Origin of the sequence: Streptomonospora mangrovi, assembly GCF_027604915.1 — a bacterium.
Taxonomy (GTDB): domain Bacteria; phylum Actinomycetota; class Actinomycetes; order Streptosporangiales; family Streptosporangiaceae; genus Streptomonospora; species Streptomonospora mangrovi.
The window spans coordinates 1-52,771 of the sequence record NZ_JAJAQC010000045.1; the positions used below are offsets into that span (position 1 = coordinate 1).

General features: G+C 74.8%; 48 protein-coding genes. 19 read left to right on the forward strand and 29 right to left on the reverse strand.

Features of this window, described 5'->3' with window-relative positions:
• Positions 1-73: 73 nt before the first annotated feature.
• From LG943_RS21685 to LG943_RS21695, 3 genes are all read right to left on the reverse strand, one after another.
• Positions 74-1,027, reverse strand: a complete 954-nt coding sequence (locus LG943_RS21685) for a D-alanine--D-alanine ligase family protein (RefSeq protein ID WP_270074226.1) — start codon at positions 1,025-1,027, stop codon at positions 74-76.
• A gap of 58 nt (positions 1,028-1,085) precedes the next feature.
• The gene (locus tag LG943_RS21690) at positions 1,086-2,318 is read right to left on the reverse strand and encodes an aminotransferase-like domain-containing protein (RefSeq protein WP_270074227.1); all 1,233 of its coding nucleotides are present in this window, start codon (positions 2,316-2,318) and stop codon (positions 1,086-1,088) included.
• Positions 2,319-3,212: 894 nt separating this feature from the next.
• Complete coding sequence (locus LG943_RS21695; RefSeq protein ID WP_270074183.1) at positions 3,213-4,538, reverse strand: GAF domain-containing protein; 1,326 nt, start codon at positions 4,536-4,538, stop codon at positions 3,213-3,215.
• 470 nt (positions 4,539-5,008) lie between these two features.
• On the opposite strand from LG943_RS21695, the gene LG943_RS21700 reads away from it, so the two are divergent.
• Positions 5,009-5,509 (forward strand): hypothetical protein, encoded by a 501-nt coding sequence (locus LG943_RS21700; RefSeq protein WP_270074184.1) that lies wholly within the window; start codon positions 5,009-5,011, stop codon positions 5,507-5,509.
• Positions 5,510-5,585: 76 nt separating this feature from the next.
• Here LG943_RS21700 and LG943_RS21705 read toward each other — a convergent pair whose 3' ends face one another.
• The 3 genes from LG943_RS21705 to LG943_RS21715 all read right to left on the reverse strand — a co-directional run bounded on the left by LG943_RS21705 (position 5,586) and on the right by LG943_RS21715 (position 8,572).
• A complete protein-coding gene (locus LG943_RS21705) occupies positions 5,586-5,813 on the reverse strand; it encodes a hypothetical protein (protein WP_270074185.1) in 228 nt (75 codons plus the stop codon).
• A gap of 106 nt (positions 5,814-5,919) precedes the next feature.
• Entirely contained in the window at positions 5,920-7,716 is a 1,797-nt protein-coding gene (locus LG943_RS21710) for a thiamine pyrophosphate-requiring protein (protein WP_270074186.1), read from the reverse strand.
• 205 nt (positions 7,717-7,921) lie between these two features.
• On the reverse strand, positions 7,922-8,572 hold the full coding sequence (locus LG943_RS21715) for a TetR/AcrR family transcriptional regulator (protein ID WP_270074187.1): 651 nt from the start codon (positions 8,570-8,572) through the stop codon (positions 7,922-7,924).
• A gap of 209 nt (positions 8,573-8,781) precedes the next feature.
• Between LG943_RS21715 and LG943_RS21720 the strand changes: the two genes are divergently transcribed.
• Complete coding sequence (locus LG943_RS21720; RefSeq protein ID WP_270074188.1) at positions 8,782-9,873, forward strand: Zn-dependent alcohol dehydrogenase; 1,092 nt, start codon at positions 8,782-8,784, stop codon at positions 9,871-9,873.
• Between the two features lie 111 nt (positions 9,874-9,984).
• Positions 9,985-11,727, forward strand: a complete 1,743-nt coding sequence (locus LG943_RS21725) for a class I adenylate-forming enzyme family protein (RefSeq protein WP_270074189.1) — start codon at positions 9,985-9,987, stop codon at positions 11,725-11,727.
• Between the two features lie 97 nt (positions 11,728-11,824).
• On the opposite strand, the gene LG943_RS21730 is transcribed toward LG943_RS21725, so the two are convergent.
• Both LG943_RS21730 and LG943_RS21735 read right to left on the reverse strand, forming a co-directional pair.
• Entirely contained in the window at positions 11,825-12,103 is a 279-nt protein-coding gene (locus LG943_RS21730) for a hypothetical protein (RefSeq protein ID WP_270074190.1), read from the reverse strand.
• 15 nt (positions 12,104-12,118) lie between these two features.
• Positions 12,119-13,027 (reverse strand): SPFH domain-containing protein, encoded by a 909-nt coding sequence (locus tag LG943_RS21735; RefSeq protein ID WP_270074191.1) that lies wholly within the window; start codon positions 13,025-13,027, stop codon positions 12,119-12,121.
• Positions 13,028-13,119: 92 nt separating this feature from the next.
• Between LG943_RS21735 and LG943_RS21740 the strand changes: the two genes are divergently transcribed.
• Together LG943_RS21740 and LG943_RS21745 are read left to right on the forward strand one after the other, a co-directional pair.
• On the forward strand, positions 13,120-13,626 hold the full coding sequence (locus tag LG943_RS21740; RefSeq protein WP_270074192.1) for a PH domain-containing protein: 507 nt from the start codon (positions 13,120-13,122) through the stop codon (positions 13,624-13,626).
• Positions 13,623-15,299, forward strand: a complete 1,677-nt coding sequence (locus LG943_RS21745; protein WP_270074193.1) for a PH domain-containing protein — start codon at positions 13,623-13,625, stop codon at positions 15,297-15,299. Before LG943_RS21740 ends, LG943_RS21745 begins: the two co-directional genes overlap by 4 nt.
• Positions 15,300-15,464: 165 nt before the next feature.
• Here the strand turns inward: LG943_RS21745 and LG943_RS21750 are convergent, their stop codons facing one another.
• Together LG943_RS21750 and LG943_RS21755 are read right to left on the reverse strand one after the other, a co-directional pair.
• Positions 15,465-15,827 carry an STAS domain-containing protein gene (locus tag LG943_RS21750; RefSeq protein WP_270074194.1) on the reverse strand — a complete coding sequence of 121 codons (363 nt, stop codon included), beginning with the start codon at positions 15,825-15,827 and terminating at the stop codon, positions 15,465-15,467.
• 181 nt (positions 15,828-16,008) lie between these two features.
• Complete coding sequence (locus tag LG943_RS21755) at positions 16,009-16,872, reverse strand: CPBP family intramembrane glutamic endopeptidase (protein WP_270074195.1); 864 nt, start codon at positions 16,870-16,872, stop codon at positions 16,009-16,011.
• Between the two features lie 390 nt (positions 16,873-17,262).
• Between LG943_RS21755 and LG943_RS21760 the strand changes: the two genes are divergently transcribed.
• Both LG943_RS21760 and LG943_RS21765 read left to right on the forward strand, forming a co-directional pair.
• Positions 17,263-18,417 carry a Gfo/Idh/MocA family protein gene (locus tag LG943_RS21760; RefSeq protein WP_270074196.1) on the forward strand — a complete coding sequence of 385 codons (1,155 nt, stop codon included), beginning with the start codon at positions 17,263-17,265 and terminating at the stop codon, positions 18,415-18,417.
• A gap of 81 nt (positions 18,418-18,498) precedes the next feature.
• Positions 18,499-19,497: a DUF6807 domain-containing protein gene (locus tag LG943_RS21765; protein ID WP_270074197.1), complete on the forward strand. Its 999-nt coding sequence runs from the start codon at positions 18,499-18,501 to the stop codon at positions 19,495-19,497.
• A 12-nt stretch (positions 19,498-19,509) separates the two neighbouring features.
• Here the strand turns inward: LG943_RS21765 and LG943_RS21770 are convergent, their stop codons facing one another.
• Both LG943_RS21770 and LG943_RS21775 read right to left on the reverse strand, forming a co-directional pair.
• A complete protein-coding gene (locus LG943_RS21770) occupies positions 19,510-19,791 on the reverse strand; it encodes a hypothetical protein (protein ID WP_270074198.1) in 282 nt (93 codons plus the stop codon).
• Between the two features lie 30 nt (positions 19,792-19,821).
• Positions 19,822-20,748 carry a hypothetical protein gene (locus tag LG943_RS21775; RefSeq protein ID WP_270074199.1) on the reverse strand — a complete coding sequence of 309 codons (927 nt, stop codon included), beginning with the start codon at positions 20,746-20,748 and terminating at the stop codon, positions 19,822-19,824.
• Positions 20,749-21,031: 283 nt separating this feature from the next.
• On the opposite strand from LG943_RS21775, the gene LG943_RS21780 reads away from it, so the two are divergent.
• Both LG943_RS21780 and LG943_RS21785 read left to right on the forward strand, forming a co-directional pair.
• Positions 21,032-21,991 carry an NAD-dependent epimerase/dehydratase family protein gene (locus LG943_RS21780; protein ID WP_270074200.1) on the forward strand — a complete coding sequence of 320 codons (960 nt, stop codon included), beginning with the start codon at positions 21,032-21,034 and terminating at the stop codon, positions 21,989-21,991.
• Between the two features lie 269 nt (positions 21,992-22,260).
• A complete protein-coding gene (locus LG943_RS21785) occupies positions 22,261-23,295 on the forward strand; it encodes a LacI family DNA-binding transcriptional regulator (RefSeq protein WP_270074201.1) in 1,035 nt (344 codons plus the stop codon).
• 52 nt (positions 23,296-23,347) lie between these two features.
• Here the strand turns inward: LG943_RS21785 and LG943_RS21790 are convergent, their stop codons facing one another.
• The 3 genes from LG943_RS21790 to LG943_RS21800 are packed head-to-tail and all read right to left on the reverse strand — an operon-like array spanning position 23,348 to position 26,201.
• Complete coding sequence (locus tag LG943_RS21790; protein WP_270074202.1) at positions 23,348-24,187, reverse strand: citryl-CoA lyase; 840 nt, start codon at positions 24,185-24,187, stop codon at positions 23,348-23,350.
• Positions 24,184-25,410 carry a CaiB/BaiF CoA transferase family protein gene (locus LG943_RS21795; protein ID WP_270074203.1) on the reverse strand — a complete coding sequence of 409 codons (1,227 nt, stop codon included), beginning with the start codon at positions 25,408-25,410 and terminating at the stop codon, positions 24,184-24,186. Before LG943_RS21795 ends, LG943_RS21790 begins: the two co-directional genes overlap by 4 nt.
• The gene (locus tag LG943_RS21800) at positions 25,407-26,201 is read right to left on the reverse strand and encodes an IclR family transcriptional regulator (RefSeq protein WP_270074204.1); all 795 of its coding nucleotides are present in this window, start codon (positions 26,199-26,201) and stop codon (positions 25,407-25,409) included. Before LG943_RS21800 ends, LG943_RS21795 begins: the two co-directional genes overlap by 4 nt.
• Before the next feature lie 298 nt (positions 26,202-26,499).
• On the opposite strand from LG943_RS21800, the gene LG943_RS21805 reads away from it, so the two are divergent.
• The 4 genes from LG943_RS21805 to LG943_RS21820 all read left to right on the forward strand — a co-directional run bounded on the left by LG943_RS21805 (position 26,500) and on the right by LG943_RS21820 (position 30,393).
• The gene (locus LG943_RS21805; RefSeq protein ID WP_270074205.1) at positions 26,500-27,492 is read left to right on the forward strand and encodes a tripartite tricarboxylate transporter substrate binding protein; all 993 of its coding nucleotides are present in this window, start codon (positions 26,500-26,502) and stop codon (positions 27,490-27,492) included.
• The gene (locus LG943_RS21810) at positions 27,489-28,118 is read left to right on the forward strand and encodes a tripartite tricarboxylate transporter TctB family protein (RefSeq protein WP_270074206.1); all 630 of its coding nucleotides are present in this window, start codon (positions 27,489-27,491) and stop codon (positions 28,116-28,118) included. The genes LG943_RS21805 and LG943_RS21810 overlap by 4 nt, the downstream gene beginning before the upstream one ends.
• A gap of 1 nt (position 28,119) precedes the next feature.
• Positions 28,120-29,673 (forward strand): tripartite tricarboxylate transporter permease, encoded by a 1,554-nt coding sequence (locus tag LG943_RS21815; RefSeq protein ID WP_270074207.1) that lies wholly within the window; start codon positions 28,120-28,122, stop codon positions 29,671-29,673.
• A 222-nt stretch (positions 29,674-29,895) separates the two neighbouring features.
• Complete coding sequence (locus tag LG943_RS21820) at positions 29,896-30,393, forward strand: DinB family protein (protein WP_270074208.1); 498 nt, start codon at positions 29,896-29,898, stop codon at positions 30,391-30,393.
• A 10-nt stretch (positions 30,394-30,403) separates the two neighbouring features.
• Here LG943_RS21820 and LG943_RS21825 read toward each other — a convergent pair whose 3' ends face one another.
• Entirely contained in the window at positions 30,404-31,267 is an 864-nt protein-coding gene (locus LG943_RS21825) for a LysR family transcriptional regulator (RefSeq protein ID WP_270074209.1), read from the reverse strand.
• Between the two features lie 58 nt (positions 31,268-31,325).
• Here LG943_RS21825 and LG943_RS21830 point away from each other — a divergent pair, with 58 nt between their 5' ends.
• Positions 31,326-32,153: an alpha/beta fold hydrolase gene (locus tag LG943_RS21830; protein ID WP_270074210.1), complete on the forward strand. Its 828-nt coding sequence runs from the start codon at positions 31,326-31,328 to the stop codon at positions 32,151-32,153.
• Positions 32,154-32,322: 169 nt separating this feature from the next.
• On the opposite strand, the gene LG943_RS21835 is transcribed toward LG943_RS21830, so the two are convergent.
• The 6 genes from LG943_RS21835 to LG943_RS21860 all read right to left on the reverse strand — a co-directional run bounded on the left by LG943_RS21835 (position 32,323) and on the right by LG943_RS21860 (position 38,550).
• Positions 32,323-33,420 (reverse strand): mandelate racemase/muconate lactonizing enzyme family protein, encoded by a 1,098-nt coding sequence (locus tag LG943_RS21835; protein ID WP_270074211.1) that lies wholly within the window; start codon positions 33,418-33,420, stop codon positions 32,323-32,325.
• 7 nt (positions 33,421-33,427) lie between these two features.
• The gene (locus LG943_RS21840) at positions 33,428-34,333 is read right to left on the reverse strand and encodes a 5-dehydro-4-deoxyglucarate dehydratase (protein WP_270074212.1); all 906 of its coding nucleotides are present in this window, start codon (positions 34,331-34,333) and stop codon (positions 33,428-33,430) included.
• A 174-nt stretch (positions 34,334-34,507) separates the two neighbouring features.
• Complete coding sequence (locus LG943_RS21845) at positions 34,508-35,359, reverse strand: sugar phosphate isomerase/epimerase family protein (protein WP_270074228.1); 852 nt, start codon at positions 35,357-35,359, stop codon at positions 34,508-34,510.
• Positions 35,360-35,454: 95 nt separating this feature from the next.
• Complete coding sequence (locus tag LG943_RS21850; RefSeq protein ID WP_270074213.1) at positions 35,455-36,624, reverse strand: dihydrodipicolinate synthase family protein; 1,170 nt, start codon at positions 36,622-36,624, stop codon at positions 35,455-35,457.
• Positions 36,621-37,778 carry a Gfo/Idh/MocA family protein gene (locus LG943_RS21855; protein ID WP_270074214.1) on the reverse strand — a complete coding sequence of 386 codons (1,158 nt, stop codon included), beginning with the start codon at positions 37,776-37,778 and terminating at the stop codon, positions 36,621-36,623. The genes LG943_RS21850 and LG943_RS21855 overlap by 4 nt, the downstream gene beginning before the upstream one ends.
• Before the next feature lie 328 nt (positions 37,779-38,106).
• Complete coding sequence (locus tag LG943_RS21860) at positions 38,107-38,550, reverse strand: Rv3235 family protein (RefSeq protein WP_270074215.1); 444 nt, start codon at positions 38,548-38,550, stop codon at positions 38,107-38,109.
• A 194-nt stretch (positions 38,551-38,744) separates the two neighbouring features.
• Here LG943_RS21860 and LG943_RS21865 point away from each other — a divergent pair, with 194 nt between their 5' ends.
• Positions 38,745-39,611: a glycerophosphodiester phosphodiesterase gene (locus tag LG943_RS21865; RefSeq protein ID WP_270074216.1), complete on the forward strand. Its 867-nt coding sequence runs from the start codon at positions 38,745-38,747 to the stop codon at positions 39,609-39,611.
• Positions 39,612-39,678: 67 nt separating this feature from the next.
• On the forward strand, positions 39,679-41,097 hold the full coding sequence (locus LG943_RS21870; protein WP_270074217.1) for an MFS transporter: 1,419 nt from the start codon (positions 39,679-39,681) through the stop codon (positions 41,095-41,097).
• Positions 41,098-41,184: 87 nt separating this feature from the next.
• Here the strand turns inward: LG943_RS21870 and LG943_RS21875 are convergent, their stop codons facing one another.
• Complete coding sequence (locus tag LG943_RS21875; RefSeq protein ID WP_270074218.1) at positions 41,185-42,624, reverse strand: S28 family serine protease; 1,440 nt, start codon at positions 42,622-42,624, stop codon at positions 41,185-41,187.
• Between the two features lie 335 nt (positions 42,625-42,959).
• Here LG943_RS21875 and LG943_RS21880 point away from each other — a divergent pair, with 335 nt between their 5' ends.
• On the forward strand, positions 42,960-43,373 hold the full coding sequence (locus LG943_RS21880; RefSeq protein ID WP_270074219.1) for a nitroreductase family deazaflavin-dependent oxidoreductase: 414 nt from the start codon (positions 42,960-42,962) through the stop codon (positions 43,371-43,373).
• Positions 43,374-43,678: 305 nt separating this feature from the next.
• Complete coding sequence (locus LG943_RS21885; protein WP_270074220.1) at positions 43,679-44,062, forward strand: RNA polymerase-binding protein RbpA; 384 nt, start codon at positions 43,679-43,681, stop codon at positions 44,060-44,062.
• A 69-nt stretch (positions 44,063-44,131) separates the two neighbouring features.
• On the opposite strand, the gene LG943_RS21890 is transcribed toward LG943_RS21885, so the two are convergent.
• The 6 genes from LG943_RS21890 to lnt form a co-directional block, all read right to left on the reverse strand.
• On the reverse strand, positions 44,132-46,471 hold the full coding sequence (locus LG943_RS21890; RefSeq protein ID WP_270074221.1) for a tetratricopeptide repeat protein: 2,340 nt from the start codon (positions 46,469-46,471) through the stop codon (positions 44,132-44,134).
• Between the two features lie 52 nt (positions 46,472-46,523).
• Positions 46,524-47,123, reverse strand: coding sequence for a DUF6879 family protein (locus LG943_RS21895; protein WP_270074222.1), 600 nt, complete (start codon positions 47,121-47,123; stop codon positions 46,524-46,526).
• A gap of 4 nt (positions 47,124-47,127) precedes the next feature.
• Positions 47,128-47,397 carry a hypothetical protein gene (locus LG943_RS21900; protein WP_270074223.1) on the reverse strand — a complete coding sequence of 90 codons (270 nt, stop codon included), beginning with the start codon at positions 47,395-47,397 and terminating at the stop codon, positions 47,128-47,130.
• A 315-nt stretch (positions 47,398-47,712) separates the two neighbouring features.
• The gene (locus tag LG943_RS21905) at positions 47,713-48,504 is read right to left on the reverse strand and encodes an HAD-IIA family hydrolase (RefSeq protein WP_270074229.1); all 792 of its coding nucleotides are present in this window, start codon (positions 48,502-48,504) and stop codon (positions 47,713-47,715) included.
• Between the two features lie 110 nt (positions 48,505-48,614).
• Positions 48,615-49,133, reverse strand: coding sequence for an FxsA family protein (locus tag LG943_RS21910; RefSeq protein WP_270074224.1), 519 nt, complete (start codon positions 49,131-49,133; stop codon positions 48,615-48,617).
• A gap of 155 nt (positions 49,134-49,288) precedes the next feature.
• Complete coding sequence (gene lnt, locus LG943_RS21915; RefSeq protein WP_408648630.1) at positions 49,289-50,911, reverse strand: apolipoprotein N-acyltransferase; 1,623 nt, start codon at positions 50,909-50,911, stop codon at positions 49,289-49,291.
• Positions 50,912-51,530: 619 nt separating this feature from the next.
• On the opposite strand from lnt, the gene LG943_RS21920 reads away from it, so the two are divergent.
• Positions 51,531-52,742, forward strand: coding sequence for an ABC transporter ATP-binding protein (locus LG943_RS21920; RefSeq protein ID WP_270074225.1), 1,212 nt, complete (start codon positions 51,531-51,533; stop codon positions 52,740-52,742).
• Positions 52,743-52,771 lie beyond the last annotated feature (29 nt).

Sequence of the window (52,771 nt, forward strand, 5' to 3'; positions counted from 1 at the left end):
TCCTGTGGCGCGCGAAGGGCGGCCCTTCCCAGCCGAGTCGGCTGGGGAGGGCCGCCCTTCGCGCGGGCGCCGGCTAGCGGCGGCGGTTGTAGGCGTTGAAGGCGAGGTCGCGGCAGACGCGGGCGAAGTCCAGCTCGGCCGCCTCGACCGCCATCGGGAAGGTGGAGGTCTCGGTCATGCCGGGCGCGACGTTGACCTCCAGGAACCGCACCGTGCCCGCGCCGTCGACGATGAGGTCGGTGCGGGAGTAGTCGCGCAGGCCCAGCGCCCGGTGGGCGGTCAGCGCGGCCTCGGCGGCGGCGCGCGCGGCGGCCTCCGACAGCCGCGCCGGGCAGAAGAACTCGGTGCGCCCCGGGGTGTAGCGGGCGGTGTAGTCGTAGACGCCGCCGTCGGGCACGATCTCGACCGGCGGGAGGTCGAACGGGCCGTCGCCGAGGTCGAGCACGCCCACCGCGATCTCGGTGCCCTCCACACGCTCCTCGATCAGCGCGCGGTCGCCGTAGGCAAAGCAGCTCACCAGCGCCGAGGACAGCGCCTCGGGGGTGTCCACGGCGGTGGCGCCGAAGGCCGACCCGCCCTGGTCGGGCTTGACGAAAAGCGGCAGTCCCAGCGTGGCCACGATGCGCTCCAGCAGCGCGGGGGCGCCAAGGTCGTGAAAGGCCGACTTGGGCAGGACCACGCCGCGCGGCACCGCGATCCCGCGCTCGGCCACCAGCGCCTTGGCCACGGGCTTGGCGAAGGCGGCCCGGCAGGCGGCGGGCGGGGCGCCCACGTAGGGCACCGCGCTCAGCTCCAGGACCTCGGCGGTGGCGCCGTCCTCTCCGGAGGCACCGTGCAGCGCCGGGAACACCACCTGCGGGGGGTCGGCGGCCAGGGTGCCCAGAAGGGCGGAGTCGACGTCGGCGATCTGCACCTCGACGTCGAGGCGGCGCAGGGACTCCGCGACGCGGCGCCCCGAGCGCACGCTGACCTCGTGCTCGGGCGACATCCCGCCCGCCAGTACGAGCACCCGGTCGAGATCGGCCACGGTCCTGCCTTCCTGCTGCGCTGCTGCTGTCACGGGGACGCCCCCAGGTGGTGGGAGGTTAGGGGAGGTCGGGGAACGGGGAGTCGTCGCCCCGGGTGGCCGGGGCCGACGCACCGCCGAAGGTATCACGCAGGGCGGTCTCGCCCTCGATGACGCCGACCAGGCGCCGCACCCCCTCGCGGATCTGCTCGGGAGTGGGGTAGCAGAAGGACAGCCGCATGTTGCGGCGGCCTTCGTCGGAGGCGTAGAAGCCGGTGCCGGGGACGTAGGCCACGCGGGCGTTGACCGCGCGCGGCAGCATGGCCTTGGCGTCCAGCCCCTCGGGCAGGGTGGCCCACACGAAGAACCCGCCCTCGGGCCGGGTCCAGGAGCTGCCGGCGGGCATCATCGCCTCAAGGGCGCCCAGCATGGCGTCGCGGCGCTCCCGGTACATCTCGTTGAAGTCCTTGATCCGCTCCCGCCAGGGGTGGGTGGCCAGGTAGCGGCGCACCACCATCTGGTTGAAGGCGGAGTGGCTGAGCATGGCCGACTCCGCGGCCAGCACCAGCTTGGCGCGCACCGCCGAGGGCGCCAGCGCCCAGCCGATGCGGAACCCCGGCGAGAGGGTCTTGGAGAACGAGCCGAGGTAGATCACCTGGTCGGGGGCCTCGGCGCGCAGCGGCGCGACGGGCTCGCCGCCGTAGCGCAGCAGGCCGTAGGGGTTGTCCTCCAGCACCAGCAGGCCGTGGCGGCGGCAGACCTCCAGCACGCGGCGGCGGCGCTCGGCGGTCAGGGTGACGCCGGCGGGGTTGTGGAAGTTGGGGATGGTGTAGAAGAACTTGGCGCGGCGGCCCTCGGCGGCCAGCCGGGTGAGGTGCTCCTCCAGGGCCTCGGGCAGCACGCCGTCGTCGTCCATGGCGACGTGGCGGATGTCGGCCTGGAAGGCGGCGAAGGTGTTGACGGCGGTGACGTAGGTGGGCGCCTCGCACAGCACGACGTCGCCGGGGTCCACGAACACCCGGGTGACGAGGTCGAGCGCCTGCTGGGAGCCGACGGTGACGATGACGTCATCGGCCGCGGCCGAGATGCCCTCCTCGGCCATGACCTCGCAGATCCGCTCGCGCAGCACGGGGTCGCCCTGGGCGGAGCCGTACTGCAACGCGGTGCTGCCCTCCTCGGTGACCACGCGCTGGACGATCTCGCCGAGTTCGCCCATGGGCAGGGCGCTGACGTTGGGCATGCCGCCGGCCAGCGAGACGACCTCGGGGCGCGAGGCGACGGCGAACAGGGCCCGGACCTCCGATGCCACCATGCCCTGGGCGCGGGCGGCGTAGGCGCCCACGTAGGGGTCGATGCGCGAGCCCTGCACTGAGGGCTGCCGGTGGGACTGCCGGGGATCCTGGGACACGATCCACCTCCGCTGGCGTGGACGGTTGGGTTGTCGGCTGGTGGGACGCGGGCGGTCGGCCGGGGGTTGACCTCCGGCGGCCGGGGCGGCGTCCACCTGGTGCCTCGGTCGGCGCGCGGCGCGCGGCCGATCAGTCCCGGCCCAGTGTATGCCGAGGCGGCGCGCCGCCCGGCGGGCGGGCCGGGTGCCTGGGGACCGACTGCCCCGGCGGGGGCCGGAGCGGCGGCGCTTTGGGGTGTCTTGACCGAGTCCTTGGCGTTTTCGGCCGCACGGGCGGCGGCCGGGCCGCGAGGGGCCGGGCCGGGCTGGGCCGATGCGCGCTGGGCCGCGCCGGACCGGACCGGGTGCGGCCCGGCGGTACCGCCGGCCCCACCGGGTTCCGGGGTGGGGCCGGCGGTCCGCCGAGCGGGCGGCGGCCCGGGAAAGCTCCCCCACTCTCCCTCGGGCCGCCGCCGGGAAAGGCCCGCCGACGTAAACGGATCCCGCTACCCCCCTCAAGGCACGGGCACGGACGGGCCGGGGTCCTCTCCGGTGGGTCTCCGCGGGCGGCGCCGCGGCGATCACCGTCACCGCCGACTCCATCGCATCCGGCCCACACCCGCAAAGGTTGCACCACGTTGCAGATTAGTGACTGTGCGTAGTGTTCACAGTCTAATATGCACATGTGCACTCTTACCGTGTCAGGTCGCCCGCGCGGCGGCCGGGCACGGCCGCGCGGGCGGGGGCGGGAGGGCCGGTGCCGGGGTGGAGGCGCGGCGCGCGGGAGCGGAGAGCGAACGCGGGGCCGCCCGACCCCGGTCAGCGCGGCAGCCGCTGCGCGCCGTCCCCGACCGGCTCCTGTCCCCAGTCGGCGGCCCGGCGCACACGGCGGATCCCCGGCGCGGTGGAGCCGGGCAGCAGCTCGGCGGGGGTGGGCGGCGTGCGGACGCTCACCCGCAGCCCCTCGTGCAGCCGGTAGGGGCGCGACTCCACCACCCCGCCCAGGTGGCGGCGCAGCCGCGACATCTCGGCGCGCACGGTGACCAGCCGGTCGGCGTCGCCGAACAGGTCGGCGGCCAACTGGGCGGCGCTGCGGCCGTTGGGGCTGCGCGCCAGCAGGAACAGCAGCTCGCTGTGGCGCAGGCTGAGCCGGTGGGACCAGGTGCCGCTGGCGCCGCTGACGGTGACCTGGGGCGCGGTGCCGTCGGAGAGGTCGAGCAGCAGGTGGCTGGCGGGCGCGGACTCGCCGTCGTCGGGGCGCACCAGCCAGCCGCCGGGCAGCGGCTCGACGTGGCACTCCCCCACGCCCGGCAGCCACGCCACGCCCGCCTCCAGCGAGCGGGGCAGCAGCACCCGGCGCACCGGCTCCATGTGGGCGGCGGCGGCCGTCCAGCCGTCGTTGTCGACCACCAGCGCGCGGCCGCGCATCCCGGCCAGCAGCGGGGCGGCCACCACGCGCAGCCGCTCCAGGTGGGCGTGGTGCCAGCCGCGCAGCATCGACTCGGCGTGCTGGGCCACGGCGTTGACCAGGGCCAGGGTGGCCGGGTGCACGGTCTCGGCCGGCCCGGTGACGTCCACGGCGCCGATGGGTCGGCCGTTGCGCGGGTCGTGCACGGGCGCGCAGGCGCAGGTGACCTGGTGCAGGCCGCGCACGTAGTGCTCGGCGGAGTAGACCTGGAGGGGCTGGCCCACCACCAGGGCGGTGCCGATGGCGTTGGTGCCGGCGAAGTCCTCGTTCCAGGCGGCGCCCTCGACCAGGCCGATGCTGTCGGCCAGGCGCCGCACCCGCGCCGGGCCGTCGCGCCACAGGACGCGGGACTTCTCGTCGGTGATCACCATGACGTGGGCGGCGTCGTCGGCCACGGCGGTCAACGACTGGCGCAGCATGGGCAGCAACTCCACCAGCGGCGACTCCCGGCGGTGGCGCTGGATGTCCTCGCGGGCCAGCATGGGCAGGCGGCGCCCGGTCTCGGGGTCGACGCGGCGCACCCGCATGCGCGCCCAGGAGTCGGCGATGACGGGCCGGGGGCGGGCGGGCGGCGTGCGGCCGGCGAGCACCGCCTCGTGCACGCGCCGCAGCAACCGGGCGTACTCGCGCGGGTCGGTTCCCGCGGGCACCGCCGCGTCCAGGTGTGGATGGACCATGGCTCCCCCCGCTGACCTGCTCGTTCAACGCCCATCTCATCCTTGTGCGCATGGCGGTCCGCGGCAACCGGAACCGGGGGGTAACAGCACTCGAACGGCGGGGACGGGAGTTGGCCGCCGAAAGCGCTGGCGATCCGCGGATTCGGCCAGGGATTCGTCTTCGCGAACGGGCTTTGCGCGGTATCGCCATCGGGGCCGCTTTTCGGGGTGAACCTGCACCGGTGTCCGGTCCCAGTCCCCACGGCCGGGCGCCTGACCGGCGGAAACGGGGGCTTGACCCATTCTTGGGGCGCGTCGGCCGTGGCGCTGCCGGACGCGCTGCGCGCGTCGGGCCATAGTGGCCCGGACGTGATGAGACCGAGGCGGTCGGGGGCGGCGCACGCCGCAGGGCGGAGCCGGTCGGGGGGATCGGCGGCGGCCGAGCGGTGGGAGCGGAGATGCCCGGGACGGCGGGAGTGAGGGCGGCGGCGATGGCGGCAGCCAGGACGGCCACAAGGACGACGACCCGACTGGCGGCCGGGGCGCTGCTGCTGGCGGCCGGGGCGCTGCTGCTGGCGGCCGCGGCCTGCTCGGGTGCCGAGGCCGACCCCGGGGCCGAGACCCTGGCCAGGGCCACCGGCGAACTGTCGGCGGTGCTGCTGCGCCCCGAGGCCGAGGAGGCGTTCGAGCGCAAGGGCCACCCCATCGAGGGGCACCTGGAGTGCCGCAGCCTGCGCGGCGACGCGCCGGAGTTGGCCGCGGAGATGACGGTGGTGTGCGCGGGGCGCACCGAGGACGGCGAGCGGGCGCGCTTCGAGGGCCGCGTCGACCCCGCCGCGGTGACGGCCCAGCGCGCCGAGGCCGAGGGCCTGCCCGGCACCTACACCGGCACCGTGGCCGAGCGGGAGGTCTTCCGGATGACCTGCTTCAACTGCGAGCCCAAGGAGTCCGGCGCCCGGGACCGCCCCCGCGCCGAGGACGAACCCGAGTAGGCGCACGGGCGGGCGCGCACGGCCGAAGACGGCAACGCCCCCCACGGCCCGACAGCCCAAGGACCCCACAGGACGGCTAAGCCCGGGTCGGGTACTCCGGCGGCTCGTCGCCCTCCTCGCGCTTGTCGTAGGAGGCCGGGTCCGAGGGGGAGGGCTCGCGCTCGGCGGCTATCTCGGTGTCGGGGGCGGGCTCGGCGCCCTGGCCGGCCCGGCGGTCGGCCAGGGGGCGGTCGTCGTCGGCGGGTGCGCCTCGGGGGTCCTCGGGCTGGTCCGTGGGACCGTTGCCGTTGCCGTTGCTGGTCACGATCGCTGCTCCTCGGTGAGGGCCGGCGCTGCCTGCCGGCCGTGGGGCGCCCGCCGGCAGCGGCGACGCCAGATTCCCGGCGCGCCGCGCGGACGGGCGGGGGCCGCTAGCGGTGCGGCGAGATGAACTCCTGGAGTTTGGTGCGCAGCCCCTTGGTCATGAGGGCGAACCCGTCGGGGTCGCCCGAGGCCAGGGCCTTGGCCATGTCGGTGAGCTGGCCGGTCTCCACATAGGGCGGGATGGGCGGGATGTCGGGGTCGCAGTGGACGTCGAGCACGAACGGGCCGTCGGCCGCCAGCGCGCGGTCCCAGGCCGGTCCCATCGCCTCGGGCTCGGTGACGGTCTCGGCGCCCAGCCCCAACGAGGCGGCGAACCCGGCGTAGGAGACCTCGGGCAGGTCCTGGCTGTAGGGCGTGCGCGGCGAGCCGCCCATGGCGCGCAGCTCCCAGGTGACCTGGTTGAGGTCGTTGTTGTGCAGCACGCACACCACCAGCCGGGGGTCGCTCCACTCGCCGGCGTAGCGCCGGGCGGTGATCAGCTCGGCCAGCCCGTTCATCTGCATGGCGCCGTCGCCCACCAGCGCGATGGCGGGCCGGTCGGGGTGGGCGAACTTCGCGCCGATGGCGTAGGGCACGCCGCAGCCCATGGTGGCCAGGGTGCCCGAGACCGAGCCGCGCATGCCGCTGGTGAACTTCAGGTGCCGGGCGTACCAGTTGGCGGCCGACCCGGAGTCGGCGGTGACGATGGCGTTCTCCGGCAGCCGCGAGGACAGCTCGTTGCAGATGAGCATGGGGTTGACCGGGTCGGCGGGCACGTGGGCCTGCTGGTCCATGGTGGTCCACCACTCGCGCACGGCGGTCTCGATGCGCCCGCGCCAGCGCTCGGGCACGTCGTCGCCGCGCCGGTTGCGCAGGTGGTGCAGCAGCCGGCGCAGGGTCTCGGCGGCGTCGCCCACCAGGTTCACCTCGGTGGGGTAGCGCATGCCGATCATGTGCGGGTCGATGTCGATCTGCACGGCCCGCCGGCCGAACGGCGGCAGGTACTGGCTGTAGGGCAGGCTGGAGCCGACGATGACCAGGGTGTCGCAGTCGCGCATCAGCTCCCAGGAGGGCCGGGTGCCCAGCAGGCCGATGGAGCCGGTGACGAACGGCTGCTCGTCGCCGATCACGTCCTTTCCCAGCAGCGCCTTGGCGATCCCGCCGCGCGTGGTCTCGGCCAGCTCGACCACCTCGTCCACCGCGCCGCGCGCGCCCTGGCCGATGAGGACGGCCACCTTGTCGCCGGCGTTGATGACCTCGGCGGCGCGCGCGATGTCCTCGTCGCGCGGGACCACCAGCGGCGCGCCCAGCCCCGGCGGACTGGAGGGCACCTGCTTGAAGGCGTGGCCGGGCGGGCTGTAGTCGGCCTCCTGGAGGTCGGCGGGGATGATGACGGCCGTGGGGCAGCGCTCGGCCAGGGCCGTGCGGATGGCGCGGTCGATGAGGTTGGGGAACTGCTCGGGCACCATCGCGGTCTGCACGAAGGCGCCGGCGACGTCCTTGAAGAGGGAGTGGAGGTCGACCTCCTGCTGGTAGCTGCCGCCCATGGCCGAGCGGTGGGTCTGGCCGACGATCGCCACGACGGGGACGTGGTCGAGCTTGGCGTCGTAGAGGCCGTTGAGCAGGTGGATGGCGCCGGGGCCGCTGGTCGCCAGGCACACCCCCAGGCGGCCGCTGAACTTGGCGTAGCCCACCGCCTCGAACGCCGACATCTCCTCGTGGCGGCTCTGCACGAAGTGCGGTCCCGGGGCCTTGCCCAGTTCGGCGATGATCCCGTTGATCCCGTCGCCGGGGTACCCGAACACGTGCTCCACGCCCCACTCGCGCAGGCGGCCCAGCAGGTGGTCGGCGACACTCTGGCTCACAGGAGATCCCCCATCCGTCTCGCGGCCTTGCCTTCCTCTCGGGCGGCTGCCCGCGAGGCGGGGGGCCAAACCCGGGCGGCGAGGCGGCGGGGGTGCCCCGGTGGGGTGCGCGGGCGTGCGGCAGGCCCGGCGGCGCGGGCGTGTTCGCTGTGGGCGAACACGGCCGCGCCGCCCCGTGATCGCCGCCCACTGACGGCCGGCGCGGCTAGCGGGCGGTGCCGGGGGCGGGGGCGGCGATGTCGCCGGTCTGGTAGCGCTCCACGCCCACCAGGGCGAGGTTGAGCACGCGGTCCACCAGGGAGTCGGCGGTCTCGTCGGGGTTCTCCAGCAGCCAGTCGGTCAGGGCGTCGGCGGCGCCGATGGCGATGCGGGCCAGGATCTCGGCGTCGCGCTCGCCGACGATGCGCCCGCCCTCGGGCAGCGCGGTGCCGGCCACCACCATGCTGGTGATCTCGTCGACGACCCGGACGCGGGCGGTGTGGACCTCCTGGGAGAAGGGCTCGCCCTGGGTGCGGGCCTGCTGGTAGAGCACCCGCCAGGCGTCGCGGTTGGCCGCCACGTAGCCGAAGAACTCCCGCAGCCCCGACCACAGCCCCAGTTCGGGGGGCTCGCCGCTGCGCAGGGCGGCGCGCACGGCCTCGACGGCGCGGTCGGCCTCGCGGTGGATGCAGGCGGTGAACAGCCGCTCCTTGGAGCCGAGGTAGATGTAGACCATCGGCTTGGAGACGCCCGCCGCCTCGGCGATCTCGTCGACGCTCGCCGAGTGGTAGCCGGAGCGCGAGAAGACCCGCACCGCGGCGTCGATCACCTGCTGCTCGCGGACCGCGCGCGGCAGCCGCTGCTGTTTGCTGGCCACGCCCCGACCCTACCGACCGCCGGGGGGCCCGGCGACGCCGCCGGCCCAGGTGTGGCAGGCGTTCCCGGCAGGCGGGTCCCGGCAGGCGCTCCCGGCGCCGACGAGCGTTCCCGGCGGCCGCGGCCCAACGCCCTCTGGTGAACCGACCGGTCGGTCTTGTAGTGTCGCCACCACCTCGGAGTAATCCAGATCACTCGGGAGGGCCGCCCATGAGCGACACCGTCAGCGCCGCCGTCTTCCCCGCGGTCGGCGAGCCGCCCCGCATCGAGCAGGTGGCCCTGCCGGACCCCGGTCCGGGCCAGGTGCGGGTGCGCCTGGCGGCGGCGGGCGTGTGCCACTCCGACCTCTCGCTGGCCAACGGCGTGCTGCCGCACCACTTCCCCGCCGTGCTGGGCCACGAGGGCGCCGGCACGGTCGAGGCCGTGGGCCCCGGGGTGGAGTCGGTGGCACCGGGCACCCCCGTGGTCCTCAACTGGTCGCCGCCCTGCCGCTCCTGCTGGTACTGCGCCAACGGCGAGCCGCACCTGTGCGAGCGCTCCCAGGACGCCGCCCAGCGCCCCTACGCCGAACTCGCCGACGGCACCCCGGTCTACCCCGGCCTGGGCACGGCCGCCTTCGCCGAGGCCACGGTGGTGCCAGAGAACGGCGTGGTGGCGCTGCCCGAGTCGGTCGACCTGGGGACGGCCGCGCTGCTGGGCTGCGCCGTCCTGACCGGGTGGGGCGCGGTCGCCAACACCGCGGCGCTGCCGGCGGGGCGCTCGGCCGCCGTCATCGGGCTGGGCGGGGTGGGCCTGGCCGTGCTCCAGGCGGCCCGCCACGCCGGCGCCGACCCCGTGATCGCCGTGGACGCCGCCCCCGGCAAGCGCGACCTCGCCCTGAGCCTGGGCGCCACGCACTTCCTGGCGGCCGGCGACGGCCTGGCCGGCGAGGTGCGCGCGCTCACCGGCGGGCGCGGGGTGGACCACGCCTTCGAGGTGGTCGGCGCCTCCGCCACCATCCGCGCGGCCTGGGACATCACCCGCCGGGGCGGGGAGGTCACCGTGGTGGGCGCGGGCGCCCTGGAGGACACGGTCGCCCTCAGCGCCCTGGAGGTCTTCTACACGGCGCGCACGCTGCGCGGCTGCTTCTACGGCTCCTGCGACCCCCAGCGCGACATCCCCCTGCTGGCCGCGCACGCGGCGGCCGGCGACCTGGACCTCGCGGCCATGGTCACCGACGAGATCGCCCTGGACGAGGTGCCCGAGGCGTTCGCCCGCATGCGAGCGGGCCGCGGCGGGCGCTCCGTCGTGCGCTTCGGCTGAACCCGCCGGGTGCGGCGTCCCCCGCCCCGGCCGCCGCCCCCGGCCACGACCCCCGCCCCGCCCCACGGCGCACCGGCCCGGCGGTGCGCGAACGCCCCTGGGAGAGTGGACATGACCCAACCCGAGATCGCCCGCCCGCTGCGCCCGCTCAGCGCCGTCACCGCCCGGCTGCTCATCTCCGGCGGCCCCTTCGAGATGGAGGTCGTCGACGTCAACGGCGTGGCGACCCGGGTGTGGAAGCACGCCCTGCCCCACCTGCGCGCGGTGGTCGAGGACGCGCCGCGGCACGGCGACACCGCCGCGCTGGTCTACGGCGACGAGCGCCTGACCTACACCGAATTCCACCGGCACGCGGCCACCATGGCGCGCCGGCTGGCCGAGGACTACGGGGTGGCCAAGGGCGACCGGGTCGCCATCGCCATGCGCAACTACCCCGAGTGGGTGGTGGCGTTCTTCGCGACCGTGAGCCTGGGCGCGGTGGCGGTGCCGCTCAACTCCTGGTGGACCGGGCCGGAACTGGAGTTCGGGCTGGCCGACAGCGAGGCCCGGGTGCTGGTGGCCGACCGCGAGCGCATCGCCTCGCTGGCCGAGGCGCTGGAGCGGCTGGAGGTGTCGGTGGTGGCGGTGCGCACCGGCGACACCGCGCTTCCGGCGGGCGCGCGCACCTGGCAGGAGGTGCTGGGCGAGGTGGCGCCCGACGCCGCGCTGCCCCCGGCCGACCTGGCCGCCGACGAGCCCTGCGCGCTGTTCTACACCTCGGGCACCACCGGGCGGCCCAAGGGCGCGGTGGCCTCGCACCGCAACCTCGCCTCCAACCTGGTGGCCGGCACCTACTCCCGGTTCCGCTCGCTCATGCGGATGGGCCTGGAGATGCACGAGGTGCAGGCGTTCGTGGACGCGCTGCCGCCCTCGGTGGTGCTGTGCGCGCTGCCGCTGTTCCACGCCACCGGCGCGCAGACGGTCATGCTGCCCACCCTGGCCAACGGCGGCACCCTGCTGCTGATGTACCGGTGGGACGCCGAGGAGGCGCTGGGGCTGGTGGAGCGCGAGCGGGTGTCGGGGATCACCGCGGTGCCGGCGATGATCTCGCAGATGCTGGCCTCGCCCCGGCTGGCGGAGTTCGACCTCTCCAGCCTGCTGGTGCTGGGCTCGGGCGGCGCGCCGGCGGCGCCGGCGCTGGTCTCGCGCGCCCGCGCGGTGAGCGGCTTGCAGAACGCGCTGCTGGGGCAGGGCTACGGGCTGACCGAGTGCTCGGCCACCGCCACCGTCAACGGCGGCAGCGACTACCTGCTGCGGCCCGACAGCGCCGGGCTGCCGGTGGCCACCGTGGACGTCAAGATCGTGGACGCCGGGGAGACCGAACTGCCGCCGGGCGAGGTGGGCGAGGTGTGGATCCGGGGGCCGGGCGTGGTGCACGGGTACTGGAAGCGGCCCGACGCCACCGCCGCGACGTTCACCGACGGCTGGCTGCGCACCGGCGACCTGGGGCGGCTGGACGAGGAGGGCTTCCTCTACATCGTCGACCGCGCCACCGACATGATCATCCGCGGCGGGGAGAACGTCTACTGCGCCGAGGTGGAGGCCGCCATCCACGAGCACCCGGCCGTGGGCGAGGTGGCGGTGGTGGGGGTGCCCCACGAGGTCTACGGCGAGGAGGTCGGCGCGGTGGTGCGGCTGATCCCCGGCCACGAGCTGACCGAGGAGGAGCTGGTGGCCTACCTCAAGCCGCGCATCGCGCCGTTCAAGATCCCCGCCCACATCCGGATCACGGCCGAGGACCTGCCGCGCAACGCGGCGGGCAAGCTGCTCAAGCGCCAGGTCAAGCAGGCACACGGCTGGGCTCCGGCGCAGTAGGGGTGGCGGCCGCGGCCAACCCGAGTAGCGGCGGACGGGGCGGCGGCCCGGTCGGGATACGCCGGACGCGGCGGGCCGGAATGCCCGCCGCGTCCGCTCAGTCCTCCCCGTCGGCCGACGCGCCGTCGTCCGCCTCCGCATCCGGCGCCCGCTCACCCTCGGTGGCGTCCGCGCCCTCGGCGGGCCGCTTGCGCGGACGGCCCCGGCGCGGCATCGCGCCGGTGGTGCCCGGCAGGCGGCCGGCCTGGGAGAGCGCGCGGCGCAGCAGGAACTCGATCTGGGCGTTGGTGCTGCGCAGCTCGTCGCCGGCCCAGCGCGTCAAGGCGTCGTGGACCGCCGGGTCGAGCCGCAGCAGGATCTTCTTGCGCTCGGCCACGAGTGGAGCCGCCCCCTACTGGTAGAGCGATCCGGCGTTGACGACCGGCGTCGCCGGACGGTCGGAGCACAGCACCACGAGCAGGTTGCTGACCATGGTGGCCCGGCGCTCCTCGTCAAGCTCGATGACCTCCTGCTCGGCCAGCCGCTGGAGCGCCGACTCCACCATGCCCACGGCGCCCTCCACGATCAGCCGGCGGGCGGCGACCACGGCGCCGGCCTGCTGGCGCTGGAGCATGGCCTGGGCGATCTCCTGGGCGTAGGCCAGGTGGGTGAACCGCGACTCCACGATGCGCACACCGGCGGACTGCACGCGCTCGGCGATCTCGGTGGAGAGCTGCTCGGTGATCTCCTCGGCGTTGTCGCGCAGCGACATCGCCTCCTCGGTGGGGGCGTCGTAGGGGTAGTTGTTGGCGATGTGGCGCACGGCCGCCTCGGTCTGGGTGGAGACGAACTGCACGAAGTCGTCCACCTCGAACATGGCCCGGGCGGTGTCCTCGACCTGCCAGACCACCACGGCGGCGATCTCGATGGGGCTGCCGCCGGCGTCGTTGACCTTGAGCACCGAGGTCTCGTGGTTGCGGATGCGGGTGGAGACCACGCCGCGGGTGGTGAGCGGGTTGACCCAGCGCAGGCCGTCGGTGCGCACGGTGCCGACGTAGCGGCCGAGGAACTGGAGCACGCGGGCCTGGTTGGGCGAGACCACGGTGAGGCCGGCGGCCAGCAGCAGGGCGGCCAGGACCAGCACCGCGCCGAGGACCAGGAGCGGCACCGACAGCGGGGAGATCCCCACCACGGCGACCACGAGCCCGGCGGCGGCGACCAGCAGGCTGAGCCCGGCCATGGGGAGTCCGGCGGTGCCGAAGGCGGCGCGCTCGCGATAGGTGGGGGCGGGCATCTGGACCGGGGCGGATTGGGCGTTCATATGCGGTTGTTCCTTCCCTCTTGCGAAGATGTCTTCACCATAGCATAGTGATATCACTTTTTAAGAGACGCCCGGCTTCGGAAGGACCCGCCATGACCCTCACCCACCCCGCCGTCGCGCTGCGGCCGCCCCGCAACCGGGTCGAGCGCCGCGCCGTGGGCTGGTGGACCGCGCGTGCGCTGGCGGTGGCCGTGCCCGCGGCCGCCGCGCCCGCCGTCGCCGCCCTGTTCGTCCCCGACCCCTACCGCACCTGGCTGCTGCTGGCCGCCGCCGCGCTGAGCGTCGCCGGGCTCGCCGTCGCCGCCGTGATGCCGCTGTGGCGCTACCGCGTGCACCGCTGGGAGGTCACCGGCACCGCCGTCTACACCGCCTCGGGCTGGCTGTGGCAGGAGTGGCGCGTGGCCCCCATGTCGCGCATACAGACGGTGGACACCCAGCGCGGCCCGCTCCAGCGGCTGTTCGGGCTGGCGCAGATCACCGTCACGACCGCCTCGGCGGCCGGGCCGGTGGTCATCGACGGCCTCGACGGCCGCCGCGCCGACGACATCGCCGCCGAGCTGACCGCGGCCACCGACCGCACCGAGGGGGACGCCACATGAGCACCCACACCCGCGCCGCCGCCCCGCAGGGGTGGCGGCACCTGAGCCGCATCGGCCTGTGGGCCGGCTGCGCCGCGTTCGCCGCGCTGCTGCTGGGGCCGGGGGCCGTGGTCGCCGTGATCCTGGCCGTCGCCGGCGTGTTCTGGCCCTGGGGCGCGCTGGTGCTGGGCGGCGCCGCCCTGGTGGTGGCCCTGGGCGTCGGCGCCGACGCGCTGCGCGTGCACCGCACCCGCTACCTGGTCAGCGAGCAGCGCCTGGAGATCCGCAGCGGGATCCTGGTGCTGGCGCACCGCTCCATCCCCCGCGAGCGCATCCGCAGCGTGGACGTCGCCGTGCCGGTCTGGCTGCGGCCCTTCAGCGTCTGCAAGGTCACCGTGGGCACCGGGCAGGGCGCCAAGGCCGAGGAGATCGCCCTGGAGTACGTGGCCCGGGCCGAGGGGGAGCGGCTGCGCCGCGAACTGCTGCTGCGCGCCACGGCTCCGGCGTCTGCGGCGGCGGCATCGGAGGCGCCGGGAGGGGCGGAGGGCGCCGGGGCGGACGCGGCGGCGGGCACCGAGCTGGCGCGGCTGCGCCCGCGCTGGTTCGCCTACGCGCCGCTGGGCGCGGCCGTGCCCGCGCTGGGGCTGGGCGTGATCGGCGGCGCCTACAACGTCCTGAGCTGGTTCGGTGAGCAGCGCGCCGGGCGGGTGGCGGTGGCCGTGTTCGAGTACGCCGTGGCCAACCCCGTGGTGGTGGTGCCCGGCGCCGTGGCCGTCGTGCTGGTCACCGGCGCGGTGTCGGCGTCCGCCGCGCAGATCGAGGCGTGGTGGGGCTACCGGCTGGTGCGCGAGCCCGACGGCACGCTGCTGGTGCGGCGCGGCCTGGTCACCGCCACGTCGCTGTCGGTGGAGGAGCGCCGGCTGCGCGGGGTGGAGCTGCGCGAACCCGCGCCGATGCGCTGGGTCGGCGGCGCCCGCGTCAAGGCGGTGGCCACCGGGCTGGGCGCGGATTCGGCGCAGAAGGGCGGCGCCCAGCGCAGCGGCCTGTCGCCGGACATGCCGCGCGAGCGGGCGCTGCGGCTCACCGCAGACGTGCTGCGCGAGCCCGCCACCCCGGTCGCCGCGCCGCTGCGCGCCCACCCCCGGGCGGCGCTGTGGCTGCGGCTGCGGCGGGCGGCGTGGGCCGCCCTCGCCCTGGGGGCGCTGGCGGCCCTGGGCGCGGCCGGGGCGGCGGCGCTGCCCTGGGGCTGGGTGCCCGAACTCCCGTGGGCGGTGGCCGGGGCCGCCACGGCCGGGGTGGCCGCCCCGGTGCTGGCGGTATGGGCCGTGGGCGCCTACCGGGGGCTGGGCCACGCCCTCACGCCGGGCTACCTGGTGGTGCGCCGGGGCGCGGTGCTGCGCGGCACGGTCGCACTGCGGCGCGACGGCGTGATCGGCTGGCGGATCAGGCGCTCGCCGTTCCAGCGGCGCCTGGGCCTGGCCACCGTGGGCGCCACCACGGCCGCCGGGTCGGGGCTGTACGCGGTCCTCGACGCCGAGGAGGCGGTGGGGCTGGGTGTGGCGGCCGAGGCGGTGCCCGGCCTGCTCGACCCCTTCCTCGCCGAGCCGCCGCACACGGCGCGGCCGGACGCCGGGCGGGCGGGCGGCGAACCGGCGCGGCCGGCGCCGGTGGGAGCACCGCGGCCCGGCCGGTGAACCCGGCGGATGGCCACGGCCGCGCGTGCGGCCGGCGGGCGCGGGCGCGCCCGCACCGGGCGGCGGGGGCGCGGATGGACGGGCCGCGCCCCCGCTCCCACGCCCGGCCCGGGGGGCGGCCGGAGGCCGCGGCAGCCCCGAAGTGGCCCTATGGGGTGCGGCTGTTCAGTTGGGGGCGGCCGTGTGGCCGGCGAGCGGGAGTTCGCGCAGCGGCAGCGTCTCGAAGGAGGCGGCCAGGCCCAGCACCTCCAGCGTGCGGGCGACGGCGTGGGCGGGCTCGCCCAGCAGCAGCCGGACGCCGCGCTCGGCGAGCCGGCGCCGGGCCGACACCAGCGCGCGCACTCCGCTGGCGTCGAAGAACTCCACGCGGGAGAGGTCGGCCACGACGGCGGCGGCGCGCCGGGGGCCGGAGCCGGCCCCCACCAGCCGGGCGTGCATGTCGTCGGCGGTGGCGATGTCGATCTCGCCCACGACCGCGACGACCGCGACCTGCTCGTCCGCGTGTAGCCGACCGTCTCGTGCTGGCACCACCGCGCCGCCTCTCGCTCGCTCAATGTCCGGTTGTTCGGACACCTCCCCCCGGAGGATGATCGTATCGGGCGGAGGCGCCTCGTGACCGCGTGTCAGAGGTCCTGTCGTGGGACCGGTTCCCGCCCGGCGGCGGGGCCGGCCGAAGCACCGCAGGTGGGGGCGCGCCCGCGCGCCGGGGTCAGCCCAGCACCACCGGAAGAAGGATCAGGGAGTTGACCGCCGTGTGCACGGCCAGCACACCCCACACACTGCGGTGGCGCGACCACAGGTAGCCCAGCAGGATCCCCAGGCCGCCGTGCCACACCGCGATCGTGGCGAGAGCCTGCCAGGTGGGAGTCTCCACCAGGCGGGACAGGTGCATCGCGGCGAACAGCAGCGCCGTCGGCAGGATCGCGCCCCAGCGGCCGAGCAGCGCCTCCAGCCGGGTCTGGAGCAGTAGCCGGTAGAACACCTCCTCGGTGACGCTGGCGGTGAGGAAGGTGAGGGCCATCGCGAGGATGAGGTAGGCGCGGTCCAGCCCGGCGTAGGCGGAGACGTCGGAACTCCCGGCCAGCGGGCTGTAGTAGAGCAGGTAGGCCCAGCACACCACGGCGGGCACCGGTGCGAGCAGCCGCCACCGGGCGGGCACCTCGGCGCGGGCGCGCCGCAGGGGCGAGGGGGACCGCCACAGCAGCAGCACGAGGGCCGCGCCGCCCAGGAGCAGCGCCACCTTGGCCGCGCCGTAGAAGGCGGTGTCGCGCAGGGCGACCAGGGCGAGGACGACCGCGACGGCGACGGCCGTCAGGCCCAGCGCCTGGCGCGTCAGGGCGGGGCGCTCCTCGGCGGGCCAGGGGGCGGGTGCGGGCAGGCGGGGCGGCACCAGGCGGATCAGCAGCAGCCCGGCCGCCAGGGAGGAGGCGACGGCCAGGAGCGGGGTGGTGTCGGCCTCGGCGTCGGTCGAGAGCCGCAGGTCGGTGTGCCCGGTCGCGACCAGCGCGCCCAGGGCGAGCGCCACGGCGGCGAGGCAGCAGCCGACGATGAGGGGGGTGGTGCGGATTTGCATCGCGCCAGCATGGCGGCGGAGGCGGCGGCGCGCATCGTCCGTGCGGGCGAGGTGTGCTCGTCCTTTCGGGTCATGGCCGCTCGGCGGGCGGGCGGACATGCGGAGGGCGGGCGCGGCACCGCCCGCCGGCTCCCCGCTCCCGGGGTCAGGCCGGTCGGCCACCGCCATCGAACCGCTCCCCCGTTCCTTCCCCCGGTGCGGCGGCGCTCGCGGCCGTTGACACGTGCGGCGGCGGCTGCCTACATTATCTCGGCAAGCGCTTTCCAAGGCGGGGGCGGAGTCGACGGCACTGCCCTCGGCCCGGCACCCCACCGGCGGACCGCTCCCCCGCGCCGCCGCCCCGCCGGTGCGCCCGCCCCGACCGGTACCGACGCGCACAAGGCAGGCCCCATGAGCCAGACCCCCGTTCCGGTCGTCCTCGTCGGCGCGCACGGCCACGGCCGCTCCCACCTGCGCAACCTGCGCGCCCTCGCTGAGGAGGGGCTGGTGCGGCTGGCGGGCGTGTGCGACCTCGTGCCGCTGCCCGACGCCGACCTGGCGGGCTTCGGCCCCGTCGCCCAGGACGGCGACCTGGCCGCGCTCATCGCCCGCACGGGCGCGCGGGTGACGATCCTGTGCACCCCCATCCACACCCACCTGCCGCTGGCGCGCACCGCGCTGGCGGCGGGCTCGCACCTGCTGCTGGAGAAGCCGCCGACGGCCACCGCGACCGAGTTCGCGGCGCTGCGCGCGGCGGTGGCCGACTCCGGGCTGGCCTGCCAGGTCGGGTTCCAGAGCCTGGGGTCGGCGGCGGTCCCGGCCGTGCGCGCGCTGATCGCCGAGGGCGCGATCGGCGCGGTGCGCGGGATCGGCGGCGCGGGCACCTGGATCCGCACCTCGGCCTACTACGCGCGGGCCGCGTGGGCGGGGCGGCGGGTGCTGGCCGGGCACGACGTGGTCGACGGCGCGCTGACCAACCCCTTCGCCCACGCGGTGGCCACGGCGCTGGCGGTGGCGGGCGCCCAGGAGGCGGTCGGCGACGCGATTGAACTGGAACTCTTCCACGCCCACCCGATCGAGAGCGACGACACCTCGTGCGTGCGGGTGCGCGCGCCCGACGGCACGCCCATCAGCGTGGCGGTGACGCTGTGCGCGCGCACGCACCGGCCGCCGCACCTGGTGGTGCACGGCGCCGCCGGGCGGATCACGCTGTACTACACGCTGGACGAGGTGCGCCTGGAGCGGCCCGGCGAGCCGCCGCGGACGATCGTGTACGGGCGCACCGACCTGCTGCGCAACCTGGTGGAGCACGTGGAGGGCGGCGCACCGCTGCTGGTGCCGCCCGAGGCGACGGCGGGGTTCACGGCCGTGCTCGACGCGGTCCGCCGCGCGCCCGACCCGCTGCCGGTCCCCGAGGAGTTCCAGGAGGTCACCGAGGAGGCGGACGGCACGCACCGGGTGGTGGCCGGGGTGGACGACCTGGTGGCGCTGAGCGCGGAGCGGGTGGCGCTGTTCTCGGAACTGGGCGCGCCGTGGGCGGCGCTGGCCCAGCCCGGCCGCGCCTGAGCGCGCGGGTTGACGCGGGGCGCGGGGACTGCGCGGGGGCGGGCGGCAGCGGATTCGGCGGCTCGTCAAGGAGGCGGAGCGGTGACGGAAGGGAGCGGCCGGATGGCCGAGGAGGCAGCCGAGGCGGCAGCGGCGCGGACGAGCCGGGCGGCGCGGCCGGAGGGCACGGTGCCCGGGGGCGGCGGGAAGCCGGAGGAGACCCGGGGGGCGGCGGACGCGGAGGCCGTGGAGCTGCGCTGCCGCGGTGTCGCCGTGGCGTCGTGGCGCGCGGGCGCCGACGTGCCGCCGGACCTGTCGCCGCGCCCCTACCTGCACCCGGTGCGCACGCTGGGCGGGACGGTCGTCACCGAGGTCTACCCCGCCGACCACCCGCACCACCTGGGGGTGGGGGTGGCGGTGCCCGACATCGACGGCACGAGCTTCTGGGGCGGCACCACGTTCGTCCGCGACCGGGGGCCGGTGCTGCTGGACAACCACGGCCGCCAGGAGCACCGCGCGTGGACGCGGGCCGGGGAGTCGCGGCGGACCGAACGCGTCGCGTGGCTGAACCGAACCGGTGCGGAGTTGTGCGAGGAGGTCCGGGAGACCGCCGCCGTGGACCTCGACGCGCGGGCGTGGGCGCTGTGCCTGCGCAGCCGCCTGCGCAACACGTCGGGCCGCGAGCTTGAGGTCAACAGCCCCGCGACCAAGGGCCGCCCGGGAGCGGGCTACGGCGGCTACTTCTGGCGGGCGCCGAAGGAGGCGGAGCCGCCCCGCTGCCTCGGCCCGGAGCAGGAGGGCGAGACCGCCCTGCACGGCTCCCGGTCGCCGTGGCTGGCCCTGTTCGGCGGCTCGTCGCCGGACACCCGCTGGACGCTGGTGTTCGCGGCCGTGGGCCCGGAGCGCGACCCGTGGTTCCTGCGCGCCCGGGAGTACCCCGGCGTGGGGGCGGCACTGGTCTGGGACACCCCGCTGAGGTTCGCGCAGGACGCGGAGATCGACCGCCACGTGGTCACCGTGGTGGCCGACGGCCACCTGTCGCCCTCCGAAGAGATCCCCGTTCTTGTCGCCAGAGCAGAAGCCGCAGCGGCTGCCGACTGACGGCCGCCCGGTTCACCTGCCGAAGACGTCGGTGGCATCCTCGGCGGTCGCCGCCCGAACGAGCCAGACACGCAACCGGTCAAGATCCTCACACGAGAGCACGACTTCGCGCTGCCGCTCGCTGACCTCGATCCCCCGAGCCCGCAGGACCTCAAGCACAGCCCGAGACTGGGCTTGCACTCGACCCTCCTCAAGCCCTTTCTCGCGCCCCTCCTCAAGCCCTTCCTCCCGGCCTTCCTCCCGGCCGATTCCGACGTACTTCTTGGCGAAGTCACTCTGCCACTCGTATTCCATGGTCTTCATGAGATCCCCCGGCACTTCCGGTCAATCGGCGAAGACCTCATGCGCGTCAGCGGCGGTCGCCGCCCGAACGAGCCAGACACGCAACCGGTCAAGATCGTCGCACGAAAGCACGGCATCGCGCTGCCGCTCGCTGACCTCGATCCCCCGAGCCCGCAGGACCTCAAGCACAGCCCGAGACTGGGCTTGCACTCGACCCTCCTCAAGCCCTTTCTCGCGCCCCTCCTCAAGCCCTTCCTCCCGGCCTTCCTCCCGGCCTTCCTCCCGGCCGATTCCGACGTACTTCTTGGCGAAGTCACTCTGCCACTCGTATTCCATGGTCTTCATGAGATCCTCCCAGTAGCGCCGCGCCTCCGCGTCGAGCTTCGCGACGACGTAGTCATAGTAGAACGCACGCCTGTCCTCGGGCGATGCATCCAGCGCGGCCTGGAGGCAGTCCAGGACCTTGCGGTTGTCCTGGTGCGCGGGCGCCGCCAGTACGGCGAGTTCGGGCACCTCTCGGGCGCGCTCGACATCGTCGATGACGGGAACGTTGTCGGGGCTCATAACCGCAGGCCGTAGAACCATGCCGCCCGCTTCGACCTCGATCGGGCCGGCTGCCCAGTCGGCGGTCTGCTTGGTGGGGCACACCACGAGCAGCCGCACCGGGCAGCGCAGCCTCTCGCGCACTTGGGCGACGTACAAAGGCCACGTATAGGGCTTGTCATCGTCTTGGCGCAACTGGATCTCGGTGATGACGGCGAGCTTCTTTACATTCTTCTTGCCGTAAAGGACCGTCACTTTGTCCGCTTTATGAGCTTTAAGGGAGATAGTCGTGAGATCGGTGCACCCGAGTTCCGCATGGTCGTACTCGGGCACCTCCATCCCGCACACCTCGCGAAGGATGGTCGGCACCACGTCCGGCGCCCATTGCAGGAACAGCACCTGCAATTCGTGTTCTTTTCCGGGCATGGCGTGGAGATTACCGAGACGGCGGCAACAGCCGGTAATCGACACCGAAGTCGCGGCATACGTTACCGCCGTTGCGGATATCCGGAAGGACAAAGCCTACCGCCAAAACGGCATCCGTTCCGGCAAAGAGGACGGCTTTTCGGAACCTTGAAGACACCCTCACCGCACCGGCCCGCCCCCGCTCCCCCGCCGTTGACCCGCCGCCGACGTCCGTGCCATCCTGGTTGGTAAGCGCTTTCCATTTCGCTGACGCCGATCGCGGCTGGAACAGGGGACGATCGCCATGCGCATCCTCGTCACCGGCGGGGCGGGCAGACTGGGCCGCAGTGTGGTCGCCGTGCTCGCCGCTCGCGGGCATGACGTGGCCTCCGCCGACCTCGTGCCCGCCGCCGCGCCCGCCGCCGCCTCAGCCCGTGCCTCCGCCCCCGCTTCCGCGTCCGGCGCCGCACAGGCGGACGGCGTCACCCACATCACCGCCGACCTGCTGGACGACACCGCGCGCGGCGACCTCTTCGCGCAGGTGCGGCCCGAGGCCGTGGTCCACCTCGCCGGGATCGCCGTGCCCTTCGCGCGGCCCGACACCGAGATCCTGGCCGTCAACACCCGGCTGGCCTGGGCCGTCCTGTCCTCCGCCGTCGAGCACGGCGCGCGGTCGGCCGTGGCCGCCTCCAGTCCCACCGTGTTCGGCTACGGCACCCCCGACTGGCGGCCCCGCTACCTGCCGCTGGACGAGGACCACCCGCGCGCGCCCCGCCACTCCTACGGGCTGAGCAAGCTGATCATCGAGGAGACCGCGCGCACCCTCTCCCGTGCCAGGGCCGCCGGCTGCACGCTCACCAGCGTCCGCCCCGGCTACGTCATCGCGCCCGAGGAATGGGCGGGCGCGCCCACCCAGCAGGGACACACGGTCGCCGAGCGGCTGCGCGACCCCGAACTGTCGGCGGTCGCGCTGTTCAACTACGTCGACGCGCGCGACGCGGCCGAACTGTTCGCGCTGCTGTGCGAGCGGTCCGGTGCGGCGACCGGCGGCGAGGTCTTCCACGCCGTCGCCGAGGACGCCCTCGCGCTCGCCCCGCTGGCCGAACTGCTGCCGCGCTTCCACCCGGGCACCGCGCCGCACGCCGCCGCGCTCACCGGCCGCCAGGGCGCCTTCTCCTCCAGGGCGGCGGCCGAGCGGCTGGGCTGGCGGCCCGCCCGCACCTGGCGCACCGAACTGCGCGGCCCCGTGCCCGAGGCGCCCTGACCCCGCGCCCCCGGGGCCGCGCGCCCTTCCGCCGACGTCCGCCCCCTCCCGCCGACGCCGCCCCTCCCTCGGCGCCGCCCTCCCGCCGACCTCCGGCCCCACCGGGCCGCCAGGTCGGCGGGCCTCCGCCCGAACCCCCGGCCGGGGATCGGCCCTGCGTGTCGGGGTTCACGGGCGCCCGTCGGCGGTCTCGGCTGGTCGCCGCCGACGCGCGCGGCCTATGATCGAACGGCGGAAAGAGTTTTCCACCAGGGGCGAAAGGTCAGGCTGTGGGCAGCGGATACGTGACATTGGAACAGGTCGCCCGGCACGCCGGCGTCTCCCTGGCCACCGCCTCGCGCGTGCTCAACGGCAGCACCCGCCAGGTCGGCCGCACACTGCGCGACCGGGTCACCGCCAGCGCGCACGAGCTGGGCTACCTCGCCAACGCCTCGGCGCAGACCCTGGCCCGCAACACCAGCTCCCTGGTCGGGCTGATCGTGCACGACATCGCCGACCCCTACTTCTCCAGCATCGCCTCGGGCGTGACCCGCGCGGCCGAGGACGAGGGCCTTGTCGTGGTCCTGGGCACGACCGGCCGCACGCCCCAGCGCGAACTGGAACTGCTGTCGACGCTGCGCTCCCACCGCGCCCGCGCGGTGGTGCTGGCCGGCAGCCGCACCGTCGAGGAGGAGACCACGCGCCGCCTCGCCGACGAGATCGCCACGTTCACCGGGCGCGGCGGCCGGATCGCGTGCGTGTCCCAGGAGGGGCTGCCCGCCGACACGGTCGTCCCCGACAACCGCAACGGCGCCGCCGAACTCGCCCGGCACCTGATCGGCCTGGGCCACCGGCGCTTCGCGCTGCTGGCCGGCCCCACCAACCTGCGCACCGCGCGCGACCGACTCGACGGCTTCCACGCCGCGCTGTCGGCCGCCGGCATCGAACTGGACCCGCGCAACGTGGTGCACGGCGCCTTCACCCGCGACGGCGGCTACGAGTCCACCCGCCGCCTGCTGGCCGCCGGCACCGACGCCACCTGCCTGTTCGCCGTCAACGACGTCATGGCCACCGGCGCCATGGCCGCGCTGCGCGACGCCGGCCTGCACGTGCCGCGCGACCTGTCGGTGGCCGGGTTCGACGACATCCCCACCCTGCGCGACCTCACCCCCGGCCTGACCACCGTGCGCCTGCCCCTGGAGTGGATGGGTGAGGAGGCCGCCCGCCTCGCCCTGAGTGAGGACGCCGCCGAGGAGCCCCAGACGGTGTCGGTGTCGGGCGAGGTCGTGGTCCGCGAAAGCACCGCCGCCCCCACCGCCGGCTAGCACCGCGCGGTCGCCCTCGGCGGACACCGGCCGGGGGCGGCCCTGAGGTGGGTCAGTCCCCGTCGGGCAGGGGGCGGGTGGCGGGGCCGGTGTAGGTGGCGAGGACCTGGCGCGGCAGGGGGCCCTTGATGCGGGACCGGCCGCGGCTCTCCTCCCAGGCGTGGGCGAGGATGCCCACCGAGCGGGACAGGACGAACAGGCCGCGGGCGAGTTCGGGGGCGAAGCCCAGGGAGGCGTACACCACCGCGGTGGCGCCGTCGATGTTCATCGGGACCGGGCGGGTCCGCCGCTGCGCCAACGCCTCCTCCAGGGCCAGCGCGGACTCCAGGGGGCCGGGGTCCACGGCGCCGGCCCGCACCCCCTCGGACACCATGGCCAGCAGCGGGTCGCGGCGGGGGTCGCGGGGGTGGAAGCGGTGGCCGAACCCCGGCACGTAGGCGCCCCGCTCCCGGTACTCGGCGACGACGGAGCGGGCGACGTCGCCGGTGTCCTCGCCGGCCGCGCGCCGCTCGCCCATCCGCTCCAGCAGGGCCAGGCACTGCTGCCCGGCGCCGCCGTGGACGTCGCCCAGGAGGTTGACCCCGGTGGCGACCGCGCTGTTGAGGCCGACCCCGCAGGTGGCCGCCATCCGGGCGGCGGCGATGGAGGGCGCCTGGGGGCCGTGGTCGACCCCGGCCACCAGCGCGGCCTCCAGCATCCGGGCCTGGGCCGGCTCGGGCAGGTCCCCGCGCAGCAGGAGCCACACCACCTCGACGAAGCCGAGCCGCCCGATGACGTCCTGCACCGGGTACCCGCGCAGGTCGATCTCGCCGGGGGCGATCCGGGTGACGGCGGTGGCCCACCAGGCGCCGATCTCCTCGTGGGTCATGGTCGCGGCGTCCGGGGCGCTCATATCGCTCCCGCCTCTCTGAGCTGGTCGATGTCGGCGGGACCGTATCCGGCCTCGCGGAGGATCTCGTCGGTGTGCTCCCCCAGCAGCGGCGGGGGCTGGCCGGGGCCCAGGGCGTCGCCGTCGACGTGCACGCCGCTGCCCAGCACGCGCAGGCTGCGGCCCTCCTCGCCGGGGAAGGGCAGCGTGTGCAGCAGGCCCCGGTGGGCGATGTGGTCCAGGTCCAGGGCCTCGCGGACGCTGAGCACGCGCGCGGCCGGCACGCCCGCCGCCGACAGCGCGGCCTCCCACTCCGCGGCGGGCCGCCGGGCCAGGTGCTCCTCCAGCGCCTCGCGCAGCGCCTCGCGGTGGGCCTTGCGGTCCTCGCGGGCGGCGAAGCGCGGGTCCGCGGCGAGCCCGGGCGCCCCGACCACCGCGCACAGCGTCTCGAACTGCTCCTGCTTGTTGGCGGCGATGTTGAGCGCGCCGTCGGCGGTGCGGAAGGTGCCCGAGGGCGCGGCGGTGGCGTTCTCGTTGCCGATGCGCCGGGGCTCGACCCCGGCGGAGAGGTAGTTGGAGGCGCCCCACCCCATGGCGGTGATGGCGGTCTCGAGCATGGAGACGTCCAGGTAGGCGCCTTCGCCGCTGCGTTCGCGCCGGACCAGGGCGCTGGACACCGCGAAGGCCGCCGCCAGGCCGCCCAGGACGTCGGCGATGGGGAAGCCGGCGCGCAGGGGGCCGGTGTCGGCCGTGCCGGTGGCGTCCATCATGCCCGACAGCCCCTGCACGATCTGGTCGTAGGCGGGCCGGTCGCTGAGCGGTCCGTCGGCGCCGAACCCGGAGACGGCGCAGTAGACCAGGCCGGGGTTGGCCGCGCGCAGCGCGTCCCACCCGAAGCCCAGGCGCTCCATGACACCGGGTCGGAAGTTCTCCAGCAGCACGTCGGCCCGCGCGACCAGGCGCCGCATGACCTCCCGGCCCCGGTCGGACTTCAGGTTCAGCGACAGCGAGCGCTTGCCGCTGTTCTGGGCCAGGAAGGAGGCGCCCATCCCCCGGGCGTTCAGCTCCGCCGAGGCGCCCAGCTGCCGCGCGAGGTCGCCGGATCCGGGGACCTCGACCTTGACCACGTCGGCGCCCATGAGCCCGAGCTGGTAGCCGGCGTAGGGCCCGGCCAGGACGTTGGTGAGGTCCAGGACGCGCACGCCGGCCAGCGGCCGCCGGTCGGGCGCGGGCGCGCCGGTGCTCACCGGTCCCCCCTCGGGCCGGTGCCCGCGGCGCCCGCGCCGGGGTCGAAGCCGATCTCGCTGACGCGGCGGGCCGCCTCGACGACGGCGGCGGCGAACCCGCGGACGGCGGCGTCGGTGAAGCGGGCGGTGGGGCCGCCCACGGCCAGGGCCGCCACGGGCGCCGCGCCGCCGTCGGGCCGGCGCACCGGCGCGGCGACGCCGGAGACGCCGTGCTCGCGCTCGCCGTGGCTGACGGCGAACCCGCGCTCCCGGGCCTCGGCGACCTCGGCCCGCAGCCGGTCGGCGTACCGGGGCCCCTGGGGCGAGGCGGCGGCCACGCGCTCCAGGACGGACTCGGGCGCGCCCTGGAGCAGGACCTTGCTGGCCGCCCCGCCCCACAGCACCATCTCGTCGCCGGGGTTGACGATGTGCCGCAGGCGCAGCGGCCCCTCCTCCTGGGCCACGCACACGCGTACGGCGTCGACCCGGACGTAGAGGTTGACGGTCTCGGAGGTCTGGACGGTGAGGTCGCGCATCACGGCGCGCACGGGTTCGGGCACCTGCCACAGGGCGTGGGCCAGGCGCGCCCACCGCAGCAGGCCGGGTCCCGCGCCGACGCGGCCGTCGGAGCCGCTCCACAGCAGGCCGCGCTGCTCCAGGGTGGCGACCAGGCGCAGGACGGTGGTCTTGGCCAGGCCGGTCAGCTCCACGAGTTCGCGCGTGGAGTAGCGCTGGTTGCGCTCGTCGTAGAGGTCGAGCAGGTCGAGCGCGCGCACCACGCTCCTGACGCCCCCATCGGTATCCGCGCCCATCACCCTTCCTCCCATGGGTCCACCAGGTGGACCTTTTGGACTGTTAGACGGCATGGAGTGGCCACGGTACCCAAAAGGCGGCCGGACCGCCAGAGGGCCGCCGCGCGGCCCCGCGCGCCCGCCCCGGCGGCGGCGCAGGGCGCTGACCAGCGCGGGTGCGAGGCGCGTCCGGTGACCGTCTTGTTAACAGGAGATGTCGTCCGCCCATTGACACGGCACCACGTGATCTGGATCATTCTCGGAACCGATCCGTGGCCCCGCTGGTCCGCCTGGTGGTCCAAGGGTGAGAGGGAGGACGATGGACAAGCAGCGCGTCCTGCGCGCGGCGGGTGCCGTGGGCGCGGCGCTCGTCGTGGCGGCGGGTGTGGCGAACGCCGCGCTCTCGCAGACCGACGGGTCCGAGGCCCGCGCCCGCATCGACATCGTGGTGCCCGCCGACCCCGGCGGCGGGTGGGACCTGGTCGCCCGCGAGGCCCAGAACGCCATGCGCGTCAACGGGATCGTCGCCAACACCCAGGTGGTCAACCTGCCCGGCGCCGGGGGCACCATCGGCCTGGCCCAGACGGTCCGCCGCGAGGGCAGCGCCACCACCCTGATGACCACCGGGACGGTGATGATCGGCGGCATCATCGTCAACGACTCCGCCCAGACACTGGAGGACGTGGTGCCCATCGCGCGCGTCGCCGACGACTACGAGGTCTTCGTCGTCCGCGACGACTCCCCGCTGCGCGACATGGACGACCTGGTCGACGCCTGGCGCACCGACCCCGGCTCGGTGGCGGTGGGCGGGGGCTCCCTGGGGGGCACCGACCACTTGCTGGCCGGCCTGGCGGCCAAGGACCAGGGCGTCGACCCCGCCGAGGTCAACTACATCCCCTTCGCCGGGGGCGCGCAGGCGCTGACCTCGCTGCTGTCGGGCAGCATCGACGTCGGCGTCTCCGGCTACAACGAGTTCAGCGACCAGGTCGAGGCCGGTGAGCTGCGGGTGCTGGGCGTCTCCGCGCACGAGCGCGTGGAGGGCCTCAAGGAGCACCCCACCCTCCCCGAGCAGGGCGTGGACGCCGTCCTGCCCAACTGGCGGGGGTTCATGGCGCCGCCCGGCATCACCGAGGCCGAGCGCGCCGAGCTGACGGCCATCGTGGAGGAGATGGTCGCCTCGCCCGAGTGGCGGGACACCCTCGAACGCAACCGGTGGGACGACACCTTCCAGACCGGCCCCGAGTTCGAGGCGTTCCTCCAGGAAGAGATCGCCCGCATCACCGACGTCACCGAGGACCTGGACCTGTCATGAACCCCACGAGCGAGTCCCCGCCCGCCGCTCCCCCCTCCGCCGCGACCGCCCCTCCTGCCGCCCGCCCGTCGTGGTGGCGGGGCCGCAGCGAGGTGTTCGTGGGGCTGCTGGTCATCGGCGTCGCCGTCGTCATGGCCGTCCAGACCGCCGGGATGCACGTGCCCGACACCTCCACCGGCCCCGGACCCCAGCTCTTCCCGTGGCTGGTGTCGGGCCTGATGCTGGTGCTGGGCGCGGCGCTGGTCGTGCAGGTCGTGCGCACGCCGGCCGCCGACCCCGACGCCGACTCCGGTCCCCGCCCCGGTGGCGCCGGCGCCGATGCCGCTGACGCCGACGGAGGCGCGGCGGGCGCGGCCGGCCGCGCCGGGCGGCGGGCGCCGCAGACCGACTGGCGCACGGTCGCCACCGTCCTGGGCTCGGTCGCGGCGTTCGCGCTGCTCCTGCACCCGCTGGGGTGGCTGCTGTCGGGCGCCCTGCTGTTCTTCGGGGTGGCCTGGGCGTTCGGGGGCCGGCGGCCGCTGTACGAGGCGGCGGTGGCCCTGGTCTACTCCTCCGTCGTCCAGCTCGCCTTCGTCGGCGGGCTGGGCCTGAACCTGCCCTCCGGGATCCTGGGAGGGATTCTCTGACATGGAGACCATCGCGCTCCTGGGCGGCGGGTTCGCCGCCGCCCTGACCCCGGAGAACCTGCTGTGGGCGTTCGTCGGCGTGGTGCTGGGCACCGCGGTGGGCGTGCTGCCCGGTCTGGGGTCGGCCATGGCGGTGGCGCTGCTGCTGCCGGTGACCTTCCGCCTCGACCCCACCGGCGCGTTCATCATGTTCAGCGCCGTCTACTACGGCGGTCTCTTCGGCGACTCCACCGCCTCCATCCTGATGAACACGCCGGGCAACAGCTCGGCCATCGCCACCGCCATCGAGGGCCATCGGATGGCCCTGCGCGGCCGGGCGCCCCAGGCGCTGGCCACCGCGGCGATCGGCGCGTTCATCGGCGCGGTCGTCTCCACGACCGTGGTGGCGTTCTTCTCCGACACCATCATCGCCATCGCACTGAGTTTCGGGCCCGCCGAATACCTGGCCCTGGCGGTCTTCGCGTTCGTGGCGACGTCGGCGGTCGTGGCCCAGTCCATGGTGCGCGGGCTGATCGCGCTGTCGATCGGGCTGGCCGTGTCCATGGTCGGCATCGACGCCCAGAGCGGCGCGGCGCGCTTCACCCTGGGCATCCCGTCGCTGTTCGAGGGCATCGACATCGTCACGGTGACCGTGAGCCTGCTGGCCCTGGGCGAGGTCCTCCACGTCGCGTCGCGCTTCCACCGCCAGGACGCCCACGAGCAACTGGTGTCGGCGCGGGGCACGCCCTGGCTCTCCCTCGGCGAGCTGCGCCGCACGGTCCCGGCGTGGCTGCGCGGTCTGGGTTTCGGTCTGCCCTTCGGCGCCATCCCCGCCGGCGGCTCGGAGATCCCCACCTTCCTGGCCTACGGCACCGAGCGCCGGCTGGCGGGGCTGCGCGCGCGGCGCGGCGGGCGCCCCGACGAGTTCGGCGAGGGCGCCATCGAGGGGGTGGCCGCACCCGAGACGGCCGCCAGCGCCACGGCCGGGACCGCCATGGGCGCCCTGCTCGGGCTGGGGCTGCCGACCTCGGCCACCGCCGCGATCATGCTCGCCGCGTTCCAGCAGTACGGCATGCAGCCCGGCCCGCTGCTCTTCGAGCGCAACGCCGACCTGGTGTGGGCGCTGCTGGCGAGCCTGTTCGTGGGCAGCGTGCTGCTGCTGGTCCTCAACCTGCCGTTCGCGCCGCTGTGGGCCAGGCTGCTGCTCATCCCCAAGCGCTACCTGTACGCGGGCATCACCGGGTTCGCCGTGCTCGGGGTCTACGCCTCCTCCCACTCCGTCACCGACCTGTGGCTGCTCATCGTGCTGGGGATGCTGGGCTTCATGATGCGCCGGTACGCGATCCCGGTGGCGCCGGTGCTCATCGCCGTGATCCTGGGCCCCCTGGCGGAGAGCGAACTGCGCCGGGCGCTGGCGATCGGGCAGGGGGACGTCGGCGTGCTGGTCGCCGGACCCATCACGGTGGGCATCTACACCGTCATCGCGGCCGCCGTCGCCGTCGTCGCGATCGCCCGCGTGCGGGCGCGCCGCCGCGCCGCCGCCGAGGCGGGCGCGGAGGCGGTGCCCGCGCCCTAGGGCAGGGAGGCCCCGGCCGCGCGGGGGCAGGGGGTGCCTTCGGCCGCGGCCGGGGCGCCCCCGCCGCGCGCGGGAAGGCAGGACGAGCGGTCACCGGCCGTGCGGGAAGCCGCTCCCCGCACGGCCGGTCGGTTGCGGTTTCCGCAAGCGGGCGTGCCGGACCGGCGTCCGGCGGGCGAGACTGGCGGCGACCAGGACGGTCCTGGACGAAGGAGGCCGACCGTGCCCACCGCCGCCCGCCGCGCCCGCGGCGACACCCCGCCGCCCCGCACCGCCGGCGGGGAGGCCGAGACCCTGCGCGGGTTCCTCGACTACCTTCGAACCTCGATCGCCGCCAAGGTCGAAGGCGCGCCCGAGCCCCAGGTCCGCACGGCCGCCGTGCCCTCGGGCACCAACCTGCTCGGCCTGCTCAACCACCTCGCCCACGTGGAGCGCGCCACGTTCCTCGGCGAGGAGGTCGCCGACTGGCAGGCCACCTTCCGGGCGGCGCCCGACGACGGCGCGGCCGACGTCCTCGCCCGCTACCGCGACGCCGTCGAGCGCGCGAACCGGGTCCTGGACGGGTGCGCCGACCTCGGCGCGCCGCTGCCCCGCCCGCGCCCGGGGCGGCCCGCCCCCAGCGTGCGCTGGGCGCTGGTGCACCTGATCGAGGAGACCGGCCGCCACGCGGGCCACGCCGACATCATCCGCGAACTCATCGACGGCGCCACCGGCCGCTGAGCGGCGGCCGTCAGGGCGCGGCGTCGGCGAACTGGTCCAGGAAGGCGCGCGCGGCGGGCGCGCACTCCTTGGTCGAGGGAACGGCCAGCCCCAGCGACCGCGTCGTCCTCGGCGTCAGGGGCCGCGTCACCACCGGGCCGAGGTCGGCGGGCAGCCCGAGCGCGGGGACGATGCTGACGCCCAGCCCGGCCGCCACCATCTCCAAAATGGCGGCGGGGCTGCCGGCCTCGTAGGCGATGTCCAACTCCACCCCGGCCGCGCGCGAGGCGTCCATGATCAGCGGGCGGCAGCCCGCCGTGGTCAGGATGAAGGGCTGCCCGGCCAGGTCGGCGACGCGCACGGCGGTACGGCCGGTGAGGGGGTGGCCCTCGGGCAGCACCGCCACCATGTCGTGGGTGCTCAGGTGCAGGGTGTGCAGGCCGGGTGCGGGCAGGGTGACCACGCCGATCTCGGCGGCACCGCGGCGCAGCCAGTCGCGGATGTCGTCGTCGACGCCCTCGAAGAGTCGCACCTGCACCTGGGGGAAGCGGTCGGTGAAGGCGCGCAGCGGCTGGGCGATGAGGGTTCCGGTGGCGCTGGGCAGGCTGGCCAGTCGCAGCATGCCGGTGACCTGCCCGGCGGCGGCCGCGACGTCGGCGCGGATCAGGTCGAAGTTGCGCAGCGTCTCGCGGGCGCGGGCGAGCGCGCGCCGACCGGCCTCGGTGAGCGCGACGCCGTCGCGGTGGCGGACCAGCAGCGGCGCGCCGAGTTCGCGCTCCAGCCCGGTGACGGCGCGGCTGACGGCGGGCTGGGACATGCCGATGTGCTCGGCCGCAGCGGTGAACCCGCCGTGCTCGGCGACCGCGACCAGGACCCGGAGCTGCGTCAGCGTCATAGCGGCATACCATAACGGGTATTTGACGCGGGCCGGATCAGAACCCGATGGTTATGCCATGGCTGAGCGATTGACGATCGAGGTGGACGGCCGCCGGGCGAGTTATCTGGCGGCGGGCGAGCGCGGCCCCCTGGTGCTGCTGCTGCACGGGACCTACTGGAGCCGGGTGTGGCTGCCGGTGCTCGACGGCCTCGCCGCGGCCGGGCTCCGCCCGGTGGCGGTGGACCTGCCCGGCCTGGGCCGCTCCGAGGGCGAACTGACCCCGGAGACGGCGACGGTGCCCGCGCTGGCGGCGTGGACGGCGCGGTTCGCGGCGGCGCTGGGCGCACGGGGGCCGGTCGGGGTGGCCGGGCACGACATCGGCGGCGCGGTCGCCCAGCACCTGCTGGTCGGCGGGGAACTGGCGGTGGACCGGTTGGCGCTGGTCAACTCGGTGACCTACGACTCCTGGCCGGTGCCCGGGGTGGCCCGCTACCGGGACCCGGCCGTGGTGGCGGCGACCGCACCGGCCGACCTCCTCGCCGCCCGCCGCACGGCGGTCACGACGGCCCTGGCCCGCCCGGCCGCCGAGGCCGAGATCGCGGACTACCTCGACCCCTGGCACGACCCGCGCGTGTGCCGCTCCTGGATGGCCCTGGCCGCCGCCGCCGACAGCCGCTACACGCGGGACTCGGTGCCCGCCCTGCGCGCCGACGGCACGCCCAAGCTGCTGGTCTGGGGCGAGGACGACACCTTCCAGGAGGTCGCCCACGCAGAGCGCTTCGCCGCCGAGATGCCGAACACCACGCTGGTGCGGGTGCCGCGAGCCGGCCACATCCCGATGGAGAACGCCCCGGAGACGGTGACGCGCGCGTTGGCGGACTTCTTTCTCGGCCTCGGCGGCTGAGGCCGCGAGGCTGACGGAGGATCGGCAACCACAAGGTGAGACAGCCCGGGCGCACGCCACCCACTCCGACCGTTTCAACGGTCCACGAGACAGGCCCGAGCACGGAAACGGCGAACGGTAGAGTCACCTCGTCGCCGGCTCCCCCGTTCCTCCGCGATCCGCGCCCGTCCTATCCGGCCGCCGAGTCGGCCTCCCGGAAGCGCAGGCCGTGGCCGGGACCGGTGCTCGCCTCGGCCCAGCCGCCGGTGATCCGCACGCCGCTGGGGGCGGCCAGGGCGCCCAGGGCCGCGAAGGACGCGCGGTCGATGTCCTCGACCATCTCCGCGCGCGGTACGCACAGCGCCAACTGGGCCGACAGCTCCGGCAGGAGGTGGGGCGCCACCGGCACGCCGCGGTGGGCGGCCAGCTCGGCGATCCGCAGGAACGGGGTGATGCCCCCGACCCGCACCGCGTTGGGCTGGGCGATGTCGCACACCCCCGCCGCCAGCGCCGCCTCGAACGCGCGGACCGTGCGCAGGTTCTCCCCGATCGCGAAGGGCACCGCGGTGCGGCGGCGCAGCTCCACGTGGGCGGCCAGGTCCTCGGCCGGCAGCGGCTCCTCGACCCAGTACGGCTCGAAGCGCTCCAGCGCCCGCAGCGCCCGCACGGCCGCCGGCAGGTCCCAGCGCTGGTTGGCGTCCAGCATCAGGCGCCGTCCCGGCCCCAGCACCCGGCGCACCTGGGCCACCCGCTCGACGTCGCGCTCCAGGTCGGCGGAGCCGACCTTGACCTTGACCGCGCGGTGCCCGGCCGCCAGCCAGCCGCGCACCTGCTCCAGCAGGTCGGGCAGGTCGTAGTCGAGGTTGACCCCGCTGCCGTAGGCGGCCACGCGGCTCCGCCGGGCGCCGATCAGCCCGACCAGGCCGCGCTCCGCCCGGCGGGCCGCCAGGTCCCACAGCGCGATGTCGACCGCCGCCACCGCCATCGCGGCCAGCCCGCCCGAGCCCGCGTCGGCCAGGTGCGCGGTCAGGTCGGCCCAGCGCGGCCCCGGGTCCGGCGGCCGCCCCACCAGCGCGGCCGGGCAGTCCTCCTCCAGCAGCGCGCGCACCGCGCCCACGCCCACGCGCGGCGTCCACGCGAACCCGGTGCCCTCGGCGCCCGAGGCGGTGGTGAGGCGGGTGATGACGAGGTGGTTGTGGGTGACCCCGCCGTCCCAGGCGCGGTGCAGCGGCAGCTCCAGCGTCCGGACGGCCAGGCCGGCGACGGTGTCGTGCGCGGCGGTGCCCACGCGGCCCTCACCCCTCCTTGACCGCGGCCAGGCCGGCGTCGATGATCGCGGCCAGCCGGGCGGTCTCCTCGTCGGTGGGGTCGGTGAAGGGCGGGCGCACCCCGCCCACCGCGGCTCCGCGCAGCCGGGCGCCCGCCTTGACCAGCGCCACGGCGTAGCCGGGGGCGCGGTCGCGCAGCGCCGCCAGCGGGCGGTAGAACACCTCCAGCAGGGTCTCGGCGAGCGGGTCGCCCGCGTGGAAGGCGCGGTAGAAGGCGGTGGCGACCTCGGGGGCGAAGGCGAACGCCGCCGAGGAGTACAGCGGCACCCCGATGGCGCTGTAGGCGGGCACCGACACCTCGGCGGTGGGCAGCCCGTTGAAGAAGGTGAACCCGGGGCCCTCGGCGCGGCGCACGGCGGCCACCACGCGCGCCATGCGGTCCACATCGCCCAGTCCGTCCTTGATGCCCACCACGCCGGGCAGCGCGGCGACCTCGGCGGCGGTCTCGGGGGTGAGGGCCAGCGACCCCCGCTGGTAGACGATCGCGGGGATGGGCACGGCCGAGGTGACCGCGCGGACGTAGTCGGCCAGGCCGCGCTGGGTGCCGCCCACCAGGTAGGGCGGCAGCAGCAGGATGGCGTCGGCGCCCAGGTCGCGGGCCGCGGCGGCCTGCTCCACCGCGGTGCCCAGGCTGCCTCCGGCCCCGGCCACCACCGGCACCCGCCCGCCGGTGACGGCCACGGCCGCGCGCACCACGCGCGCGTGCTCGGCGCTGGACAGGGCGTGGGCCTCGCCGGTGCCGCAGGCGGCGAAGACCCCGCCGGGGCGGTGGTCGAGCCCGGCGGCGATGTGGTGCTCCAGCGCGGCCTCGTCCAGGGCGCCGGTGCGGTCGAACGGCGTGACCGGGAAGAACAGGATTCCGTCGAAGTCCATGGGGTGGGGTTTCCTCCGGTAGCGGTGGCCCGGCGCGGCCGGGGCCGGCGTGGACACGGGGTGGACGCCCGCCCCGCACCCGCGCGCGGCGGGGCCGGGAGAGCGGGGGCGGGGCGGACGGGGTGGTGCCGCGTGCGGTGGGGGCCGGGGCGCCCCACCGCACGGGGTCGGGGGTCAGGCGAGGTATTCCACGTGGCGCCGGGCCAGCGTGGCGAGCACGGCGTCGGGGTCGGCCGACCACACGTCGGCGTTGAAGATCTCCACCTCCACGTCGCCGGTGTAGCCCGCGGCCAGCACCGAGTCGTGCAGGCCGGCGACGTCGGCGTGGCCGTCGCCGACCATGCCGCGGCCCAGCAGGGCGTCGGCGGGCAGCGGCAGGATCCAGTCGCAGGCCTGGAAGGAGGCGATGCGGGCGCCGGCCCGGGCGATGGCGGCGTGCACCTGGGGGTCCCACCACACGTGGTAGGCGTCGACCACCACCCCGACCTGGCCCACGGGGAACCGCTCGGCGATGTCCACCGCCTGGCCGAGGGTGGACAGCACCGCCCGGTCGGCGCAGAACATCGGGTGCAGCGCCTCCAGCGCCAGGCACACGCCGCGCTCGGCGGCGTAGGGCGCCAGTTCGGCGATGCCCTCGACCACGCGCTCGCGGGCGCCGGCGAGGTCGCGGTCGCCCTCGGGCAGCCCGCCCACCACCATCACCAGGCAGGGCGCGCCCAGTTCGGCGGCCTCGTCCAGGGCGCGCCGGTTGTCGTCCAGGGCCGCGGCGCGGTCGGGTCCGGTGAGGAACCCGCCCCGGCAGTAGGAGGACACCCGCAGGCCCGCGTCGCGGACCAGCCGGGCGGCGGCGGCCGTCCCGGACTCGGCCACCGGCCCCCGCCACAGGCCGATGGCGGGGATCCCGGCGCGCGCGCAGCCCGCCACGGCCTCGGCCACACCCCACTGGCGGACGGTGATCTGGTTGAGGGACAGCCGGGCCAGGCGGGGGTCGCCGGGCCGGGGGGTGGGCACCCGCGCGGGCGCCATGGAGGGCACGTCCAGCGGACCGGTGGCGGCCTGGGCGCGGGCGGTCGCGGGGCGCGGCGGCGTGGCGGCGCCGGCGGGCATCGCGGGTTCGCCGGTCACGGGGCCACCCCCACCACCTCCAGCAGGCGGCGCATGCGCCGCACGGCGGTGTCGGGGTCGGTGAGCACCCCGGCGGCGTCGGCCAGCCGCAGGGTCTCGGCCAGGTGCACCACGTCGCGGGCGCCGTGCAGGCCGCCGACCATGGTGAACCCGCGCTGGTAGCCGTTGAGCCAGGCCAGGAACGCGATCCCGGTCTTGTAGTGGTAGGTGGGGGCGGCGAATACGTGCCGGGCCAGCGGCACGGTGGGGTCCATCAGGGCGCGGTAGCGTCCGGTGTCGCCGTCGTCCAGCGCGCGCAGCGCGGCGGCGGCGGCCGGCGCGATGGCGGCGAAGATCCCCAGTAGGGCGTCGGAGTGGCCCTGGTCGTCGCCGAGGATGAGGTCGGGGTAGTTGAAGTCGTCGCCGGTGTAGAGCCGCACCCCGGCGGGCAGCCGGCGGCGCAGGCGCACCTCCAGGTCGGCGTCCAGCAGCGACACCTTGATCCCGGCGACCCGGTCGGCGTGGGCCGCGATCAGCTCGGCGACCGTGCCGATGGCGTCGGCGGGGTCGGCGTGGCCCCAGTAGCCGGCCAGCGCGGGGTCGAAGGCGGCGCCCAGCCAGTGCAGCACGACGGGGCCGCGCACCTGCTCCAGGAGGCGGCCGTAGACCTTGGCGTAGTCCTCGGGGCCGCGCGCGGCGGCGGCGAGGTGCCGGCTGGCCATCAGCACGGGCACCGCGCCGGAGGCCTCGACGGTCTCCAGTTGCTCGGTATACGCCGTGATAACGCTTTCCAGAGTGGCGGGCGCGTCCGCCGGCAGGTGGTCGGTGCCCGCCCCGCACACCAGCGCGGCGCCGCGCGCGGCGGCCTCGGCGCCGGAGCGGCGGATCAGTTCGGCGGTGGCCGGCCAGTCCAGGCCCATGCCGCGCTGGGCGGTGTCCATGGCGTCGGCGACGCCCAGGCCCTGGTCCCACAGGTGGTGGCGGAAGGCCAGCGTGGCCTCCCAGTCCAGGCGGGCGGGCGCGCCGATGGCGTTGCCCCCCAGCGGGTCGGCCACGACGTGGGCGGCGGCGTAGGCGGTGCGCGAGCGCGGCGGCGCGGCCGGGGCGGGCGCCGGCGCGGGGGCGGGGCGGGGGGTGAACGCGGTGAAGCCGCCGCCGGGTGCGGGCAGGCGCAGGGCGTCGCTCATCGCAGCTCCACCTCCTCAAGTTCCACCCGGTGGCCCGAGAGCGCCGAGCGCAGCCCGGCCTCGGCCAGTTGCAGGCCGCGCGCGCCCGAGAGCAGGTCGTAGGGGAACTCCTCGCCGGCGCAGACGTGGGCGATGAACCGCTCCCACTGGGCGCGGAAGCCGTTGACGAAGGTGGTGTTGTCGGGCACCGGCTCCCAGTGGTCGCGGTAGCCGCCGGGGTCGGCGGGGGCGTCGGGGTCCCACACCGCCCGGGGCGTGGTGACCCGGTGCTGCACGCGGCACTCGCGCAGGCCGGCCACCGCGCTGCCCTCTGTGCCGTCGACCTGGAACTCCACCAGTTCGCCGCGGTCCACCCGCACGCACCAGGAGGAGTTGATCTGGGCGATCGCTCCGCCCTCCAGTTCGAAGACGGCGTAGGCGGCGTCCTCGGCGGTGGCGGCGTAGGGGCGGCCCTCCTCGTCCCAGCGGCGCGGGATGTGGGTGGCGGTGCGCGCGGTCACCGCGCGCACGGGCGCGAACAGGCGCTCCAGGATGTAGTGCCAGTGGGGGAACATGTCCAGGACGATCCCGCCGCCGTCCTCGCTGCGGTAGTTCCAACTCGGGCGCTGGGCCTCCTGCCAGCCGCCCTCGAACACCCAGTAGCCGAACTCGCCGCGCACCGAGAGCACGCGGCCGAAGAACCCGCTCTCCACCAGGCGGCGCAGCTTGAGCAGTCCCGGCAGGAACAGCTTGTCCTGGACGACGCCGTTGCACACCCCGGCGTCGCGGGCGAGCTTGGCCAGTTCCAGGGCGGCGCTCAGCGTGCCGGCGGTGGGCTTCTCGGTGTAGACGTGCTTGCCGGCGGCGATGGCGGCGCGCACGGCGTCCTCGCGGACGGAGGTGATCTGGGCGTCGAAGTAGACCTCGATCGCCGGGTCGGAGAGAACGGTGTCGAGATCGGTGCTCCAGCGCTCCACGCCGTGGCGCTCGGCGATGGCGCGCAGCTTGTCGGGCGAGCGCCCCACGAGGACGGGCTCGGGCACCACGCGCGAGCCGTCGGGCAGCACGACCCCTCCGGCGTTCCTGATGGCCAGCACCGACCTCGTCAAATGCTGGCGGTAGCCCATGCGGCCGGTGACGCCGTTCATGGCGACGGCCAGCACCCGGTCTTGCATACGTCGTCCTATCACTCGGCACCAGAAAGAAAGCGCTTTCCAAGGTACTTTAACGTCCTTTCCGCCGCCAGAGAGGGGTTCGCCCCGTTTCTCCGGTCGGCGTCGGCCGCCGGGGGCCGACCGGCTCGCGCACGGCGCCCGTCTTCCCTGGCCGGATCGGGCACGCGGGCGCTCCGGCGCCCGCCGCCGGGGCCGCTCGCCGCCGCCCAGACCGCTCCCCCGAAACAGAAAGCGCTTACCGACACGGGCCGCACGCCCGCCGCATCCCGCCCGCCCGCGCCGGAAGGGCGGGATCCGGCCCGCCCTCCGCCACCCGCTCCTACCGCTCCTACCGGCCGCCCCGCCGCTGCCGCCGGGGGCCGCAGACGTCGGTCTCCAGGTGGGTGCACAGCCAGGCGTGCTCGGCATAGGTGATGCGCAGCGCCAGCGCCCGGCAGCGGCTGCCGCAGTCGATCACCGCGGTGACCTCGGCGACGTCGGAGCCGGGGGCGGTGAGCACCGCCCGCCGCAGGCGCGGCCGGCGCGCGCAGGCATAGGCCCCGGCCCGGCGCTCCAGCAGCTCATAGGCCCGCCGCGACAGCAGCGGGCGCACCTGGCCCGCCGGGCGGTCACCCGCCAGGACCTCGGCCACCACTTGGGCGAAGGCGGTGAGGTGCCGGGCGCTGCGGGTGCGGGGGTAGGGCGCGCCGCCGGGCCGGGCGGGCGCCGGCGCGCGGCGGGGGCGGCCCTGCGCCCCAGGGCACAGGGCGGCGGTGAGCTGGTGAGCGGCCAAGGGACTCCCTTTCCGGTGGGTGCGGGCGCCCGTACCGGCGCCCGTCACTCCTCCCAGAGCCGCGGGCGGCCCCGCGCTGCCACCTGGAATTCCGGCTTTCCCGCCCGCGCCCGGTGCGCCGCCGGCCGCCCGCCGGCGGTGCCCGCCCGCCTCCCCCGGTGCCCCGGCCGCCCGCGAGCGGGCATACTGCTGCTGTGACTGACGGGTACCTGGACTCCCCCACGCCCATCGCCCTGGCGCACCGGGGCGGCTGGCGCACCGGCCCCTCCGGCGAGGTCAGCACCGAACTGGAGAACACCGCCGCCGCGTTCCAGCACGCCGTCGACCTCGGGTACCGCTACCTGGAGACCGACGCCCACACCACCCGCGACGGCACCCTGCTGGCGTTCCACGACCCCACCCTGGACCGCGCCACCGACCGCCGGGGCCGCATCGCCGACCTCCCCTACGCCGAGGTCGCCCGCGCCCGGGTCGGCGGCAGCGAGCCGATCCCGCTGCTGGCCGACCTGCTCGGCTCCTGGCCGCATGTGCGCTTCAACATCGACCTCAAGGCCGACGACACCGTCGAGCCGCTGGTGGAGGTCCTGCGCCGCACCAACGCCTGGGACCGGGTGTGCGTGGGCTCCTTCAACCAGCGCCGACTGGACCGCGCCCGCCGCGCCTTCGGCCGGCCGGTGGCCACCAGTTGCGGCCCCCTCGACGTCGCCCGGCTGCGCGCGGGCTCCCTGGCGCCGCCGCTGCGCGCGCTGGTGCGGCGCGGCCCCCTGTGCGCGCAGATCCCGCTGCACCACCGCGGGTTCCCGCTGGTCACCCGCGACCTCATCGCCACCGCGCACCGGCTCGGCATGCAGGTGCACGTGTGGACCATCAACGACACCGCCGTGATGGGCCGCCTGCTCGACGCCGGGGTGGACGGGATCGTCAGCGACAACATCGACGGCCTGCGCCGCGTCCTGCGCGACCGCGGCGCCTGGCCGGGCGCCGAGGCGGGCGGCGGCTGGCACAATACCTCCCGCGGCACCCCTGCCGACGCCTCCCCGAACGGCTCGGCCGCCCCCTGACCCCCCGGCGCTGCGCCGCGCCCGGACAGGGCGGCCCGCCCCGGCCCGCGCAAGGATGAGGACCACCATGCCGACCCTTCCCCCGGCGCGGCCCGCCGGCGGCGCCCCCGACGCCGGCCCCGGCCCCGACGCCGAACTGCGCCGCGAACGCCGCGCCTGGTACGTCTACGACTGGGCCAACTCGGTCTTCTTCACCTCGATCATCTCGGTGTTCCTCGGCCCCTACCTGACCTCGCTGGCCGAGGCGGGCGCCGGCCCCGACGGCCGCATCAGCGTGCTGGGCTGGGCGATGGACCCCACCGCGCTCTACCCCTACGCCACCTCGCTGTCGGTGCTGCTGCAACTCCTGCTGCTGCCGGCGGTGGGCGCGCTGGCCGACTACACCGGCCGCAAGCGCGAGATGCTGGGGATCCTGGCCTACATCGGCGCGTTCGCCACGATGGGCCTGTACTTCGTCGCCGGCACCGGTTACCTGCTGGGCGCAGCCCTGTTCGTGGTGGCCAACCTGGCGGTGGGCGCCTCGGTGGTGGTCTACAACTCCTTCCTGCCCGACCTGGCCACCGCCGACGAGCGCGACGCGGTGTCCTCACGCGGCTGGGCCACCGGCTACCTCGGCGGCGCGCTGCTGCTCACCGTGCAACTGGTGCTCTACCTCTTCCACGACTCCTTCGGGCTGGAGGAGGGCCACGCCGTGCGGATCTGCATGGCCTCGGCGGGCATCTGGTGGGCGGTGTTCACCGTGGTGCCGCTGACCCGGTTGCGCAACCGGCGCGGCGGCGCCGCCGCGGGTGCCGCGGCCGGCGGCGCGGCGCCGGGCCGGGCCACCGGCGCCCGCGCGGTCCTGGCCAGCTTCGGCCAGCTCGCCCGCACCGTGCGCAGCCTGCGCGCCTACCCCCGCACGCTGCTGTTCCTGGTCGCCTACATCCTGTTCAACGACGGCATCCAGACGGTGATCGGGTTCTCGGCGACCTTCGCCGACCAGGCCCTCGGCCTGGGCCAGGAGGTCCAGATCGGCGCGATCCTCATGGTGCAGTTCGTGGCGTTCGGCGGCGCGCTGCTACTGGGCGCGATCGGCCGCCGCGCGGGGGCCAAGCGGACCATCCTGGGCAGCCTGGTGGTGTGGATCGCGGTGGTGGCGGTGGCGCCGGTGCTCCAGGCGGGGTCGGCGGTGCAGTTCTTCGTCCTGGCGTTCGCCATCGCCATCGTGCTGGGCGGCACCCAGGCGCTGTCGCGCTCGCTGTTCTCCCACCTGATCCCGCCCGGCAAGGAGGCCGAGTACTTCGGCCTCTACGAGATCAGCGACAAGGGGTCGGCGTTCCTGGGCTCCCTGGCGATCGGGGTGGCCCTGGACGCCACCGGCGGCGACTACCGGCTGGCGATCCTGTCGCTGGTGGTGTTCTTCGTTGCGGGCGCGGCCCTGCTGGCGGCAGTGGACATCCCGCGCGCCATCCGCGAAGCAGGCAACCGGGCGCCCGCCCACGTGTAGGGCCGCCGGGCCGCCGGGCGGGGCGCGCTGCCCCGCCCGGCGGCGCCGCGCGGACGCGGCGCTCGGTGCGGTCGGTGCGGTCGGGGGCTAGACGAACCCGCGCTCGGGCAGGCGGCGCTGCTCCTCGGCGTCGTCCAGGCCGGGCACCCAGCCGCCGGAGCGCGGCTGCGCCTCGTCGGCCACGCCCGCCCACCGGCGCAGCGCCTCGGTGGCGGCGGCGCGGTCGGCGGCCTCCAGCGCCGCGATGGTGGCGCCGTGGTTGGCCTCGGGGGCGACGAACCGCATGGTCTCGCGGCGGGTGCTGTCGGGCACCCGGAAGGGCTCGGCGCCCCACGGGTCCCACTCGCCGTCCACGAACATCATCTCCTCGGAGCGGGTGCGCACCCACCGGTCGATGTCGGGCATGGCCCGGCGGTCGAACCGCGCGTCGTCGAGGTCGTCGGTGAGGTAGGTGCGCGCCTGGAACAGGCCCGGGTAGCGCAGCAGGCCGCGGAGGTGGTCGGTGGGCACGCTGGGCGTGCCCAGTTGCGTGGCCGCCTGGTAGTAGTACGGGGTGTAGGGGATGGTGCCCTGGTCGGTGTAGAAGGAGAACCCGGCGATCTCGTCGAGGAACGCCGCGATCTCGGAGGTGGGGGCGTCGGCCGCGGGCACCTCGGCGCACGCCTGCGGCTGGGGCTGGTACTGCCAGAAAGCCCAGGGGGTGTCCAGCACCAGCATCTCGAACGCCCGGTCGGCGCTGCCGATGGTCTGGTCGAAGGTCCAGCCGTTCTCTTGCGCCAGGGCGGTGTAGTGGTCGACCAGTTCGCCGCGCCGCTCCAGGGCGGTGCGCTGCACCGCCTCCAGGTCCGCCTGGCAGGAGCCGTCCTCGCCCACGGTCTCGAAGAACTCCAGGTAGGCGCGATCGCGGTCGTCGTGGACGTCGTTGGGCGCGACGTAGGCGATGGTGCCGTCGAGGTCGCCGGGGTAGAAGCGGCGGTGGTAGACCGAGGTCATGCCGCCCTTGGAGGCGCCGGTGGAGACCCACTCCTCGGTGTAGACGTCGTTGAGCGCCGCGATGAGGCGGTGGTGGTCGGCGGCGGCCTGGCGGATGTCGAGGTCGTCCCAGTCGGCGGGCTCGGGCCGGGAGGGCTCGAAGAACCGCTGCTCGGTGGAGATCTGGTTGCCGTCGATGAGCCGCGTGGGCTCGGCCCGGAAGGGGCGGGTGTTGACGTCGTAGCCGCTGGTGTGCAGGACGGTGGGCCGGTCGAAGCCGCGGTGCAGCAGGGTCAGCCGCTGCTCGAAGGTCTGGCCGCGCGGGCGGTCGTGGTCGGCGGGCTGGGTGTAGCCCAGGACGAAGTAGCGGAAGCCGGGCTCGGTCTCGACCTCGTCGATGACGCGCAGGCCGGGCACGTCCTCCAGCCGGTCGACGATGTCGGGGGCGGGGTCGGCGCTCACCGGAGCGCCGCTCAGGAGCAGGCTCGCGGTGGTGAGCAGCGCGACGGCGGTGGCGCGCGCCGGCGCCGCGGAACGCGGAGTGCGGGGGGTCACCCGTTCAACCTCCTTGGGGGATCGGATAGCGCCCGGCGGCGGTGGCCGCGGGTGGTCGGTTGCCGACTGAACGATGATTGAGGGCGGCCTGCCCCGAGCCAAGGACGCCGCCGCGCACCGCCGGCGCGCCCCGGCGCGGCCGAGGGTCCCGCGCGTTCGGGTGAGTCGCCGCGCGGCGGGTAGACGCACGGGGGCGCCTCCGGGTAACACGTGGGTAACACCGCGTTGTGGTCCGCCCCAGGAAGTCACCGGGGGCGTGGAAATCACCGGGGGCGTTTCCGCGTTTTCCGCCCTTGGCGGCGAAAAACACCGTGATCGTCGGAAAGGGAGAAACCGTGCTGTACGGCAAGGAGCACGTCGAGCGCTACGTGGCCACCAACGGCGAGGAGGGCCACGACTGGCAGGGCACCACCACCCTCATCCTCACCACCGTCGGCCGCAAGTCCGGCCAGCGGCGCAGCACCCCGCTGATCTACCGCACCGACGGCGACGCGTTCGTCGTGGTGGCGTCCAAGGGCGGCGACCCCGACCACCCGCTGTGGTACAAGAACCTGCTGGCCAACCCCGAGGCCGAGATCCAGGTCAAGGCCGACCGCTACCGGGTGCGGGCGCGCACGGCCGACGAGGAGGAGAAGGCGCGGCTGTGGCCGCGCATGGCGGCCACCTGGCCGCAGTACGACGAGTACCAGACCAAGACCGAGCGCTCCATCCCCGTGGTGGTGCTGGACCCGGTCGAGAAACTGGCCTGAGCCGGCGGGCGGCGCGCGTGCGCGAACACGCGAGTGCGTGCGCGGGCGCGCCGCCGCCACTCCCCGCGGCGGTCGGGCGGACGGCCGGGGTGCCCGGTGGCCACCCGGTCGCCGGGAACGGATCCGAGCGCGCACGGAGCGGCGCGCGGCAGCCGCCGACCTGCATGGACTACCGTGCGGCACAACCCGGTCACAACGGACCGAACATTATCGCACGGTTGGAGAACCGGCGGGCGGGGAATCTTGACACGGACCGCCGTGTTAGACCCATGAAGACCGCAAGAGCGCCTGGAGGCACGTAAACGATGGCCGAGCGAGCACTTCGCGGTACGCGACTCGGGGCGACCAGCTACGAGAACGACCGCAACACCGACCTGGCCCCGCGCCAAGAGGTCACCTACGACTGCCCTCGGGGTCATCGCTTCTCCGTCACCTTCGCCACCGAGGCCGAGATCCCGACCAGCTGGGAGTGCCGCTTCTGCGGCGACACCGCCCTGATGGTCGACGGTCAGCAGCCGCAGGAGAAGAAGGCGAAGCCCGCGCGGACGCACTGGGACATGCTGCTGGAGCGCCGCAGCATGGAGGACCTCGAAGAGGTCCTGGCCGAGCGGCTGGAGCTGCTCCGCGCGCGCCGCAAGGAGGAGCAGGAGCACCTCCGCGCCATGACCGAGCAGCGGCGCAGCGCCTAGCGCCCACCGCGCGCGACCATAGCGCGAACACCAGCACCAAGGGGCGGCGGCCATCGGGCCTCCCGCCCCTTAGTCATGCCGGGATACCTCTCCAAGCCAGCCCGCAACCTCCGCCCTCCTGGCCGCCGCCTCGACGTCGGCGAAGTGGGACAGCCGCCTCTGCGCGTCCTCCAGAACCGGGCGCGCATCCGCGTGGCGGCGCGCTTGGAGGAGCAGCCTGCCGTACTCGGCCTGCGCGAACGCGGCCCGCCGTTCGGCCCCTGACCTGAAATGGATCTCCAGCACCCTTTCGTAGAGGGTTGCGGCCTCATCGACGGCATGCTGCCGCTTCCGGACCTCCGCCGCCCCCTGGAGCGCTTCGGCCTCGCGAACGGTGTCGCCGGTTGTGTGGTGGGCCGCGGCCGAACGGTGGTAGGCGTCCAGGGCGTCGTCCAGATCGCCTCGGTCGACGTGAAGGCGCCCGAGTTCCATCGACGCATAGGCGATCCGCATCTCGTTGCCGAGTTCGTACGCCAGCTCCAGCGCCGTGGTGAGCCGGGCGAGCGCGCCGTCCAGGTCACCTCGGGCGCGAGCCGTCCACGCGAGGGTGACCATGGCCGAGAAGCCGCTCATCCGGTTGCCCGTCCGTTGGTGGAGGGCCGCCGCGCCACTCGCCGCCTGTTCCGCCTCCTCAACGGAGCCGGCCTCGAACAGGGCGTCCGCGAGATTCCCCAGAGCGATCCCCTGCCATCGCTCGTCTCCGAGGTCACGGAAGAGTTCGAGCGCGCGTCGAAAGTTCGATCGTGCGTCCGCGAATTGGCGCTCCCTCAGGTCCACAAGGCCGAGGGAGTTGTAGGACGATCCCTGCCCGAAGAGGTCGCCGGTGCTCTGGCGGATCTCCAGTGCCCGGCGGTGGTGCTCCCGTCCCGTGTCCGTCCGATGGCACTGGACGTAGGCCATGCCCAGGCTCTCGAAAAGATCGGCGACGGCGGACTCCGGTCCGTGGTCCCGAGCCGCGTCGAGGCCGATGGCCGCCGTCGCGATCCACTCGCCGACCGGTCCGTGGAACGCGTGGATGCGCCGGAGGACCAGCGGCAACTGCCAGGCGATCTCGTGGAAGCCGTCGGCAGCCGCCCTCTTCACGGCGGCGGTCAGGTTCGCACACTCGTCCTCGTACCAGCGCACAGCGTCGTCATGGCCGGCGAACGCGCGTGCCGGCCCTCCGGTGAGCGAGGGCCAGGCCGGCTCCGGAAACTGCGCGTCGATCAGCGACGCCGCCGCGTGCGCGGAGCGCAGGTACCAGAGCAGGAGCCGGTGGAGGATCCGTGCGCGGTCCGCGGCCGTGTCCTGGCGCTGGGAGAGTTCGGCGGCGTAGGCGCGCAGCAAGTCGTGATGTTCGAAGCGTTCCGCGCCTGTCTGCTCAAGAAGGTGTGCTCCGGTCAGGACGTCGAGGAGCCGCCTCGCGGTCGCGACGGGCCGGTTCGCCGCCGCGGCCGCCGCCTGCGCGGTAAAGTCGGTGCCCGGCAGCACTCCCAGCACCCGGAAGAGGCGGGCCGCCTCCTGCGGGAGTGCTCTGTAGGACCACGCGAACACCGAGCCGATCGTGTCCTGCTCGTCGTCCATGGCGAGGACCTCCCAGCGCCCTGACTCGTCCTGGAGTTCCTGGATGAGTTCGCTCAGCGGCGTGTGCGGTCGCGTCACGGCCCGCTCCGCTGCGATCTTCAATGCGAGGGGGAGCCGCGCGCACAGGCGCGCGAGAAGGGCGAGTTCGGAGGTGGGGTCCTCCCCCCGCTGTCCGGTGGTGACCTTTCGCAGCAGCGCTACCGACTCGGCGGGCGACAGGGTCCGCAGTGAGACGCGGTGCGCGCCGTCGCGGGTGACCAGCCCGGACAACCGGTTGCGGCTGGTGACCACCACCGCGCACTCCGCCGCACCGGCCAGCAGCGGACGGACCTGGGCCGCGGAGGAAGCGTTGTCGAGCACGATCAGGAACCTGCCCTCGGCGAGCAGCGACCGGTACAGTCCTGACCGCTCGTCGGGATCGACCGGAACCGCGTCCGGCACCGTACCGAGCGCTTTCAGGAACCGGTCCAGAACCTGTTCCGCGGTGACCGCGGAGCGGGTGTCGAAGCCCCGCAGGTTCGCGTACAACTGCCCGTCCGGAAACCGATCCTTGATCCGGTGCGCCCAATGGGCCGCGAGCGCGGTTTTCCCCACTCCGGCGGTGCCGACGATGACAAACGTCCCGGCCCCGCGGCGGCTCAGCAGTTCGTCAAGGCGGCGGAATTCGTCCGAGCGGTTGACGAAGTCGGGAATGTCGCCCGGCAGTTGGCGCGGGACCGGGAGACGCGGCCCGTCGCGGCCGCCATGGAAGTGAATCCCTCCCCGAACCGCGCCGGCCTGCACCGCCTGGCCGCTGACAGCCGCCATGCGCGAATGGACGGCGCGAGGCGGTGTTCCCCGGCCGGCCTCATACGGTGCGTCATTCGCCATGGGGCGGTGGGAGCGCCGCCACGTGGCGGTCGAAGTACTCGGGGAGCGGGACAGCCGCACTGTGCATCCGGACGACCTCGTCGCGGCAAGCGGCGATTAACTCGGCGTCCGCATACAACTCCGCACCACACAGGACTCCCGAATCCGTATAGCGGATCTTGTACATGACGGAGTCGCCGATGACGAGGATTTCGGGCAGTTGGTGTTCACGTTCGAAGGGGGCGACCAGTTCACCGCCGCCGACCCTGATGTCCTCGCCATGCCGGTGGCGGATACGGAGGGAGTGGAACTCCCACTGGAGGTAGGGGGTGAGCGGCTGCTCGGCGATCCGCAGGCGGTGCACCCGGATCCCGGAGTCGGCAAGGGCGACCAGTTCGTTGCGAACGGACGGGCCGGCATCGTCCAGAGTGCGCAGCGCATCGTCCCACTCCCCCGCCGCGAACGCCGACCAACTCTCGCTCTCGGGCTGCTGAAAATGCTGGCGCCGCTCCAGTTTCCAGATATCGCCGGATTCGAGGCGTGAAAGGCGCTTTTCGAAGTCGGCCAGGTACGCCTCCAAGCCCAGGTGGCGGCCCCGGGCGAACGCCATTCGCTCAAGCATCGGGGATATCGGTTTTGGCGGCGATCAGAACATTGCGCGGGATGACGACCACGCGCTCGTCGCCGTCGACCTTGAGTTCACCCGGACGGCCCTCGGCGTACACGGAGGTGAGATCGCGGCCGATGACGGCGATGTCCCCGTTCTCCAGTTCCCAGATGTCAGGGCAGCCGCTGATTTTGTCGGTGTTCCCCAATTCGCCGGGCGACTTCCCCAGGCGCCGTTTCAACCTCGCGGATTCGTCGGCTTCCCAGGGACGAGGCATTTTCCGTACTCCTACGACTCGAGGACACTTATCGTAGCATGGCGCAACCCGCCGCCCCAGGTCCTTTGCGCCGGGGCGTTGCACCGCCTTCTGCCCGGCGCAGAACCGAATAACAAGGTTCACGTGCGCACCACACGGACGCATTCCGGCGCGGCCGCACGACGTCCGCTTTCGCATGCCCGCCTTGGACCCGACCACCGACGGCCGCCCGTCAACGGTGCCGGTCCTGGCAGGCCCCCGCGCCGGAGTCGGCGGCGCCGCGCCGACGCGCAGACCGGGTGCCGACGGGACACACGCCCCGCACGGCGCAGAGGGCTACTCCGCGGCCGGGGATTCGAGGGGGTCGGCGCCGAACGGGTCCAGGGTGCGGCCGACGAGGTCGGCAACCGAGTCCAGTACGCGGGTGGGGCGGTAGGGGAACAGTTCGGCGGTGTCGCGGTCGGAGATCCCCGACAGCACCAGCAGCGTCTGCAAACCCGCCTCCAGGCCCGAGCGCACGTCGGTGTCCATGCGGTCGCCGATCATCAGCGTGCTCTCGGAGTGGGCGCCCAGGGCGTTGAGCGCCGAGCGCATCATCAGCGGGTTGGGCTTGCCGACGTAGTAGGGCGCGCGGCCGGTGGCGCGCTCGATCAGCGCGGCCACGGCGCCGGTGGCGGGCAGCGAGCCCTCGCGGCTGGGGCCCTTCTCGTCGGGGTTGGTCGCGATGAACTTGGCGCCGCTCTCCACCAGCCGGATGGCGCGGGTGATCGCCTCGAAGCTGTAGGTGCGGGTCTCGCCCAGCACCACGTAGTCGGGATCGCGGTCGGTGAGCACGTAGCCGATGCTGTGCAGCGCGGTGGTCAGCCCCGACTCCCCCACCACGTAGGCCGACCCGCCGGGCCGCTGCTGGTCCAGGAAGCGGGCGGTGGCCAGCGCGGAGGTCCAGATGGACTCCTCGGGAATGTCCAGGCCGGAGCGCTTGAGCCGGGCGCGCAGGTCGCGCGGCGTGTAGATGGAGTTGTTGGTCAGCACCATGAAACCGATGCCGTTCTCCACCAGCTCCGAGACGAACACGTCAGCGCCGGGGATGATGTGCTCCTCGCGCACCAGGACGCCGTCCATGTCCATGAGGTAGTTCCACGTGGCTGTTTTGTTCACGGGAATACCGTATCGGCACATCTGCCCCACGGCACGGTGCGGGCGGCGCGGGGCGGCTCAGGCGGCGGGCTTCCGGCGCCTCAGGCGGTGGTGCCGCCGGGCTGGTCGGGGGTGCCGTCCTCCACGATGCGGCCCCGGATGACGCGGCCGCCGCTGGGGGCGCGCGGCTCGCCCCGGGGGCCGGGGACCACACCGCCCTGGGCGACGAACTCGGCCTCGGCGGAGTCGCGCAGGCGCCGGATGCGGCGCTCGGCCCAGGCGGTGAACGCCCAGCGCAGCGCGGGCCGGGTGAAGGGCAGGGCGAGCAGGGCGCCCAGCGCGCCGGTGACGAAGCCGGGGATGATCAGCAGGATGCCGCCGACCAGCAGCATGAGGGTGTCCAGCAGGCTGCCCTTGGGCGGCTGTCCGGTGCGCATGGCGCGGTCGGCCTCGCGGAAGGTGGTGGTGCCGGCGCGGCGCAGCACGAGCACGCCGGCGGTGCTCAGCGCGAACAGCGCGGCGATGGTCCAGGCGACACCGATCTGCTGGCCGACCAGGATCATCAGCCAGATCTCCAGGAAGGGCAGCGCCATCAGTGCGATGACGATCAGCAGCGGCATGGGCACCATCCTCGATCGGTTCCGCTCACCTGTGGGCACAACGCCCCGGCACCGGGGATCGTTCCCCCGCCCGTTCCCATCGCCGTCCCCGGCGGACCGTCCCCCGGCCCGCTTGACTGACCCGCCTCCCGCGACTGACCCGCCTCCCGGCCCGCTCAGCCGCCGGCGCCCGCCCGGGCACCGGCCCGCTCCCGCCGCCCCCGCCACACGGCGGCGGCGAGGGCGCCCAGCGCCAGCAGGCTCAGCGCGGCCTCGGGCAGCGCGCCCAGCCGGGTGGCGGGGGTCAGCCCGCTCATGGCCGGCAGCTCGGCCACATGGCGGGCGGGCTCGGCCTCGGGCGAACTGTAGGCGACCGCGCCGTCGGCGGTCACCACCGCGCTGATGCCGCTGGTGGCGGCGACCACGGCGGGGCGGCCGTGCTCGACGGCGCGCAGCCGGGTGATGGCCAACTGCTGCTGGGTCTGCCCGGTGAAGTTGTAGTTGGCGTTGTTGGTGGGCACCGCGATGATCTGGCCGCCCGCCGCCACCGACTCGCGCACCGGCAGGTCGAAGGCGATGTCGAAGCAGATGGCGGTGGCCACGGTGGTGCCGCCCAGGCGCAGCGCGCCGGGCTCGTCGCCGGGCACGGCGTCGCTGCCGATCTGCTCCAGGCGCTCCACGAACCGCGTGAAGAAGTCGCGGTAGGGGATGTACTCGCCGAAGGGCACCAGGTAGCGCTTGGTGTAGTGGTCGCCCGGGCCGTCCTCGGGGTCCCACACCACGCTGCGGATCTCGCGCTGGGAGCCGTCGGGGCTGTAGCGGGCGGTGCCGAACAGCAGCGGGGCGCCGATGTCGCGGGCGGCGTCGTCGACCAGTTCGGCGGCGGCGGGGTCGGCGTAGAGGTCGATGTCGCTGGCGTTCTCGGGCAGCACCACCAGGTCGGGCCGGGGCACCCGGCCGGCCTCGACGTCGTCGGCGAGCAGGTGCACCTGCTCGACGTGGTTGCGCAGCACCCGCATGCGCTCACCCAGGACGCTCATCTGCCCCACGGCGGGCACGTCGCCCTGGATGAGGACGACGGTGGCGGTGTGGTCCACGGCCGGGGCGGTCAGCGGCGGCCAGGCCAGGCCGGCGGCGGCCACGGCCAGCGCCCCGCCCACCGCGGCGGCGGCGCCGGGCAGCCCGGCCCGGCGGGCGCGGGCGGCGCGCAGCGCCGCCCACAGCAGCAGGCCGCCCGCCAGGGCGACGGCGAAGGTGACCAGCGCCGAGGACCCCAGCGCGGCATAACCGGTGAAGGGGGTGTCGGGCTGGGCGTAGGCGAGCTTGCCCCAGGCGAACCCGCCGAGGGGGAACCGGGCGCGGACGGCCTCCTGGAGCACCCACACGGCGGCGGTCCACACCGGCCAGCCGGGCAGCCGCATCACCAGGGCCAGGCCCATGGCCATGGGCGCGTAGTACACCGCCAGGGCGGCGGCGATGACCAGCCAGACGTCGACGCCGAAGACGTCCTGCCAGTGCAGGAGGGGGACCATCAGCGCGGCACCGCTGAGCAGGCCCAGCCAGGCGGCGCGGCGCACGCGGGTCTTGCGTACGGCCAGCGCCAGCAGGGCCGCGCTCAGCGGGCCGAGCCACCACAGCCCGTAGGGCTCCAGTGCGAGCAGTTGGCACAGTCCGGCGGCGACCGCGGCGGCGGCCCGCCAGAGCGCGCCCAGGCGCCCGCGCCGTGAGGGGGTGCCGACCGCCGAGGGTGGGGCGGTGCGCGTGTCCTCATTCGCCTGCTGGGCGTCTTCGGCGACCACGCCTGGCTCGCTTTCTGCTGATGGGGGGACGCGGAAAAGGCCCGAAAACACCCTTCGGACCGGATCCGTCTCGTCGGCGGCGAGCGCGGAGACCGTTGTCTACTGGATGTTCGGGCCTTCTCCGGGTCCAACCCCCCGCCCGGTCGCGGAACCCCGGTCCTTGCCGCGCCTCCGACCGCACCTGGTGCGTGGTGCGACGTCCGGCGAGCCAACAACCGGACCGCTCGACCGGTCCGTCCAGTGCTGGACTGGTCTGTAGATTACCCAGACTCCCGGTCGTGCGCCGCAACCCCCGGCCGACGTGTCGGCGCGGGGAAACCCCCGCTCAGGCGGGCGCGGGCACAGCGGAGCGACCGGTGCCGGATATCCGCCGCCAGGCTAACGCACCCACCCCGGCCACGCCAGTCGGCCCCCGCGCCGCCGCGGCGGGGCCGGCGCCCGCGCGAGCGCGCCGTCTCGCCATGCGGACGGTATCGGATCGAAACAGCGCGAACTATCGACAGAACGGCACCGCTGGTGTTCGATATGGACAGCGGATCGATACGAAACGATCAGCCCAGCGGAAATCAGCTCGCTTCCGGGCCGCGGAGCGGGCCACGGACACGGGAGCTGTTGCCCCATGGCGAAGATCGTCCTGGACGGCGTCGACAAGGTGTACTCGGGCGGGGTCAAGGCCGTCGACGCGTTGAACCTGGAAATCGAAGACGGCGAGTTCATGGTGCTCGTCGGCCCCTCCGGCTGCGGGAAGTCCACGGCCCTGCGCATGATCGCGGGCCTGGAGGAGATCACCGGCGGCGAGCTGCGCATCGGCGACGAGGTCGTCAACGACCGCCCGCCCAAGGACCGCGACATCGCGATGGTCTTCCAGAACTACGCGCTCTACCCCCACATGACCGTCGAGCAGAACCTCGCCTTCGGCCTGAAGCTGCGCAAGATCGCCAAGCCCGAGATCCAGAAGCGGGTGAACGAGGCCGCCGCGATGCTGGGCCTGGAGCCCTACCTCAAGCGCAAGCCGGCGGCGCTGTCGGGCGGCCAGCGCCAGCGCGTGGCCATGGGCCGCGCGATCGTGCGCGAGCCCCAGGCGTTCCTCATGGACGAGCCGCTGTCCAACCTCGACGCCAAGCTGCGCGTGCAGATGCGCGCCTCCCTCAACCAGTTGCACGACCGCCTGGGCGTCACCACGGTCTACGTCACCCACGACCAGATCGAGGCCATGACCCTGGGCGACCGGGTGGCGGTGCTGCGCGACGGCCGCCTCCAGCAGGTCGACACCCCCAAGAACCTGTTCGACAACCCGGCCAACCTGTTCGTCGCCGGGTTCATCGGCTCCCCCGCCATGAACTTCGTCTACGCCGAACTCCAGCAGGACGGCACCGGCGCGGTGCTGAAGTTCGCCGAGCACTCCCTGTCGGTGCCCAGCGCGGTGGTCGACACCAAGCCGGGGCTGCGCGACTACCTGGGCAAGCAGATCATCCTGGGCATCCGGCCCTCCGACTTCGAGGACGCCGCGCTGGCCTCGCGCAACGGCGGCAGCACCATGGACGTCGTCGCCGAGGTCACCGAGGAGCTGGGCACCGAGATCAACGTCATCTTCTCGGTGAACGCCGCGCCGGTCCGCCACGAGGAGGCCGCGGCGCTGGCGGCCGACGCCGCCGGCGACGGCGAGGAGCCCGAGACCGCGCTGCCGCTGAGCGGCGACAAGTCGCTGTTCACCGCGCGGGTGAACCCGCGCAGCGGGGTGCGGCCGGGCACCTCGATCGCGCTGTCGGTCGACGTCACCCAACTGCACTACTTCGACAAGGAGAGCGGCCTGGCCATCGGCCACCGCTGACCGGTCGCGGCGGCCCCGCGCGCGGGGCC

What these genes read in the sequence shown, in the direction of transcription:
- LG943_RS21690 (WP_270074227.1), bottom strand. Translation starts at nt 2,318, where the DNA reads ATGGTGGCATCGGAGGTCCGGGCCCTGTTCGCCGTCGCCTCGCGCCCC.
- LG943_RS21695 (WP_270074183.1), bottom strand. Translation starts at nt 4,538, where the DNA reads ATGGTCCATCCACACCTGGACGCGGCGGTGCCCGCGGGAACCGACCCG.
- LG943_RS21700 (WP_270074184.1), top strand. Translation starts at nt 5,009, where the DNA reads ATGGCGGCAGCCAGGACGGCCACAAGGACGACGACCCGACTGGCGGCC.
- LG943_RS21720 (WP_270074188.1), top strand. Translation starts at nt 8,782, where the DNA reads ATGAGCGACACCGTCAGCGCCGCCGTCTTCCCCGCGGTCGGCGAGCCG.
- LG943_RS21725 (WP_270074189.1), top strand. Translation starts at nt 9,985, where the DNA reads ATGACCCAACCCGAGATCGCCCGCCCGCTGCGCCCGCTCAGCGCCGTC.
- LG943_RS21735 (WP_270074191.1), bottom strand. Translation starts at nt 13,027, where the DNA reads ATGAACGCCCAATCCGCCCCGGTCCAGATGCCCGCCCCCACCTATCGC.
- LG943_RS21740 (WP_270074192.1), top strand. Translation starts at nt 13,120, where the DNA reads ATGACCCTCACCCACCCCGCCGTCGCGCTGCGGCCGCCCCGCAACCGG.
- LG943_RS21745 (WP_270074193.1), top strand. Translation starts at nt 13,623, where the DNA reads ATGAGCACCCACACCCGCGCCGCCGCCCCGCAGGGGTGGCGGCACCTG.
- LG943_RS21755 (WP_270074195.1), bottom strand. Translation starts at nt 16,872, where the DNA reads ATGCAAATCCGCACCACCCCCCTCATCGTCGGCTGCTGCCTCGCCGCC.
- LG943_RS21760 (WP_270074196.1), top strand. Translation starts at nt 17,263, where the DNA reads ATGAGCCAGACCCCCGTTCCGGTCGTCCTCGTCGGCGCGCACGGCCAC.
- LG943_RS21770 (WP_270074198.1), bottom strand. Translation starts at nt 19,791, where the DNA reads ATGGAATACGAGTGGCAGAGTGACTTCGCCAAGAAGTACGTCGGAATC.
- LG943_RS21775 (WP_270074199.1), bottom strand. Translation starts at nt 20,748, where the DNA reads ATGCCCGGAAAAGAACACGAATTGCAGGTGCTGTTCCTGCAATGGGCG.
- LG943_RS21780 (WP_270074200.1), top strand. Translation starts at nt 21,032, where the DNA reads ATGCGCATCCTCGTCACCGGCGGGGCGGGCAGACTGGGCCGCAGTGTG.
- LG943_RS21790 (WP_270074202.1), bottom strand. Translation starts at nt 24,187, where the DNA reads ATGAGCGCCCCGGACGCCGCGACCATGACCCACGAGGAGATCGGCGCC.
- LG943_RS21800 (WP_270074204.1), bottom strand. Translation starts at nt 26,201, where the DNA reads ATGGGCGCGGATACCGATGGGGGCGTCAGGAGCGTGGTGCGCGCGCTC.
- LG943_RS21805 (WP_270074205.1), top strand. Translation starts at nt 26,500, where the DNA reads ATGGACAAGCAGCGCGTCCTGCGCGCGGCGGGTGCCGTGGGCGCGGCG.
- LG943_RS21810 (WP_270074206.1), top strand. Translation starts at nt 27,489, where the DNA reads ATGAACCCCACGAGCGAGTCCCCGCCCGCCGCTCCCCCCTCCGCCGCG.
- LG943_RS21815 (WP_270074207.1), top strand. Translation starts at nt 28,120, where the DNA reads ATGGAGACCATCGCGCTCCTGGGCGGCGGGTTCGCCGCCGCCCTGACC.
- LG943_RS21825 (WP_270074209.1), bottom strand. Translation starts at nt 31,267, where the DNA reads ATGACGCTGACGCAGCTCCGGGTCCTGGTCGCGGTCGCCGAGCACGGC.
- LG943_RS21830 (WP_270074210.1), top strand. Translation starts at nt 31,326, where the DNA reads ATGGCTGAGCGATTGACGATCGAGGTGGACGGCCGCCGGGCGAGTTAT.
- LG943_RS21840 (WP_270074212.1), bottom strand. Translation starts at nt 34,333, where the DNA reads ATGGACTTCGACGGAATCCTGTTCTTCCCGGTCACGCCGTTCGACCGC.
- LG943_RS21845 (WP_270074228.1), bottom strand. Translation starts at nt 35,359, where the DNA reads ATGGCGCCCGCGCGGGTGCCCACCCCCCGGCCCGGCGACCCCCGCCTG.
- LG943_RS21850 (WP_270074213.1), bottom strand. Translation starts at nt 36,624, where the DNA reads ATGAGCGACGCCCTGCGCCTGCCCGCACCCGGCGGCGGCTTCACCGCG.
- LG943_RS21855 (WP_270074214.1), bottom strand. Translation starts at nt 37,778, where the DNA reads ATGCAAGACCGGGTGCTGGCCGTCGCCATGAACGGCGTCACCGGCCGC.
- LG943_RS21870 (WP_270074217.1), top strand. Translation starts at nt 39,679, where the DNA reads ATGCCGACCCTTCCCCCGGCGCGGCCCGCCGGCGGCGCCCCCGACGCC.
- LG943_RS21885 (WP_270074220.1), top strand. Translation starts at nt 43,679, where the DNA reads ATGGCCGAGCGAGCACTTCGCGGTACGCGACTCGGGGCGACCAGCTAC.
- LG943_RS21890 (WP_270074221.1), bottom strand. Translation starts at nt 46,471, where the DNA reads ATGGCGGCTGTCAGCGGCCAGGCGGTGCAGGCCGGCGCGGTTCGGGGA.
- LG943_RS21895 (WP_270074222.1), bottom strand. Translation starts at nt 47,123, where the DNA reads ATGGCGTTCGCCCGGGGCCGCCACCTGGGCTTGGAGGCGTACCTGGCC.
- LG943_RS21900 (WP_270074223.1), bottom strand. Translation starts at nt 47,397, where the DNA reads ATGCCTCGTCCCTGGGAAGCCGACGAATCCGCGAGGTTGAAACGGCGC.
- LG943_RS21905 (WP_270074229.1), bottom strand. Translation starts at nt 48,504, where the DNA reads ATGGACATGGACGGCGTCCTGGTGCGCGAGGAGCACATCATCCCCGGC.
- LG943_RS21910 (WP_270074224.1), bottom strand. Translation starts at nt 49,133, where the DNA reads ATGCCGCTGCTGATCGTCATCGCACTGATGGCGCTGCCCTTCCTGGAG.
- LG943_RS21920 (WP_270074225.1), top strand. Translation starts at nt 51,531, where the DNA reads ATGGCGAAGATCGTCCTGGACGGCGTCGACAAGGTGTACTCGGGCGGG.